General features: G+C 59.9%; 43 protein-coding genes (2 of these 43 cut by a window edge). 23 read left to right on the top strand and 20 right to left on the bottom strand.

Annotation, left to right across the window (positions count from 1 at the left end):
• Positions 1 to 3: the end of a response regulator gene (locus tag AC3WMV_RS18045; protein WP_103367778.1), read on the top strand. Its footprint begins 1,209 nt before the window's first position; the window shows 3 of its 1,212 coding nt (coding positions 1,210-1,212); its start codon lies off the left edge, out of view; it ends in the stop codon at positions 1 to 3.
• Between the two features lie 123 nt (positions 4 to 126).
• On the opposite strand, the gene AC3WMV_RS18040 is transcribed toward AC3WMV_RS18045, so the two are convergent.
• Positions 127 to 1,854 carry an ABC transporter ATP-binding protein/permease gene (locus AC3WMV_RS18040; protein WP_027610822.1) on the bottom strand — a complete coding sequence of 576 codons (1,728 nt, stop codon included), beginning with the start codon at positions 1,852 to 1,854 and terminating at the stop codon, positions 127 to 129.
• Between the two features lie 270 nt (positions 1,855 to 2,124).
• Here AC3WMV_RS18040 and AC3WMV_RS18035 point away from each other — a divergent pair, with 270 nt between their 5' ends.
• A complete protein-coding gene (locus AC3WMV_RS18035) occupies positions 2,125 to 2,454 on the top strand; it encodes a hypothetical protein (RefSeq protein ID WP_103367777.1) in 330 nt (109 codons plus the stop codon).
• A gap of 71 nt (positions 2,455 to 2,525) precedes the next feature.
• Here AC3WMV_RS18035 and AC3WMV_RS18030 read toward each other — a convergent pair whose 3' ends face one another.
• Together AC3WMV_RS18030 and AC3WMV_RS18025 are read right to left on the bottom strand one after the other, a co-directional pair.
• Complete coding sequence (locus AC3WMV_RS18030; RefSeq protein ID WP_003221630.1) at positions 2,526 to 3,086, bottom strand: response regulator transcription factor; 561 nt, start codon at positions 3,084 to 3,086, stop codon at positions 2,526 to 2,528.
• Complete coding sequence (locus AC3WMV_RS18025) at positions 3,079 to 4,341, bottom strand: ATP-binding protein (protein ID WP_027610820.1); 1,263 nt, start codon at positions 4,339 to 4,341, stop codon at positions 3,079 to 3,081. Before AC3WMV_RS18025 ends, AC3WMV_RS18030 begins: the two co-directional genes overlap by 8 nt.
• Before the next feature lie 412 nt (positions 4,342 to 4,753).
• Here AC3WMV_RS18025 and AC3WMV_RS18020 point away from each other — a divergent pair, with 412 nt between their 5' ends.
• Positions 4,754 to 5,473, top strand: coding sequence for an SIMPL domain-containing protein (locus tag AC3WMV_RS18020; protein WP_027610819.1), 720 nt, complete (start codon positions 4,754 to 4,756; stop codon positions 5,471 to 5,473).
• A 172-nt stretch (positions 5,474 to 5,645) separates the two neighbouring features.
• Here the strand turns inward: AC3WMV_RS18020 and AC3WMV_RS18015 are convergent, their stop codons facing one another.
• Positions 5,646 to 6,008 carry a DUF6124 family protein gene (locus AC3WMV_RS18015; RefSeq protein ID WP_103367776.1) on the bottom strand — a complete coding sequence of 121 codons (363 nt, stop codon included), beginning with the start codon at positions 6,006 to 6,008 and terminating at the stop codon, positions 5,646 to 5,648.
• Between the two features lie 899 nt (positions 6,009 to 6,907).
• Here AC3WMV_RS18015 and AC3WMV_RS18010 point away from each other — a divergent pair.
• The 9 genes from AC3WMV_RS18010 (at position 6,908) to AC3WMV_RS17970 (ending at position 19,541) form a co-directional block, all read left to right on the top strand.
• A complete protein-coding gene (locus AC3WMV_RS18010) occupies positions 6,908 to 8,509 on the top strand; it encodes an ABC transporter substrate-binding protein (protein ID WP_103370550.1) in 1,602 nt (533 codons plus the stop codon).
• 260 nt (positions 8,510 to 8,769) lie between these two features.
• Positions 8,770 to 10,395, top strand: coding sequence for an ABC transporter substrate-binding protein (locus AC3WMV_RS18005; RefSeq protein WP_007966695.1), 1,626 nt, complete (start codon positions 8,770 to 8,772; stop codon positions 10,393 to 10,395).
• Between the two features lie 302 nt (positions 10,396 to 10,697).
• Entirely contained in the window at positions 10,698 to 12,296 is a 1,599-nt protein-coding gene (locus AC3WMV_RS18000; RefSeq protein WP_027610815.1) for an ABC transporter substrate-binding protein, read from the top strand.
• Positions 12,297 to 12,471: 175 nt separating this feature from the next.
• On the top strand, positions 12,472 to 13,887 hold the full coding sequence (locus AC3WMV_RS17995) for an OprD family porin (protein WP_027610814.1): 1,416 nt from the start codon (positions 12,472 to 12,474) through the stop codon (positions 13,885 to 13,887).
• A gap of 78 nt (positions 13,888 to 13,965) precedes the next feature.
• A complete protein-coding gene (locus AC3WMV_RS17990) occupies positions 13,966 to 15,561 on the top strand; it encodes an ABC transporter substrate-binding protein (protein WP_103367775.1) in 1,596 nt (531 codons plus the stop codon).
• 73 nt (positions 15,562 to 15,634) lie between these two features.
• Complete coding sequence (locus AC3WMV_RS17985; protein ID WP_007953665.1) at positions 15,635 to 16,645, top strand: ABC transporter permease subunit; 1,011 nt, start codon at positions 15,635 to 15,637, stop codon at positions 16,643 to 16,645.
• A 10-nt stretch (positions 16,646 to 16,655) separates the two neighbouring features.
• Entirely contained in the window at positions 16,656 to 17,582 is a 927-nt protein-coding gene (locus AC3WMV_RS17980; protein WP_103367774.1) for an ABC transporter permease subunit, read from the top strand.
• Positions 17,583 to 17,592: 10 nt separating this feature from the next.
• A complete protein-coding gene (locus AC3WMV_RS17975; RefSeq protein ID WP_103367773.1) occupies positions 17,593 to 18,561 on the top strand; it encodes an ABC transporter ATP-binding protein in 969 nt (322 codons plus the stop codon).
• Complete coding sequence (locus tag AC3WMV_RS17970; protein WP_027610810.1) at positions 18,561 to 19,541, top strand: peptide ABC transporter ATP-binding protein; 981 nt, start codon at positions 18,561 to 18,563, stop codon at positions 19,539 to 19,541. Before AC3WMV_RS17975 ends, AC3WMV_RS17970 begins: the two co-directional genes overlap by 1 nt.
• Positions 19,542 to 19,741: 200 nt before the next feature.
• Here the strand turns inward: AC3WMV_RS17970 and AC3WMV_RS17965 are convergent, their stop codons facing one another.
• From AC3WMV_RS17965 to AC3WMV_RS17955, 3 genes are all read right to left on the bottom strand, one after another.
• Complete coding sequence (locus tag AC3WMV_RS17965) at positions 19,742 to 20,005, bottom strand: hypothetical protein (protein ID WP_103367772.1); 264 nt, start codon at positions 20,003 to 20,005, stop codon at positions 19,742 to 19,744.
• A 157-nt stretch (positions 20,006 to 20,162) separates the two neighbouring features.
• On the bottom strand, positions 20,163 to 21,356 hold the full coding sequence (locus AC3WMV_RS17960) for an MFS transporter (RefSeq protein ID WP_103367771.1): 1,194 nt from the start codon (positions 21,354 to 21,356) through the stop codon (positions 20,163 to 20,165).
• Positions 21,357 to 22,526: 1,170 nt separating this feature from the next.
• Positions 22,527 to 24,110 (bottom strand): peptide chain release factor 3, encoded by a 1,584-nt coding sequence (locus tag AC3WMV_RS17955; protein ID WP_027610807.1) that lies wholly within the window; start codon positions 24,108 to 24,110, stop codon positions 22,527 to 22,529.
• Positions 24,111 to 24,470: 360 nt separating this feature from the next.
• Here AC3WMV_RS17955 and AC3WMV_RS17950 point away from each other — a divergent pair, with 360 nt between their 5' ends.
• The 5 genes from AC3WMV_RS17950 (at position 24,471) to AC3WMV_RS17930 (ending at position 29,694) form a co-directional block, all read left to right on the top strand.
• Positions 24,471 to 25,160: an ABC transporter permease gene (locus AC3WMV_RS17950; RefSeq protein WP_169843207.1), complete on the top strand. Its 690-nt coding sequence runs from the start codon at positions 24,471 to 24,473 to the stop codon at positions 25,158 to 25,160.
• A 21-nt stretch (positions 25,161 to 25,181) separates the two neighbouring features.
• A complete protein-coding gene (locus AC3WMV_RS17945) occupies positions 25,182 to 26,075 on the top strand; it encodes a glycine betaine ABC transporter substrate-binding protein (protein WP_096795329.1) in 894 nt (297 codons plus the stop codon).
• A 12-nt stretch (positions 26,076 to 26,087) separates the two neighbouring features.
• Positions 26,088 to 26,741, top strand: coding sequence for an ABC transporter permease (locus AC3WMV_RS17940; protein WP_007965673.1), 654 nt, complete (start codon positions 26,088 to 26,090; stop codon positions 26,739 to 26,741).
• Entirely contained in the window at positions 26,738 to 27,895 is a 1,158-nt protein-coding gene (locus AC3WMV_RS17935; RefSeq protein ID WP_003221591.1) for an osmoprotectant ABC transporter ATP-binding protein OsmV, read from the top strand. Before AC3WMV_RS17940 ends, AC3WMV_RS17935 begins: the two co-directional genes overlap by 4 nt.
• A gap of 635 nt (positions 27,896 to 28,530) precedes the next feature.
• Positions 28,531 to 29,694, top strand: a complete 1,164-nt coding sequence (locus AC3WMV_RS17930) for a type III PLP-dependent enzyme (protein WP_039769212.1) — start codon at positions 28,531 to 28,533, stop codon at positions 29,692 to 29,694.
• A gap of 47 nt (positions 29,695 to 29,741) precedes the next feature.
• Here the strand turns inward: AC3WMV_RS17930 and AC3WMV_RS17925 are convergent, their stop codons facing one another.
• The 4 genes from AC3WMV_RS17925 to AC3WMV_RS17910 form a co-directional block, all read right to left on the bottom strand.
• Positions 29,742 to 30,620 (bottom strand): hypothetical protein, encoded by an 879-nt coding sequence (locus AC3WMV_RS17925; protein WP_103367770.1) that lies wholly within the window; start codon positions 30,618 to 30,620, stop codon positions 29,742 to 29,744.
• A gap of 47 nt (positions 30,621 to 30,667) precedes the next feature.
• Complete coding sequence (locus tag AC3WMV_RS17920) at positions 30,668 to 32,884, bottom strand: alpha-xenorhabdolysin family binary toxin subunit A (protein ID WP_103367769.1); 2,217 nt, start codon at positions 32,882 to 32,884, stop codon at positions 30,668 to 30,670.
• Positions 32,885 to 33,085: 201 nt separating this feature from the next.
• The gene (locus AC3WMV_RS17915) at positions 33,086 to 33,841 is read right to left on the bottom strand and encodes a tetratricopeptide repeat protein (protein ID WP_103367768.1); all 756 of its coding nucleotides are present in this window, start codon (positions 33,839 to 33,841) and stop codon (positions 33,086 to 33,088) included.
• The gene (locus AC3WMV_RS17910) at positions 33,838 to 34,518 is read right to left on the bottom strand and encodes a Fe2+-dependent dioxygenase (RefSeq protein ID WP_027610799.1); all 681 of its coding nucleotides are present in this window, start codon (positions 34,516 to 34,518) and stop codon (positions 33,838 to 33,840) included. Before AC3WMV_RS17910 ends, AC3WMV_RS17915 begins: the two co-directional genes overlap by 4 nt.
• A gap of 207 nt (positions 34,519 to 34,725) precedes the next feature.
• On the opposite strand from AC3WMV_RS17910, the gene AC3WMV_RS17905 reads away from it, so the two are divergent.
• The 3 genes from AC3WMV_RS17905 to AC3WMV_RS17895 all read left to right on the top strand — a co-directional run bounded on the left by AC3WMV_RS17905 (position 34,726) and on the right by AC3WMV_RS17895 (position 40,580).
• Positions 34,726 to 37,047: a TonB-dependent receptor gene (locus AC3WMV_RS17905; RefSeq protein WP_096795326.1), complete on the top strand. Its 2,322-nt coding sequence runs from the start codon at positions 34,726 to 34,728 to the stop codon at positions 37,045 to 37,047.
• 236 nt (positions 37,048 to 37,283) lie between these two features.
• Positions 37,284 to 39,812 (top strand): PepSY domain-containing protein, encoded by a 2,529-nt coding sequence (locus AC3WMV_RS17900; protein WP_103367808.1) that lies wholly within the window; start codon positions 37,284 to 37,286, stop codon positions 39,810 to 39,812.
• 366 nt (positions 39,813 to 40,178) lie between these two features.
• Positions 40,179 to 40,580, top strand: a complete 402-nt coding sequence (locus AC3WMV_RS17895; RefSeq protein ID WP_103367767.1) for an endonuclease domain-containing protein — start codon at positions 40,179 to 40,181, stop codon at positions 40,578 to 40,580.
• A gap of 16 nt (positions 40,581 to 40,596) precedes the next feature.
• Here the strand turns inward: AC3WMV_RS17895 and AC3WMV_RS17890 are convergent, their stop codons facing one another.
• The 4 genes from AC3WMV_RS17890 to ptsP form a co-directional block, all read right to left on the bottom strand.
• Positions 40,597 to 42,138, bottom strand: coding sequence for an alkaline phosphatase D family protein (locus AC3WMV_RS17890; RefSeq protein ID WP_103367766.1), 1,542 nt, complete (start codon positions 42,136 to 42,138; stop codon positions 40,597 to 40,599).
• 176 nt (positions 42,139 to 42,314) lie between these two features.
• Positions 42,315 to 44,048, bottom strand: coding sequence for a PTS fructose-like transporter subunit IIB (locus AC3WMV_RS17885; protein WP_096795323.1), 1,734 nt, complete (start codon positions 44,046 to 44,048; stop codon positions 42,315 to 42,317).
• A gap of 11 nt (positions 44,049 to 44,059) precedes the next feature.
• On the bottom strand, positions 44,060 to 45,001 hold the full coding sequence (gene pfkB, locus AC3WMV_RS17880) for a 1-phosphofructokinase (protein WP_027610794.1): 942 nt from the start codon (positions 44,999 to 45,001) through the stop codon (positions 44,060 to 44,062).
• Positions 45,001 to 47,862: a phosphoenolpyruvate--protein phosphotransferase gene (gene ptsP / locus AC3WMV_RS17875; RefSeq protein WP_103367765.1), complete on the bottom strand. Its 2,862-nt coding sequence runs from the start codon at positions 47,860 to 47,862 to the stop codon at positions 45,001 to 45,003. The genes pfkB and ptsP overlap by 1 nt, the downstream gene beginning before the upstream one ends.
• 306 nt (positions 47,863 to 48,168) lie before the next feature.
• Here ptsP and cra point away from each other — a divergent pair, with 306 nt between their 5' ends.
• Together cra and AC3WMV_RS17865 are read left to right on the top strand one after the other, a co-directional pair.
• The gene (gene cra, locus AC3WMV_RS17870; RefSeq protein WP_027610792.1) at positions 48,169 to 49,164 is read left to right on the top strand and encodes a catabolite repressor/activator; all 996 of its coding nucleotides are present in this window, start codon (positions 48,169 to 48,171) and stop codon (positions 49,162 to 49,164) included.
• A 3-nt stretch (positions 49,165 to 49,167) separates the two neighbouring features.
• The gene (locus AC3WMV_RS17865; protein ID WP_097090477.1) at positions 49,168 to 49,944 is read left to right on the top strand and encodes a TatD family hydrolase; all 777 of its coding nucleotides are present in this window, start codon (positions 49,168 to 49,170) and stop codon (positions 49,942 to 49,944) included.
• On the opposite strand, the gene AC3WMV_RS17860 is transcribed toward AC3WMV_RS17865, so the two are convergent.
• From AC3WMV_RS17860 to AC3WMV_RS17840, 5 genes are all read right to left on the bottom strand, one after another.
• Positions 49,945 to 50,334, bottom strand: a complete 390-nt coding sequence (locus tag AC3WMV_RS17860; protein WP_103367764.1) for a hypothetical protein — start codon at positions 50,332 to 50,334, stop codon at positions 49,945 to 49,947.
• A 243-nt stretch (positions 50,335 to 50,577) separates the two neighbouring features.
• The gene (locus tag AC3WMV_RS17855) at positions 50,578 to 51,282 is read right to left on the bottom strand and encodes a methyl-accepting chemotaxis protein (protein ID WP_492561396.1); all 705 of its coding nucleotides are present in this window, start codon (positions 51,280 to 51,282) and stop codon (positions 50,578 to 50,580) included.
• A 1,591-nt stretch (positions 51,283 to 52,873) separates the two neighbouring features.
• On the bottom strand, positions 52,874 to 53,713 hold the full coding sequence (ampE, locus tag AC3WMV_RS17850) for a regulatory signaling modulator protein AmpE (RefSeq protein ID WP_103367761.1): 840 nt from the start codon (positions 53,711 to 53,713) through the stop codon (positions 52,874 to 52,876).
• The gene (gene ampD / locus AC3WMV_RS17845; protein WP_103367760.1) at positions 53,710 to 54,270 is read right to left on the bottom strand and encodes a 1,6-anhydro-N-acetylmuramyl-L-alanine amidase AmpD; all 561 of its coding nucleotides are present in this window, start codon (positions 54,268 to 54,270) and stop codon (positions 53,710 to 53,712) included. Before ampD ends, ampE begins: the two co-directional genes overlap by 4 nt.
• A gap of 64 nt (positions 54,271 to 54,334) precedes the next feature.
• Entirely contained in the window at positions 54,335 to 56,521 is a 2,187-nt protein-coding gene (locus tag AC3WMV_RS17840; protein ID WP_103367759.1) for a DUF1631 domain-containing protein, read from the bottom strand.
• A gap of 370 nt (positions 56,522 to 56,891) precedes the next feature.
• On the opposite strand from AC3WMV_RS17840, the gene nadC reads away from it, so the two are divergent.
• Positions 56,892 to 57,671, top strand: the 5' portion of a protein-coding gene (gene nadC / locus AC3WMV_RS17835; RefSeq protein ID WP_103367758.1) for a carboxylating nicotinate-nucleotide diphosphorylase. 69 nt of this gene lie beyond the right edge of the window; 780 of the gene's 849 nt are visible here — the first part of the coding sequence; the start codon lies at positions 56,892 to 56,894; its stop codon lies off the right edge, out of view.

The following is a 57,671-nucleotide window of genomic DNA, read 5'->3' as shown; positions in this document are numbered from 1 at the left end:
TAACCTGACTTTTCACAAACTCTGTGGGGCCGGGCTTGCTCGCGAAGGCGGTGTGTCAGGCAACCGATTTGTCGACTGAAGAGACGCCTTCGCGAGCAAGCCCACTCCCACAGGGGGTTGTGGTGATCAAGCGGTCACGGCCTGCTCCACCAGATGCCCGCTGTCGATCCGCACATGTCTAGGGTGGAAACGCTTCAGGCTGCTGCGATGGCCGACGCTGACGATGCTCAGGCCCGGCAACTGATCGATCAGCGCCTGATACAACGTTGCCTCATCCTCTTCATCCATCGCCGACGTCGCTTCGTCCATGTACAGCCATTGCGGTGCATAAAGCATGGCGCGGGCGAAAGCCAGGCGTTGCTGCTCACCCGGCGACAGCATGCGCTGCCAGTGATTGGCTTCGTCCAGACGCGCAACCAGATGCGGCAACCGGCAGATTTCCAGCACCTGCGCGTAACGTTCTGGCGCGTAGGTATCGCCCGGTTGTGGATAACTCAAGGCCTCGCGCAAGGTGCCGATCGGCAGATACGGTTTCTGCGGCAGGAACAGGTAGCGCGCCGCTGGCAGCCGGATGTTGCCGTGGCCCGCCGGCCACAGATGCCCCATCGCTCGCAGCAACGTCGACTTGCCGCTGCCGGATCGGCCGCTGAGCATCACCCGCTCGCCCGGCTCCACCGTCATGTCGGCATTGGTCAGCAGGTGACGACCATCAGCCAAGTCCAGGCCGAGATTGTGCACTTTGAGTTCGCTGCCCTGATTCTGCACATCGATGGCCGGGGTGCGCTGTTCGTTATCGGTCATGGCCTGACGGAAACTCAGCAGACGATCACAGGTGGCACGCCAGGACGCGAGGCTCTGATACGCACTGATAAACCAGCTGAAACTCTCCTGGACGTTGCCGAATGCCGAGCTGATCTGCATCAGCTCACCCAGTTCGATCTTGCCGGCGAGGTAACGCGGCGACGCAACGATAAACGGGAAAATGATCGCAGCCTGGCTGTAACCGGCAGTGAAAAATGTCAGGCGCTTGGACACTTTCATGATGTCCCAGAAGTTATGCCAGACCATGCCGAAACGGTTGCTCAAGCGACGGTTCTCATTCGGTTCGCCGTTGTACAACGCGATGCTCTCGGCATTTTCACGAATCCGCACCATGGAAAAACGCAGGTCGGCTTCGAAGCGTTGTTGTTGGTTGTTCAGGCCGATCAAGCGACGACCGATCAAATGCGTCAGCCAGCTGCCCACCACGGCGTATACCAGCACGCACCAGAACATGTAGCCGGGAATGGTGATGCCATAGACTTCGATGCTGCCCGACACGCCCCACAAAATGATCGAGAACGACACCAGGCTGACGATATTGCGCAGCAGGCCGATCCCCAGTTCAAGGGTGTTGGAGGTGAAGTTATTGAGGTCTTCGGAAATCCGCTGGTCCGGGTTATCGGTGTAACCGCCCTGCTCCAGCTGGTAGTAATTCTTGTCGGCAAGCCAACGGGAAAAATGCTTTTCGGTGAGCCAGGCCCGCCAGCGAATCGTCAGCATCTGGGTCAGATACAGCCGGTACACGGCACCGACAATCGCCACCGCCGCAATGCCGCAGAAATACAGAATCAAGCGCCAGAACGCCGCCTCATCCTTCTTTTGCAGCGCGTTGTAGAAATCCTTGTACCAGGTGTTGAACCACACCGAGATGCCCACGCTCAGCAGCGAGAGCGCGATCACCGCGATCAGCAGCGTCCAGGCCTTGCCCTTCTCTTCACTGCGCCAGTAAGGCGTGATGATCGCCCACACCTTGCGAAAAAACTGCCCGCGCACAGCATCGTTGACCGCGGAATATTCAGCGTTCTGATTCATGGAAAAGGCTCGATAAAGAAAAGAACAGACACGCACCGATCATAGTTGATCGGTTCGTTTTATCGCCAGAGTGGGACTGGCTCATTCAGGGATTGTTCAGATTGATGGGGGTTTCAGTATCGCCGCGAGCGCACGTACCGTTCATCGGGACTGTCAGAGTTGACAGTAGAGGGGGGCGATTCAGGCTGATCAACTGGGCTGGCCTCCTGCAAGGAATTCGCTGTGAATCAGGAGAGCAGGTTACCCCTCTGACAACGAAAGGAATTGGTCATGAACAAAGAAGACAACCCGCTTAATGCTCCAACCAGCGATTCGATCAAGAAGGGCGAACTGTCTATCAGTGAGCTGAGTGATTCGGGGGCTACATTCATATTCTGGTCCGATAACCGTGAGGCAATTATCGATGTTGCCTGGATCGGTTATGACGACACCAAATCTGAAATCAACCGACAAGTCGGTAATCAGAACAAGGTCATTCTCCCGGTATCAAAAGCTATCTTGAAACAATGGGTAGGAAAGAAACTCTACGCACAATGCAACGGAACTCTGGGCGAATGGCATTACACATCGCCACCAACGCACTTCACGGTTGTACCTTGAGCCCAAGGCGCTACCCTAATGCAGGGTAGCGCCTGTTTCATTCAGTCCAGCTCATTTGGCCAGAAAACCTTTCAACGACGAACCGGGCGCTTCTGCAGTTTGCGCTGCAGGGTGCGGCGGTGCATGCCCAAGGCACGGGCAGTCGCGGAGATGTTGCCTTCGTGTTCGGTCAGCACACGCTGGATGTGCTCCCACTGCAGGCGATCGACCGACATCGGGTTTTCCGGCACCAGACTGTCGAGGTCGGCGTGCTCAGAGAGCAGCGCGGCCAGTACGTCATCGGCGTCGGCCGGTTTGCACAGGTAGTTGCAGGCGCCGCGCTTGATCGCTTCGACCGCGGTGGCAATGCTCGAATAACCGGTGAGGATCACCACGCGCATTTCCGGGTCCAGCTCCAGCAGTTTGGGCAGCAGCACCAGGCCGGAGTCGCCGTCCATTTTCAGGTCCAGCGCGGCGTAGTCCGGCAGGTCAGCCTGGGCGATGGTCAGGCCTTCTTCGGCGGAACCTGCGGTGCTGACGCGAAAGCCACGGCGGGCCATGGCACGGGCCATCACCCGGGTAAAGGTCGCGTCGTCGTCGACCAGCAGCAAATGCGGCAGTTCTTCGCCTTCGACTTGGATTTCGTCACTCATGTTGGTCTCCTCGGGCGCCGTGGGGCAGGCGCAGCTCGGTGAGCGTGCCGCCTTCCTCATGACTATAGAGTTTCACTGAGCCGCCGGCGCGTGTCACGCTGGCCTTGCTCAAAAACAGGCCCAGGCCGAAACCTTTGCCCTTGGTGGTAAAAAACGGTTTGCCGATCTGCTCGGCGATGGCCAGCGGCACACCGGCGCCGTGGTCACGAATGCTGATGGTCACGGTTTCCGCATCCCAGTCCAGCGTCACCTGGAGATTTTCCGGGCAGGCGTCGGCGGCGTTGTTCAACAGATTGAGCAGCGCCTGGGTCAGATCAGGCGGCGGGGCCATGCGCGGGACTGTGCCCTGGCCGAGACGCTGGAAGCGATAACTGGCTTCCGGACGCATCAGGTGCCAGCGGTTCAGCGCTTCGTCGAGCCATTGGGTGACGTCCTGCATTTCCACGGCCATACGGCGGTTGGCTTCGGCGGCACGCACCAGTTGCTGCAGGGTTTCTTTGCAGAGTTTGACCTGATCCTGCAGCACCTTCAGATCGTCTTGCAGCATCGCGTCGGGGTGATCCTGCTGCATCTCCTTGAGCAGTACGCTCATGGTCGCCAGCGGCGTGCCGAGTTCATGCGCGGCGCCGGCCGCCTGAGTGGCGACGGCGAGCAATTGCTGATCGCGCAAGCCTTCTTCGCGGCGAATCGCGCGCAATTCTTCCTGACGGCGCAGCTCTTCAGCCATGCGCGCAGCGAAGAAGGTGATGACCGCAGCAGCGAGGGCGAAGCTCAGCCACATGCCGTAGATCTGCAGGTTCTCGCGGGCCACCGGCAGGGTTTCCAGCGGATAGAAACGCGTGAGCATCACGGTGTACAGCGCCAGCGCGATACCCGACAGAATCACCGAATAACGCCACGGCAGCGTCACCGCCGCGATGGTCAGCGGCACCAGGTAGTAGGAAACGAACGGGTTGGTCGAACCGCCGGAGAAATACAGCAACGCACTGTGGATCACCAGATCGCAGGCCAGTTGCAGGGCGTATTCGAGCTCGGTCACCGGCCATGAAGTGCGCAGTCGCACGGCAGTGAACACGCACAGCAGAATCGAGCAGCCGAGGGTCATCGCCAGTTGCACCCACGGCAACGGCAGCAGTTGCAGCCAGTAGGCCAGGCCGACGGAACCGGCCTGCGCGGCGAGCACCAGGGTGCGAATGAAAGTCAGCCGCCAGAGGTTCTGGCGAGTGGCGGAAGTCAGTTGTACGGGGGCGAGCATGAGCTCTCCTGATGAGCGCTCCAGGCGGATCGCACGGAGTATAACCAAGCCGCGCCTTTGAGAGGCGAAAGTGCGGCAAATGACCACATGGCGTTGGCGGTAAATTGGGCTACTCCCGCGACTGTTCGAGATCAATGTGGTGAGGGGATTTATCCCCGATGGGTGGCGAAGCCGCCCCAAAACCTGCAATCCGCTTTTCACAGGCAGACCGCATCCGCTGAATTGCGAGTGCTTCGCAGCCGATCGGGGCGGTGCGACGTTTCGCTAAATCCCCTCGCCACAAAAACACTCCCTGGCTAATCCGGCGCATCTGTATAGAAGTTGTAACTGGGCGAACCGGATCACAGAAGCTAGAGTCTGATGGTTTCACGCAGGGACGAACCAACACCTGCGCATTATTCAAGGAGCCTTCATGCACACATTTCGCCGCAGCGCCGCCCTTCTCGCCCTGACCGTCGGCAGCATCGCCAGCCTTCCGGCGCTGGCCGCCGATGAGCTGCACTACAACCAGATTTCCCTGCGCGCCGAAGTCAGCCAGGAAGTGGCCCGCGACCTGATGATCGTGACGCTCTACACCGAAGCGCAAAACACCGACCCGGCCAAACTCGCCGCCGACGTCAGCACCACCATGAACAAGGCACTGGCCCAGGCCAAGCAAGTCAAAGACATCACCCTGCGCCAGGGCAGCCGCAACAGCTACCCGATCTACGACACCAAGGGCCAGAAAATCACCGGTTGGCGTGAACGCGCCGAACTGCGCCTGGAAAGCGCCGACTTCGCCGCCCTGTCCAAACTCACCGGCGAACTGCTGACCGACCTGAAAATGGGCGGCATGGACTTCGCCATCGCCGAGCCGACCCGCAAGGCCAGCGAGGACAAGTTGCTGAAAGAAGCCGTCAGCGCCTTCAAGGCCCGCGCGCAATTGGCCACTGACGCACTGGGCGGCAAGGGGTACAAAATCGTCAACCTGAACCTCAACAGCAACGGTTATCCACAACCGTACATGCGCGCCCCGATGATGATGAAAGCCGCCGGCATGGCGGATTCGGCACCGGTCACGCCAGAAGTTGAAGCCGGCACCAGCCAGGTCAGCCTGACCGCCGATGGCTCGATCGAAGTGCTGATGCAGTGAGTTGATGTGGGCTGAATGAGAAACCGGCGATCAGTGAATGATCGCCGGTTTTTTTTGTGCCCGGGATTTGTGTTGTTTGATCTGACGCCTTCGCGAGCAGGCTCGCTCCCACAGTTTGAAATGCATTCCCCCTGTGGGAGCGGGCTTGCTCGCGATGAACGATGACGCGGTCTCAAGCCTGCGGATCAACCCGATCCAGCGCCCGATTCACCGCCAACTCGGCCAGCATGATGATCTGCTGAATCGCCAGCGCCGTATTGCGCTGCGGGCGACTGAGCTGATCGGCGAAATCACTGGCCATGGTGTTGGCCGAGGCCAGGGATTCACAGGCGTGGGCCAGCAGACTTTCGGTGTCGATGCCCGGATGGACGAGGAACATCGAACTCGGGGGGCGCGGTTTTGTAGCTTCGGGGCTGAGGTAGAAATCGAGGGCGCGTTTGATCGCTTCGCGGTTTTTCGCGAGGTCTTCGGCGTGGAGGGCTTCGGTGAGTGGGGTTGTGGGTTCGAGCGGTGGATCTGGGACGGGTTTGGACATTGTTAGCGTTCCTGGTCAATAGCCATTCACTCGCCGTTTCTCACGCGGCGGAGTGGTGGCAGCAATGTGCGGGGTGAGAAACCGGTAGGAACAAGCCCGGCCGGACCGAAGCCCGCCCGCACACAGCCGCCATAGAACATTGCAGCAGCAGAAATGCTGGCGGCAATTATGGTGGTACTGATTGTGGATTAACAGTTCCTGCGGGTTCTCACACCCGATCGCTGAGTTTTCAGCGACAGTTCAAGGCTAGAGAGCTGGCGTCCGAGGGACAACCTGAAAACCTTGTGGGAAGGTTCTGGTTATTTGAAACGACTTTAAACAAGCCAATTTTATCAGGTGACTGGACGGGCCTCTTCGCGAGCAAGCCCGCTCCCACAGTGGATGGCGTGCAGGCCGTTAGAGATTGGTCGGCTGTCAGGCCGCCACCACTTAGCCAGTCGCCGCACCCGCTTTTCACCACTCACACGATGAGCGTTAGCTCGAGTACCGCTTTTGATCTTGATCCACGGGCGACGTCGGAAGGCTGAGTGGAGGGATTGATCCGGGGGTGGGAGCGCAGCGACCGTTTGGCGCAGCCAAACACAGCGAGAGGAGGTGCAGCGAAGCAAACCGGAGGCGCTGCGCCCGGATCGATCCCGCAGCGAAGGAACCCCGAGCCCCAGCGAGCGGGCCGAACGCAGGAGCAAGCGTTTTTGGTTACTTTTTAGGCGTTTGTAAAAAGTGACCCGCCGTAAGGGCGGAACCCCAAGCCGCCGTTACCGCAGCAACGGATATGTACCCGACAAAAGCCGCCACATATACCGAGATAGACACCCCAACAGGAAAAACGATATTTCCGAACAGACCCAAATCCCCGCTACCCTGAAAACACAACCACCTCCAATCGACCCGGGGACTCCATGCCAAGATCCACCCTCAAACCGCTCCTGATCTCCCTGGCCCTGGCCACAACCACCCCGATCGCCAATGCCGCCACAACCCTGGTCTACTGCTCCGAAGCCAGCCCGGCAGGCTTCGACCCCAGCCAATACACCAGCGGCACCGACTTCGACGCCTCCGCCGAAACCGTCTTCAACCGCCTCACCCAATTCCAGCGCGGCGGCACCGAAGTCGAACCCGGCCTGGCAATCAACTGGGACGTAAGCCCGGACGGCCTCCAGTACACCTTCCACCTACGGCAAGGCGTGAAATTCCACACAACGGAATATTTCACCCCGACCCGCGATTTCAGCGCCGACGACGTCCTCTTCACCTTCCAGCGCCTGCTCGACCCGAACAACGCCTTTCGCAAGGCCTACCCCGCCGAGTCCCCGTACTTCACCGACATGGGCCTGAACACCACGATCAAATCGGTGGAAAAAATCGACGACCAGACCGTGCGCTTCAACCTCAACAACGTCGACGCCGCATTCGTGCAAAACCTCGCCATGAGCTTCGCCTCGGTGCAATCGGCCGAATACGCCGCGCAACTGTTGAAGGAAGGCAAAGCCGCCGACCTCAACCAGAAGCCGGTGGGCACCGGCCCGTTTGTATTCAAGCGCTACCAGAAAGACTCGCAGATCCGCTACGCCGCCAACCCGACCTACTGGAAACCCGAAGACGTCAAAATCGACAACCTGATCTTCTCGATCACCCCCGACGCCGCCGTACGCCTGCAGAAACTCAAGGCCGGCGAATGCCAGGTCAGCGGCTACCCGCGCCCGGCCGACATCGAAGTGATGCAACAAGACCCGAACCTGCGCGTGCTCAAGCAGCCCGGTTTCAACCTCGGCTTCCTTGCCTACAACACCACTCACCCGCCATTGGACCAGCTCAAGGTCCGTCAGGCACTGGACATGGCCATCGACAAACCGGCGATCATCAAAGCGGTTTACCAGAGTGCCGGCCAACTGGCGCAGAACGCCTTGCCGCCGGCGCAATGGTCGTATGACCCGAACATCAAGGACGCGCCGTACGACCCGGTGAAGGCCAAGGCGCTACTCAAGGAAGCCGGGGTTGCGCCGGGTACCACCATCAACCTGTGGGCGATGACGGTGCAGCGCGCCTCAAACCCGAATGCACGCATGTCGGCGCAGATGATCCAGCAGGATTGGGAGAAAATCGGCATCAAGGCCAACATCGTCAGCTACGAATGGGGCGAGTACATCAAGCGTGCGAAAAATGGCGAACACGACGCGATGATCTATGGTTGGACAGGTGACAACGGCGACCCGGACAACTGGCTCGGCGTGCTCTACAGCTGCGCCGCGGTCAAGGGCAGCAACTACGCCAAGTGGTGCGACCCGGCCTACGACAAACTGGTGCAGCAGGCCAAGGTGACCACTGACAAGGCGCAACGGGTAAAACTGTATCAACAGGCGCAACTGATCCTTAAACAGCAGGTGCCGATCACCCCGATCGCCAACTCCACGGTGTTCCAGCCGCTGCGCAAGGAAGTGACCAACTTCAAGATCAGTCCGTTTGGCCTTACGCCCTTCTACGGCGTGGGTATAAATAAGTAACACCGAGCCCCAATGCGGCGCGCACAACGTGACCGGCGCACCGTTTTGGGGCTTCGTTTGCACCGTAAAATCCACCCGCAAACGGTCAAATGCGTCAAAAGTTATACAGATGCGACATTAAGGTACGTACGTGCCACCGTTTAACGCTCGCTCACACTCTGGATCTTGCATTGGGTATGGCCCCTGCATAAGTATCCGCAGGCACGACTCACGAGGTCGTACCTCAATATTAAAAAATGACAACAAATCATGAGGCCAACATGCTTAAACACGCGGTCATTCCGTTTTTAGTCGGCGCAGGCTTGTTAGCCTCCGCACCTTTCGCATCCGCTGCGACTAACCTGGTGTTCTGCTCCGAAGGGAGCCCGGCCGGTTTTGATCCAGGCCAGTACACCACCGGAACCGACTTCGACGCCTCAGCCGAAACCATGTTCAACCGTCTGAGCCAGTTCGAGCGTGGCGGCACCGCCGTTATCCCGGGCCTGGCCACCAGCTGGGACATTTCCCCGGACGGCCTGACTTACACCTTCCACCTGCGTGAAGGCGTCAAGTTCCACACCACCCCGTATTTCAAGCCGACTCGTGAGTTCAACGCCGACGACGTGCTGTTCACCTTCAATCGCATGATTAACAAGGATGACCCGTTCCGTAAGGCGTACCCGACCGAATTCCCGTACTTCACCGACATGGGGATGGACACCAACATCACCAAGATCGATAAAGTCGACGACCACACCGTCAAGTTCACGCTGAAAGAAGTCGACGCCGCGTTCATCCAGAACATGGCCATGAGCTTCGCCTCGATCCAGTCCGCCGAGTACGCTGCCCAGCTGCTCAAGGAAGGCAAGGCTGCCGACATCAACCAGAAGCCGATCGGCACTGGTCCGTTCGTGTTCAAGAGCTACCAGAAAGACTCGAACATCCGCTACACCGGCAACAAGGATTACTGGAAGCCGGATGACGTGAAGATCGACAACCTGATCTTCGCCATCACCACCGACCCGTCGGTACGTATCCAGAAACTGAAAAAGAACGAATGCCAGGTCACCCTGTTCCCGCGTCCGGCGGATCTCGCGGCGCTGAAGGCCGACAAGACCCTGAAGATGCCTGACCAGGCCGGTTTCAACCTGGGCTACATCGCCTACAACGTGATGGACAAGGTCAAGGGCAGCAACGAGGCTAACCCGCTGGCTGACCTGCGCGTACGTCAGGCGCTGGACATGGCGGTGAACAAGCCGCAGATCATCGATTCGGTTTACCAGGGCGCCGGCCAGCTGGCCGTCAACGCCATGCCACCGACCCAGTGGTCCTACGACACCACCATCAAGGACGCCAAGTACGATCCTGAGAAAGCCAAACAGCTGCTCAAGGAAGCTGGCGTCAAGGAAGGTACCGAGATCGTTCTGTGGGCGATGCCGGTGCAGCGTCCGTACAACCCGAACGCCAAGCTGATGGCTGAAATGCTCCAGTCCGACTGGAAGAAGATCGGCCTGAACGTGAAGATCACCAGCTACGAGTGGGGCGAGTACATCAAGCGCTCCAAAGGTGGCGAGAACCAGGCCATGATCATTGGCTGGAGCGGTGACAATGGTGATCCGGACAACTGGTTGAACGTGCTGTTCGGCTGCGACTCGCTCAGCGGCAACAACTTCTCCAAGTGGTGCGACAAGAAGTTCGACGGCCTCGTCAAGGAAGCCAAGCGCACGACCGACCAGGCCAAGCGCACCGAACTGTACAAACAGGCGCAACACGTCCTCAAAGATGCAGTCCCAATGACACCTATCGCTCACTCGACGGTGTATCAACCCATGCGCGCCAACGTGCAGGACTTCAAGATCAGCCCATTCGGCTTGAATTCCTTCTACGGCGTCAGCGTCAGCAATTAAGCCATTGCAAGGGCGACGTTCATGACGTCGCCCTTGCTTTAGCTGCCGGGAAGTCAGGAATTTGCCTACAGCCAATTCCGCTGCGGATGACTGCAGTGGCATAGGACGTGTCGACTTTTCCTACGAGTTTTCAGGCAATTACGCATTTACTGCCAGCCCCACGGCCCCTACCGTCGGGTTCTGACCAGTTTCTGCGTGTGCCACCGGCTTGCCGTACGTGCTGGATTGAGCTCGATGCCACCTCAACGTCCCTGGACGGGACCGCGGTGCATTGAACAACACTACAAAAAAGAGGGAGCGTCATGCGCCATACCTTGGTTTTTTCCGCACTGCTGGGCGCCGGCCTGTTGGCCGCCACGTCCGCCAGTTACGCCGCCAGCAACAGCCTGGTGTTCTGCTCCGAAGGCAGCCCGGCGGGTTTTGATACCGCGCAATACACGACGGCCACCGATAACGATGCCGCCGAGCCGCTGTACAACCGCCTGGTCGAGTTTGAAAAAGGCGCGACCAACGTCGTACCGGGACTGGCAACCAAGTGGGATATTTCCGAGGATGGTCTCAAGTACACCTTTCACCTGCGTGAAGGTGTGAAATTTCATACAACGCCGTACTTCAAACCAACGCGCGATTTCAACGCCGACGACGTGCTGTTCACGTTTAACCGCATGCTCGATCCGCAACAGCCATTCCGTAAGGCTTATCCGACCGAATTCCCGTATTTCAACGGGATGAGCCTGAACAAGAACATTGCCAAGGTCGAAAAGACCGGGCCGCTGACCGTGGAGTTCACGCTCAACAGCGTCGACGCCGCGTTCATCCAGAACATCGCCATGAGCTTCGCTGCCATCCTGTCCGCCGAATACGCCGACAAGCTGCTGGCCGAAGGCAAGCCGAGCGACATCAACCAGAAGCCGGTCGGCACCGGGCCGTTCGTGTTCAAGAGCTATCAGAAAGACTCGAATATCCGTTACACCGGTAACGAGCACTACTGGGATCCGAGCCGGGTCAAGCTGAAGAACCTGATCTTCGCGATCAACACCGACGCTTCGGTACGCGTGCAGAAGCTCAAGGCCGGCGAATGCCAGATCACCCTGCATCCACGCCCTGCCGATGTCGAAGCACTGAAGGTCGACCCGAAACTGCAGCTGATTTCCAAGCCGGGTTTCAACCTCGGCTACATCGCCTACAACGTGCGCCACAAGCCCTTCGACCAGCTCGAAGTACGTCAGGCGCTGGACATGGCGGTGAATAAACAGGGGATTCTCAACGCTGTTTATCAAGGCGCCGGGCAACTGGCGGTCAACGCCATGCCACCGACCCAGTGGTCCTACGACGACAGCATCAAAGACGCCGCCTACAACCCGGAAAAAGCCCGCGAGCTGCTCAAGGCTGCCGGCGTGAAAGAAGGCACCGAGATCACCCTGTGGGCGATGCCGGTACAGCGTCCATACAACCCGAACGCCAAACTGATGGCCGAAATGCTCCAGGCAGACTGGGCGAAAATCGGTCTGAAAGTGAAGATCGTCAGCTACGAATGGGGCGAGTACATCAAGCGCACCAAGAATGGCGAGCACGATATCAGCCTGATCGGCTGGACCGGCGACAACGGGGACCCGGACAACTGGCTGGGCACCCTGTACAGCTGCGACGCCATTGGCGGCAACAACTATTCCATGTGGTGCGATCCGGCGTACGACAAGCTGATCAAAGAGGCCAAGGTCGTCACCGATCGCGACCAGCGCACCACGCTCTACAAACAGGCGCAGCAGTTGCTCAAGCAGCAAGTGCCGATCACACCTGTCGCCCACTCGACGGTCAACCAGCCGTTAAGCGCCCGGGTTGAAGGCTTCAAGGTCAGCCCCTTCGGTCGCAATGTGTTCTCGGGCGTCAGTATCGATTAACCCAACCGATTAGCCGCAACGCTGAGGGGACCGTCTATCCCCTCACGCAAGCGCTTTGCCGAAATTCGCCGATCCGGCATTTTGCAAACGTTTGCGATGTGTGAAATGAGTTCTAAACCAATAACCGGCCCACCCAAAAAAGCCGGCATAAAAAGAAAGTAAAGGAGCTTCACCCATGAAACTGAGCAGCACCGCGATACTGGCCCTGGCCATCAGCAGCGTCACCGCTACGGCTTATGCGGAAACCCAAAGCCAGGCGTTCACCCCGGTGACCGTCAACACCAAGAGCGCCCAGGCTGAAGCGACCGGCTTCGTCGAAGGACAGTCGATTACCGGTACGACGCGTAACTGGTACGCCAATGAGCAATTGAAACGTGGTGCCAAGTTCAAGTACCAAAAAAACGGTACAACCGAACTTACTGATCGCCGGATCAACTGGGTACAAGGCACGATTCTCAAGTACAACTCGGGGTTCACCGAAGGTACTGTCGGCATCAGCACTGAAGTGGCGGTCTATAACGCTGTAGCTCTTGAGCGTGACCGCAAAAACCTCGCTGCAAACGTCGGTGGGGCGCCGATTCCTAACGTCGCCTCCGGTAACAACCGGACCCTGACCCGAGATGGTGGCGATGCGGAGGGACAGTGGAGCAAACTGGGTCTGGCCAACATCAAGGCGCGGGTTTCAAATACCACTCTGACCGCCGGCCGCCAAAACTTCAGCAGCCCGATGGTCGATGTGATCGGCAACCGCGCTCTTCCTTCGAGCTTCCAAGGTGTCAGCCTGCACAGCGAAGAGTTGGAAAACCTGACCTTCGACATCGCTACGTTCGACAAGAACTCGCCACGTATGGAAGAAAGCCAGCGCAAGTTCCGCTCCGAATATGCTGACACGCTCATTGAAATTGATCACGTCAACACCGCTGGTATTTCCTACCAGCCGTTTGCCAGTCTGAAAACCAGCCTGTGGGCAACTCAGGCTGAAGATATGTGGAAACAGTATTACTTCGGCGCCACCCACGAGCTGGGCGATAGCCAGATCCTCAGCCTGACCACCGGTTTGAACTACTACAAGACCGTCGATGAAGGCAAAAAGAAGCTGGGCGAAATCGACAACGATACCTACTCGCTGTCGCTGGGCCTGACTCACCAGGCCCATAGCCTGACCTTCTCGTACCAGGAAATTAACGGTAACGAGTACTTCGACTATCTGCACGAAACCAACGGTATTTACCTGGCCAACTCCCTGCTCTCGGACTTCAACGGCCCGAACGAGAAATCCTTCCAGGTCGCTTACGGTCTGAACATGGCTGAATATGGCGTGCCAGGCCTGAAGTTCAACATCTACAGCGCTCGTGGTTGGGGCATCGACGGCACTCACTACAAAGGCGGCGCTTACGACAGCGTGCTGGCGATGGATGGCGAACACCACTACGAATACGGGATCGGTGCTGCATACGCCGTGCAAAGCGGGCCGCTCAAGGCTACCGCAATACGCGCAACCTACACCGCACACCGTGCCAGTGAAAACCAGCTGGATGGCAGCATCAACGAGTTCCGTCTCGTGACCACCATCCCGTTCAACATCCTGTAAAAACCGCCAACCGACGGCTGACTCATGACGAGTCGGCCGTTCGGTTTTTTGTCTTCAACCGATTGCAGAGGGTTATCGATGAAAATGCTTCCCCTACGTGCGGCCGTCGCTGCCGCGTTGTTGAGCGCCGCCATCGGCGTCTCGGCCAAACCCTTGGTGGTCTGCACCGAAGCCAGTCCGGAAGGCTTCGATATGGTCCAGTACACAACTGCAGTCACTGCCGATGCGGTGGCCGAAACGATCTTCAACCGCCTGGCCGACTTCAAGCCCGGCACCACCGAAGTGATTCCGGCACTGGCCGAATCCTGGGACATCAGTGAAGACGGCCTGACCTATACGTTCCACCTGCGCAAAGGCGTCAAGTTTCACACCACCGAATACTTCAAGCCGACCCGCGACATGAACGCCGACGATGTGTTCTGGAGCTTCCAGCGTCAGCTGGACCCGAATCACCCATGGCACAAACTGTCGAGCGTGGGCTTCCCGTACTTTGAAAGCATGGGCTTCAAGGAACTGCTCAAAAGCGTAGAGAAAGTCGACGACAACACGGTCAAGTTCACCCTGACCCGCCGCGAAGCGCCGTTCCTGGCCGACATCGCCATGGCGTTCTCCTCGATCTACCCGGCCGAATACGCCGACCAGTTGCTCAAGTCCGGCAAGACCGGCGACCTCAACAACAAGCCAGTCGGAACCGGCCCGTTCATCTTCCAGCGTTATGCCAAGGATGCGCAGGTGCGCTTCAAGGCCAACCCGGACTACTTCCGCGGCAAGGCCCCGGCCGACGCGCTGATCCTGGCGATCGCCACCGACAACAACGTGCGCCTGCAGAAGCTCAAGGCCAACGAGTGCCAGATCGCGCTGTATCCGAAACCGGATGACATCCCGAGCATCAAGAAAGACAGCAACCTGAAAGTCGACGAGATGGACGCGATGACCGTCTCGTACATCGCCATGAACACCCAGCACAAGTACATCAGCGACGTGCGTGTGCGTAAGGCCATCGACATCGCGTTCGACAAGGAAGCCTACGTCAACGCGCTGTTCGGCAAAGGCAACGCCTCGGTGGCGGTCAACCCGTACCCGCCGACGCTGCTGGGCTACAACCACGACCTGAAGAACCCGCCACGCGATCTGGACAAGGCCCGTGCCTTGCTCAAGGAAGCCGGGGTTCCGGAAGGCACCGTGTTTACCCTGTTTACCCGTAACGGTGGCGGCCCGACCAACCCGAACCCGATGCTCGGCGCGCAGATGATGCAGGCTGACCTGGCGAAAGTCGGAATCAAGATCGACATCCGCGTGATGGAATGGGGCGAAATGCTCAAGCGCGCCAAGGCCGGCGAGCACGACATGGTGTCGGCCGGATGGGCGGGCGACAACGGCGACCCGGATAACTTCCTGACGCCTATGCTCAGTTGCGAAGCGGCCAAGAACGGCGAAAACTACGCGCGCTGGTGCAACGAGAAATTCCAGGCACTGCTCGACGAAGCACGGGCTAAAGTAGATCCGGCCGAACGCGCCAAACTCTACGAACAGGCCCAGGTGCTGTTTAATCAGGACCAACCGTGGATCAGCATGGCCCACACCCGGATGTTTACCGCAATGCGCAACAACGTAGAGGGTTATCACATCAGCCCTCTCACAACCAATAACTTCGCCACCACCCAGGTGAAGTAGATAAGAAACTCCCGGCCTCCCTGACCACAGGGTCGCCGGGCACGCCTAACCGGCTGATGAGGTACCACACAAGATGTTTAGTTTTATTGCCCGCCGACTGGGGTTGTTGATCCCCACGTTTTTCGGCATCACCTTGCTGACTTTCGCGTTGATTCGCATGATTCCGGGCGACCCCGTGGAAGTGATGATGGGCGAACGTCGGGTCGACCCCGAAATGCACGCTCAGGCAATGGAACGCCTAGGTCTGAACAAACCGCTGTATGCCCAGTACCTGGACTACATCGGCAAACTGGCCCACGGCGATCTCGGCGAATCCCTGCGTACGCGTGAGAGCGTATGGACCGAGTTCACCTCCCTTTTCCCGGCGACACTGGAACTGTCCATGGCCGCCCTGCTGTTCGCCGGCATCCTCGGTCTTCTGGCCGGGGTGATTGCGGCACTCAAGCGAGGATCCCTGTTCGACCACGGGGTGATGGGCATCTCCCTGGCGGGGTATTCGATGCCGATCTTCTGGTGGGGCCTGATCCTGATCATGTTCTTCTCGGTGAGTCTGGGCTGGACCCCGGTGTCCGGGCGGATTGACCTGCTTTACGACATCGAGCCGCGCACCGGTTTCATGCTGATCGACACGCTGCTGGCCGATGACATGGGCGCATTCCTCGACGCCCTGCATCACCTGATCCTGCCGGCCATCGTGCTTGGCACCATTCCGCTGGCGGTGATCGCGCGGATGACCCGTTCGTCGATGCTCGAAGTGCTGCGTGAAGACTACATCCGTACCGCCAAGGCCAAAGGCCTGTCGCCCTCGCGCGTGGTGTTCGTGCACGGCCTGCGCAACGCGCTGATTCCGGTGCTGACCGTGGTCGGCCTGCAAGTCGGCACCCTGCTGGCCGGTGCAGTCCTGACCGAAACCATTTTCTCCTGGCCCGGCATCGGTAAATGGCTGATCGAAGCCATCGGCGCCCGGGACTACCCGGTTGTGCAAAACGGCATCCTGTTAATCGCCTGCCTGGTGATTCTGGTCAACTTCGTAGTGGACATCCTCTACGGCTTTGCCAACCCACGCATCCGTCATCAGCGCTGAGGTCCATACCATGAGCACTCCAACATCCTCAGTAGCCACTTCCGCCCCAAACGCGGATCAAAGCCTGCTGTACCCGTCACCGTACAAAGAATTCTGGCAAGCCTTCTCGAAAAACAAGGGCGCGGTTGCCGGCCTGCTGTTCATGCTGCTGATCATCTTCTGCGCGATTTTCGCGCCGTGGGTCGCCCCGCATAACCCGAGCGAGCAATACCGGGACTTCCTGCTGACGCCACCGGCGTGGCTCGAAGGCGGGCAGATGCAATTCCTGCTCGGCACCGATGAACTGGGTCGCGACCTGCTGTCACGGCTGATTCAGGGTTCGCGCCTGTCGCTGCTGATCGGTCTGTCGTCGGTGGTGATGTCGCTGATCCCGGGGATCCTGCTGGGTCTGTTCGCCGGTTTCTTCCCGAAAATGATCGGCCCGACCATCATGCGTCTGATGGACATCATGCTGGCCCTGCCGTCCCTGCTGCTGGCTGTGGCGATCGTCGCCATCCTCGGCCCTGGCCTGATCAACACCGTGATCGCCATTGCTGTGGTATCGCTGCCGTCCTACGTGCGTCTGACCCGTGCTGCGGTGATGGGCGAACTAAACCGCGACTACGTGACCGCCGCGCGCCTGGCCGGTGCCGGTCTGCCACGTCTGATGTTCATCACCGTGCTGCCGAACTGCATGGCGCCGCTGATCGTGCAGGCCACCCTGAGCTTCTCCTCGGCGATTCTCGATGCCGCCGCCCTGGGCTTCCTCGGCCTTGGCGTACAACCGCCAACCCCTGAGTGGGGCACCATGCTGGCCTCGGCCCGCGACTACATCGAACGCGCCTGGTGGGTAGTGAGCCTGCCTGGTTTGACCATTTTGCTCAGCGTGCTGGCAATCAACTTGATGGGCGACGGCCTGCGCGATGCGCTGGACCCGAAACTCAAGAACGCCGCCTGAGGAGATTCCCATGTCACTGCTAGAAATCAAGAATCTCAACGTTCGCTTCGGCGACAAAACCGCGACACCCGTTGTCGATGGCCTCGACCTGAAAGTCGACAAAGGCGAAGTCCTGGCGATCGTAGGCGAATCGGGTTCGGGTAAATCCGTGACCATGATGGCGCTGATGGGCCTGATCGAGCATCCCGGCATCGTCACCGCCGACTCGCTCAGCTTTGACGGCAAAGACATGCTCAAGCTGAGCAATCGTCAACGTCGGCAAATCGTCGGCAAAGACCTGTCGATGGTGTTCCAGGACCCGATGACCGCGCTGAATCCGAGCTACACCGTCGGTTTCCAGATCGAAGAAGTGCTGCGCCTGCACCTGAAAATGTCCGGCAAGCAAGCGCGCAAACGCGCCATCGAACTGCTGGAAAAAGTGGAGATCCCGGGCGCCGCCAGCCGTATGGACGCCTACCCGCACCAACTGTCTGGCGGTATGAGCCAGCGTGTCGCGATTGCCATGGCGATTGCCGGCGAACCGAAACTGCTGATCGCCGACGAACCGACCACGGCACTCGACGTAACCATTCAGGCACAGATCATGGATCTGCTGCTGGCGTTGCAGAAAGAACAGAACATGGGCCTGGTGCTGATCACTCACGACCTCGCGGTCGTGGCCGAAACCGCCCAGCGCGTGTGCGTGATGTACGCCGGCCAGGCTGTCGAAGTCGGTCAGGTGCCGCAACTGTTCGACATCCCGGCACACCCGTACAGCGAAGCGTTGCTCAAGGCGATTCCGGAACACAGCCAGGGCGCCGAGCGTCTGGCGACACTGCCGGGCATCGTCCCGGGCCGTTATGACCGTCCGCAGGGTTGCCTGCTGTCGCCGCGCTGCCCGTACGTGCAGGACACCTGCCGCGCGCAGCGTCCGGCCCCTGATCCGAAAAGCAACAGCCTCGCCCGCTGCTTCTTCCCGCTGAACCAGGAGGTGGCGTAATGGCCGTCGTACTTACCGCCCGCGACCTGACCCGTCACTACGAAGTGTCCCGTGGCCTGTTCAAGGGCCACGCGACCGTACGCGCGCTCAACGGTGTGTCGTTCGAACTGGAAGCCGGCAAGACCCTCGCCGTGGTCGGCGAATCGGGCTGCGGCAAATCCACCCTCGCCCGCGCCCTGACCCTGATTGAAGAGCCGTCGTCCGGTTCGCTGAAAATCGCCGGTCAGGAAGTGGCTGGCGCCGACAAGGCCCAGCGCAAACAACTGCGCAAAGACGTGCAGATGGTATTCCAGAGCCCGTACGCGTCGTTGAACCCACGGCAGAAAGTCGGTGACCAGCTCGGCGAGCCGCTGCTGATCAACACCAACCTGTCCGCCGCTGAACGCCGCGAAAAAGTCCAGGCGATGATGAAGCAGGTCGGCTTGCGTCCCGAGCACTACCAGCGCTATCCGCACATGTTCTCCGGCGGTCAGCGCCAGCGGATCGCCCTCGCCCGGGCGATGATGCTGCAACCGAAAGTGCTGGTGGCGGATGAGCCTACCTCGGCACTGGACGTGTCGATTCAGGCCCAGGTGCTGAACCTGTTCATGGATCTGCAGCAAGAGTTCAACACGGCGTACGTGTTCATTTCGCACAACCTGGCGGTGGTGCAACATGTGGCCGATGACGTGATGGTGATGTACCTCGGTCGCCCGGTGGAAATGGGCCCGAAAGACGCTATCTACGAACGTCCGCTGCACCCATACACCCAGGCGTTGCTGTCGGCGACCCCGACCATTCACCCGGATCCGAACAAGCCGAAAATCAAGATCGTCGGCGAATTGCCCAACCCGCTGAACCCGCCACCGGGTTGCGCGTTCCACAAGCGCTGCCCATACGCGACCGAGCGTTGCAGCACTGAAGAGCCGTTGTTGCGTGAATTGGATAATCGCCAGGTGGCCTGCCACTACGCCGAGCAATTCCTCGACGGCGCCGCCTGATTAACGGCGGACGAAAGTGTGGGAGCGGGCTTGCTCGCGAATGCGGTGTGATAGTCACTGACAATGGTGACTGACTCACCGCTTTCGGGAGCAAGCCCCCTCCCACAGGGAGCTTGAGTTGTAGCTAAAGCGTTAACCAAACCCCTTCTCCCCCGATTGCGCATCAGTCGAGGAAGAAGGGGTTTTCTTTTATTTGCGATTTACGTCTGGCTGTCGCCTTCGTCGTCCGGATCATCAGAGTCCGGTTCATCAGTAGTCGAGTCATCGTCATCGGCGCTGCCACCCTGCCCCTGATCACCTGGCTCTGATTCGGACTTGGCGAGCATCAGGCCGGTGTGTCCGACCTGGCCGTTAAAGGCCTGGGAATCGTGATCCTCGCACTCCGCCCAGGCCGTCGCGGTGCCGAGGGACAGCATGACCATCACTTTCAATAGCAATAAAAACCGTAGCAACCTGCTTTTCATAGCTGACTCCATCCACTTTTCAGGTGAGACATGGGTGCCTGACTGGCGCTGTGTGAAATCTAGTTCCGATCCGTCGGGTTCACCAGATAGGACGCTAACGAGCAGACAGAAATGCCCTCCACAGACAGACAGGTTTCGAATAACACCTATCGCGGAATCAGCTAAGCGGACGGGTCGCTTGCCACGTCAAGGGAATCGACATCAACACCAGTACGGCGCTACCCAGCCAGACGCTATGGCCACCGAAATTGCCGTACAACTGACCGCTGAGCACCGGCGACAACAGCGCACTGGCGCTCCAGCTCATAAAGAACAGACCAAAGTACTGGCCGCTTTTGCCGCGCTGGGCAAATTGCATCGCCAGCACATTCAGCGGCGGCATGAACAACGCCTCGCCCAAGGTCCAGATCACCGTCGACAGGCAGACGAACGCCAGCCCGGATCCGAACGGCAACATGCCCAATCCGCCGGCCAGCAACAAACTCCCTGCGAGCATTTGCCGCCGCGTGCCCCAACGCTCGCCGCAGTGTGACAAGGGAATCTGCAAGGCGATCACCAGCAACGCATTGAGCCCGAACTGCCAGCCGATCGCCTCGGTGCTCAAGTGGTAGTAATCACGCAGATAATTGCCCAGCGTGCTGTAGACCGTGTCGAATGCAATGCCAAGCACGGCCGTCGCCGCGAGCAACCACAGGAACGCTTTATCGTAAAACGGCGCAACGGATCCACCGGCGCCGTTTGTAGAGGGGGCGTCATTGATCAGTACCGGCCGACGCCACGTAGTGCGAACAAACCACAGCAAGGCCAGCAGCGTCATCGCCGCGCTGCCGAAAAACACCCAGCGAAAATCCGTCTGCGCCAACACCCCGCCCGCCACACCTGCGGCGGCCATGCCAAGGTTGCGCGCCACCCGGCTCAAGGCCTGCGCGCGCGAGCGTTGAGCGACTTCGCAGTACTCCATGATCAGGCGCTGGTGCAGGGTGCGAATGGCCCCATCGATCGTCCCGCTGAGCAACAGCAATGCCGCAAGCAACGGCACTTGCGAGACCAGCCCCAGCAAGATCAACACCCACACCGAAACAAAGAACAACGTCGCCGTCAGCCGCGCCGTGCGCACATGATCACTGAGCAGCCCACCGAGCATCGAACCGACCAACAACCCGGCACCATAGGCCGACAGCAACCAGCCGACGGTTTCAATCGCCAGCCCCAGCTCCTGGCGCAGATACAGCGCCATGAACAACTTGACCATGCTGCTCAGACGATTGATGAACAGCAACGCCGCAAGCACCCAGGCCATCAGACTGAAATAGCCATTGGGGCGCAGCAGATGGATGAGGTTGCGCGTCATTCCATTGACCTCTCAAAGCGACCGGCAAGACCTGGAACACTAACGTCCAGCACGCCGGTTGTCGCGCTCAAGAACATCGATATCTCAAAATACGGATTCGCCCTACAGTCCCTGCAGGAGCTTCCTTCAGTCGCTCAATTGGATTAGAGAAACTGGTCGGCTGTCAGGCCGCCTTCGCCAGCAGGCTGGCTCCTACAGTGGGATTGGTTGTGCTCAGTTAGAGATTGGCCGGCTGTGAAACCGCTTTCGCGAGCAAGCCCGCTCCCACAATTGGATTGGGTGCAATCAGTTAGAGATTGGTCGGCTGTCAGGCCGCCATCGCCAGCAGGCTGGCTCCTACAGTGGGATTGGTTGTGCTCAGTTGGAGATTGACCGGCTGTCAGGCCGCCATCGCCAGCAGGCTGGCTCCTACAGTGGGATTGGTTGTGCTCAGTTAGAGATTGGCCGGCTGTGAAACCGCTTTCGCGAGCAAGCCCGCTCCCACAATTGGATTGGGTGCAATCAGTTAGAGATTGGTCGGCTGTCAGGCCGCCATCGCCAGCAGGCTGGCTCCTACAGTGGGATTGGTTGTGCTCAGTTGGAGATTGACCGGCTGTCAGGCCGCCATCGCCAGCAGGCTGGCTCCTACAGTGGGATTGGTTGTGCTCAGTTGGAGATTGGCCGGCTGTCAGGCCGCCTTCGCTGGCAAGCCAGCTCCCACAGTTTTGATTTGTGTATGCCCCATGCGGCGCAGCCGCCCCACTCAAAACAATGAGCGCAAGCTCGAGTACCGCTCTTGATCTTGATCCACGGGCGACGTCGGCAGGCTGAGTGGAGGGATTGATCCGGGGGTGGGAGCGCAGCGACCGTTTGGCGCAGCCAAACACAGCGAGAGGAGGTGCAGCGAAGCAAACCGTAGGCGCTGCGCCCGGATCAATCCCGGAGCGAAGGGACCCCGAGCCCCAGCGAGCGGGCCGAACGCAGGAGCAAGCCTTTTCGGTTACCTTTTCGGCGTTTGGAAAAGGTGACTCGCCGTAAGGGCGAAACCCTAAGTAGCCATTACCGAAAAAACGGATATGTACACAAAAAAACCAAGAACCTGGTCGGCCCAAAGGCCGCCAAGACCAAAGCCCCAAAAAAAAGCCCCCAAGGCCTACACCTCAGGGGCTTTCGAACAACCCAGCTCAGCGCTTAATGATGCTCACGCGTCGCACGGAATTTCACATCCGGCCACCGCTCTTCCATCAACGCCAGGTTAACCCGCGTCGGTGCGAGATAGGTCAGGTGCCCACCGCCATCCAGTGCCAGGTTCTCCACAGCCTTGTTGGAAAATTCCTCAAGCTTCTTCTTGTCGCTGCATTCAATCCAGCGCGCGGAGTAAACAGTGATCGGCTCATACGAGCACTCAACCTTGTATTCCTCCTTCAGACGGCTGGCGACCACATCAAACTGCAGCACACCGACGGCGCCAAGAATGATGTCGTTGCTGCGCTCCGGGAAGAACACCTGGGTCGCGCCTTCTTCGGCCAGCTGTTGCAGGCCCTGACGCAGTTGCTTGGATTTCAGCGGATCGCGCAGGCGCACGCGGCGGAACAGTTCCGGGGCGAAGTGCGGGATACCGGTGAAACCGAGGACTTCACCTTCGCTGAAGGTGTCGCCGATCTGGATCGTGCCGTGGTTATGCAGACCGATGATGTCGCCGGCGTACGCCTCTTCCAGCTGTTCACGCTCGGAGGAGAAGAACGTCAGGGCGTCGCCGATGCGCACGTCCTTGCCGGTACGCACGTGGCGCATCTTCATGCCTTTCTCGTACTTGCCGGAGCAGATACGCATGAAGGCGATGCGGTCGCGGTGTTTCGGGTCCATGTTCGCCTGGATCTTGAAGATGAAGCCCGAGAACTTCTCTTCCACCGGCTCCACGGTACGTTCGTTGGCGACACGGGCCAGCGGACGCGGTGCCCAGTCAACTACAGCGTCGAGCACGTGATCGACACCGAAGTTGCCCAATGCCGTACCGAAGAACACCGGAGTCAGTTGACCGTCGAGGAACTCCTGCTGGTTGAACTCGTGGCAGGCGCCCTGCACCAGTTCCAGCTGTTCGAGGAAGCGATCGTACTCGTCGCCCAAGTGCGCGCGCGCCTCGTCGGAGTCGAGCTTCTCGATGATCTTGGTTTCGGTGCGTTCGTGACCGTGACCGGCGGTGTAGACAATGATGTAGTCGTCGGCCAGGTGGTACACGCCCTTGAAGTCGCGGTAGCAGCCGATCGGCCAGGTGATCGGCGCAGCCTTGATCTTCAGAACGGCTTCGATTTCGTCGAGCAGTTCGATCGGGTCGCGGATGTCACGGTCGAGTTTGTTGATGAAGCTGACGATCGGCGTGTCACGCAGACGGCAGACGTCCATCAGGGCGATGGTCCGTGGCTCAACGCCTTTACCGCCGTCGAGCACCATCAGCGCCGAGTCGACCGCCGTCAGGGTGCGGTAGGTGTCTTCGGAGAAGTCTTCGTGGCCCGGGGTGTCGAGCAGGTTGATCATGTGTTCGCGATACGGGAACTGCATGACCGACGTGGTAATGGAAATACCCCGCTGCTTCTCCATCTCCATCCAGTCGGATGTCGCATGGCGGTCGGATTTACGGGATTTCACCGTACCGGCCACTGCAATCGCCTTGCCCATCAACAGGAGCTTTTCGGTGATCGTGGTTTTACCGGCATCGGGGTGGGAAATAATGGCGAAAGTGCGGCGTTTCGCGACTTCGGCGGCCTGGTTGGTCATGGGAAATCGCCTGGCGGTGATTCAAAAAAGGGCCGCGATTATAGCCCAACTCGATGCAATAACCGAACCGTTGAGCACATTAAGGGTGGCCAAATGCTGCCCCAGATGGGAACCTTTTAAAGCATGGAGACGTCCATCCCCTGTTACGACATTTCGTCAGGGGCTGAAAAATCAGCAAGTTAGCCTGACGAGGCTGCGCTCATGGCTCGCTTTCAGACCGCTTGTTGCCGGTGCTGAAGGAGCTGCTTCTCGCGAACGTTTATTTCCCGGCAGCCAAGGCTTGGCATGCCACACGGGAGAGCGTTCGCCGACTACAAGAAAAGGAGTCCGCCTGTGGCTATCCGCTATGGCAAAGGGCTGATGGGAGGTGCGGTGGTTATCGCGCTCCTGGCCCTGCTGGTTCACTGGATCGGCATCAACACGATCGAACACTACCGCGACGATTTGTTGTTTTACCTGCAAGCTCATCTGATTCTCGTCCTCGCTTCAATGCTGGCCGCCCTGGTCGTGGGCATCCCCGCCGGTATCTTCCTCAGTCGCCCGACCATGGTCGGCCGCGCTGAACGCTTCATGCAGATCTTCAATATCGGCAACACCGTGCCACCGCTGGCTGTACTGGCGATTGCCCTGGGGGTTCTCGGCATCGGCAGTGGTCCGGCGATCTTCGCTTTGTTCCTCGCGTCCCTGTTGCCGATCGTGCGCAACACCTACGAAGGCCTGAAAAACGTTCAGGGTTCGCTGAAGGAAGCCGCCGTCGGCATCGGCATGACCCCGCGCCAGGTGCTGTGGAAAGTCGAATTGCCCAACGCCGTGCCGATCATCATCGGTGGCGTGCGCGTGGCACTGGCGATCAACGTCGGCACCGCGCCGCTGGCATTCCTGATCGGCGCCAACAGCCTCGGCAGCCTGATCTTCCCTGGCATCGCCCTGAACAATCAGCCGCAACTGCTGCTCGGCGCCGCGTGCACTGCGCTGCTGGCCCTGCTGCTCGATGGCGTGGTCACCCTCGCCAGCCGTCTCTGGCTGGAACGCGGTTTGCGCCCGTCTTAAGGCTCTTGCGAAGGAATGAATATGAAACGATTTAGCTTGATCTTAAGCTGCGTCCTGCTGTTTGCAGGATTGGCCCAAGCCGCCGAAAAACCGGTTATTCGCCTCGGCGCCCGGGTGTTCACCGAGCAGACCCTGCTCGCGGAAATCACCGCGCAATACCTGCGCAGCAAAGGCTACGACGCGCAGATCACCGGCGGTCTGGGCAGCAACCTCGCCCGCAGCGCCCACGAAAGCGGACAACTGGACATGCTCTGGGAATACACCGGCGTGTCATTGGTGGCCTACAACCATGTCACCGAAAAACTCGACAGCGAACAGTCCTACGCCCGGGTCAAAGAACTCGACGCGAAAAAAGGCCTGATCTGGCTGACCCCGTCGAAATTCAGCAACACCTACGCCCTCGCCCTGCCGAAAAAAGTCGCCGAGGAGTACCCGCAGATCAACACCATCAGCGACCTGAACAAGGTGCTGCGCGATGAAGCCAAGACCAATCACCTGGTGGCGCTGGACACCGAGTTCGCCAACCGCTCCGACGGTCTGGACGGCATGGTCAAGCTCTACGACATGAACCTGACCCGCAAGAACATCCGCCAGATGGACGCCGGCCTGGTCTACACCGCGCTGCGCAACGGCCAGGTGTTTGCCGGTCTGGTCTACACCACCGACGGCCGCCTCAACGCCTTCGGCTTGAAGCTGCTGGAAGACGACAAGCATTACTTCCCCGACTACACCGCCGCGCCGGTGGTGCGTCAGGCCTACCTCGATGCGCACCCGCAACTGGCCGAGCAACTCAAGCCGCTGGCGCAACTGTTCGACGACGAAACCATGCGCCAGCTCAACGCGCGGGTCGATGTCGATCACGAAAGCCCATCGAAAGTGGCCGCGGATTTCCTGCGCCAGCACCCACTCAACTAAGGAGGAAAAGTCATGGAATTTCTCAACGCCTTTTCCCACCTCGACTGGCAGCAGGTGATGCACCTGACCTGGCAGCACATCACCCTGGTCGGCATCGCGGTAACGCTGGCGATTCTCATCGGTGTGCCGCTGGGCATTCTGATGACGCGCTTCCCGAGCCTCGCCGGTCCCTTGCAGGCCAGCGCCACGGTGCTGCTGACCGTGCCGTCGATTGCTCTGTTCGGCCTGCTGCTGCCGTTCTACTCCAAGTTCGGCCAGGGCCTGGGGCCGATGCCGGCGATTACCGCAGTGTTCCTTTACTCACTGCTACCGATCATGCGCAACACCTACCTCGCCCTGACGGGCGTCGAACCGGGCATTCGTGAAGCCGCACGCGGCATCGGCATGACCTTCGGCCAGCGCCTGCGCATGGTTGAGTTGCCAATTGCAGTGCCAGTGATCCTCGCCGGGGTGCGCACCGCGGTGGTGATGAACATCGGCGTGATGACCATCGCCGCGACCATCGGCGCCGGTGGCCTCGGCGTGCTGATCCTCGCCTCCATCAGCCGCAGCGACATGTCGATGCTGATCGTCGGCGCGCTGCTGGTCAGTCTTCTGGCGATCTTCGCCGACCTTCTCCTGCAGTGGCTGCAACGTACGCTGACTCCAAAAGGACTCCTCAAATGATCGAACTTCAAAATCTCAGCAAGACCTTCCAGAGCAACGGCAAAGATGTCAAAGCCGTGGACTCGGTGAGCCTGACCGTCAATGAAGGCGAAATCTGTGTGTTCCTCGGGCCATCGGGTTGCGGCAAAAGCACCACGCTGAAAATGATCAACCGCCTGATCAAGCCGACCTCGGGCAAGATCCTGATCAACGGCGAAGACACCACCGACCTCGACGAAGTCACCCTGCGCCGCAACATCGGCTACGTGATCCAGCAGATCGGCCTGTTCCCGAACATGACCATCGAAGAGAACATCGTCGTGGTGCCGAAACTGCTCGGCTGGGACAAACAGAAATGCCACGATCGCGCTCGCGAACTGATGAGCATGATCAAGCTGGAACCCAAGCAGTATCTGCATCGTTACCCGCGTGAACTGTCCGGCGGCCAGCAACAGCGCATCGGTGTGATCCGCGCACTGGCGGCGGATGCGCCGTTGTTGCTGATGGACGAGCCGTTTGGTGCGGTCGACCCGATCAATCGCGAGATGATCCAGAACGAGTTCTTCGAGATGCAGCGCGCGCTGAACAAGACCGTGATCATGGTCAGCCACGACATCGACGAAGCGATCAAGCTCGGTGACAAGATCGCGATCTTCCGCGCCGGCAAACTGCTGCAGATCGATCACCCGGACACCCTGCTCGCACACCCGGCGGACGACTTTGTCAGCAATTTCGTCGGTCAGGACAGCACCCTCAAACGCCTGCTGCTGGTGAAGGCTGAAGACGCCGCCGACAATGCGCCTTCGGTCAGCCCGGAAACCCCGGTGGCCGATGCGCTGGAGTTGATGGACGAGCATGACCGACGCTATGTGGTGGTCACCTGTGCCGAGAACAAGGCGCTGGGCTATGTGCGTCGTCGCGACCTGCACCGCCAGACCGGCACCTGCGCGCAGTATCTGCGTGAGTTCAACGCCACCGCGGCGTACGACGAACACCTGCGCATCCTGCTGTCGCGCATGTACGAGTTCAACCGTTCGTGGTTGCCGGTGATGGATGCCGAGCGGGTGTTCCTCGGTGAGGTGACGCAGGAGTCGATCGCAGCCTATCTGAGCTCGGGGCGTTCGCGCGGGATGAAGACCAATATCGTCTCGCCGGCTGAGGCTGTGGTCGCGTAAAAACACCTGACCTGTGGGAGCGAGCCTGCTCGCGAATGCGCAATAACAGGCAACAATGATGTTGGCTGTGAAAATGTCTTCGCGAGCAGGCTCGCTCCCACAGGATTTGTACAGTTTCCTGATGATTCGCAGGGCGGAAAAGAATCTCAACAGCTGCGTTCACAGAACCTCTGCAAACACCCGCTCCCAAACGGCCAAAATCCCCTTCACACCCACCTCTCGCCGCCAACGTCGCCGATGTTGCGCCTATCGCACTTACCCACGAGTTAGTCGACAAAAGCCGCGAACGTGCAGGTATTTTTAACACATGAAAATTCTCGGGGAACATCTGTCCGTCATCTCGGTCGGCTACAAAGAGTGATATCCGCGACGTACGTCAGAAGCGTGCAAAAACGCGACATTTTTAGTTGATCTCAGGCCCCTCACGCCCTAAAGTTCGCGCCGAACGTCCATGCTGGAAACGATCCATCCGGCTCAAGTACTGACGACGAGACAGCAAGGCCAAGGGCAGATACGCCCGTGGCCTTTTTGCTTTCGGCGACATGCCTTGGGAAGTAGGCGAACCAAAGTGGGGATACGGAGGACGTTCATTTACACCCATGTTTTTACCCGTTTGCCCATAGGAGCACTCCAGCATGTCGATCCAGGTCGAAGACTATTTCGCGCGCGAAACCTTTCAGAAAATGAAGGCGTTCGCCGACAAACAGGAAACCCCGTTCGTGGTGATCGACACCGCTATGATCGCCCAGGCCTACGACGACCTGCGCGCCGGTTTCGAATTCGCCAAGGTCTACTACGCGGTCAAGGCCAACCCAGCTGTCGAGATCATCGACCTGCTCAAAGAGAAAGGCTCGAGCTTCGACATCGCCTCCATCTATGAGCTGGACAAAGTGCTGAGCCGTGGCGTCAGCCCGGACCAGATCAGCTACGGCAATACCATCAAAAAGTCCAAGGACATCCGCTACTTCTACGAGAAGGGTGTGCGCCTGTTCGCCACCGACTCCGAAGCCGACCTGCGCAACATTGCCAAGGCTGCGCCGGGTGCGAAAGTCTATGTGCGCATCCTCACCGAAGGCTCGACCACCGCTGACTGGCCACTGTCGCGCAAGTTCGGCTGCCAGACCGACATGGCCATGGACCTGCTGATCCTCGCCCGCGACCTGGGCCTGGTGCCGTACGGCATCTCGTTCCACGTCGGTTCGCAACAGCGCGACATCAGTGTCTGGGACGCGGCGATCGCCAAGGTCAAAGTGATCTTCGAACGCCTGAAAGAAGAAGACGGCATTCACTTGAAGCTGATCAACATGGGTGGCGGCTTCCCGGCCAACTACATCACCCGCACCAACAGCCTGGAAACCTACGCCGAAGAGATCATCCGCTTCCTGAAGGAAGACTTCGGCGATGACCTGCCGGAAATCATTCTGGAACCGGGCCGTTCGCTGATTGCCAACGCCGGTATTCTGGTCAGCGAAGTGGTACTGGTTGCGCGTAAATCCCGCACCGCCGTCGAGCGCTGGGTTTATACCGATGTGGGCAAGTTCTCCGGCCTGATCGAAACCATGGACGAGGCGATCAAGTTCCCGATCTGGACCGAGAAGAAAGGCGAGATGGAAGAAGTGGTCATCGCCGGCCCGACCTGCGACAGCGCCGACATCATGTACGAGAACTACAAGTACGGCCTGCCGCTGAACCTGGCCATCGGTGATCGTCTGTACTGGCTGTCGACCGGTGCTTACACCACCAGCTACAGCGCCGTCGAATTCAATGGCTTCCCGCCGCTGAAATCGTTCTACGTGTAATACGTAGCGATTGAGAAAAAGGCCCATGAGCAATCATGGGCCTTTTTTTATGGGCGCAGCCACGCCTCAAGATGATCGAGCATTGCCATGCACTCATTGGCGCTCTCGGTCATCGCGGCGAGTTTGAAATTCAGCTCACTCAGTTTCACCGCAGCCTTCGCCTGCAAGAGTTGATTGCACACGTTGTCGAGGCGCTGATAAAGCGCTTCGATGAATAGCCCCATCTGCGTATTCACCGACACGAATCCATTGAATAACGCCGCGATATCAGCCTGGTATTCAGCCGCCCTGATGGCCGGATCGGTCGATGCATAAGCCAGATCCCAGACAGGCGTCGTCAATGAATCGCCAAACAACCCTTCGGCAACGGTTGGCGTCGCATGACACAGGCAGGAGCGGTGATCCATAGCGCTGAGAAACACTGACTTCAAGCCAAATGACTCGTCATACACTTCCACGACCGTGTATTTCAGCTGCCGTATCTCGGCCTGCAGCGCATAGAAACGCAGTGCCAGTTCGTGGATCAGGTCAGGCACATCCTCTGCTGGGAACAACTGCCAGCTGGTCGACCGCGAAAGGCTGAACAGCCGAAAGTCCACCTGGCTGACAGGCTCGTGTCTGGAGGTGTTGCCTGTGATATCCAGGGCTTCGCGGGTAAACACTTGCAGGTCCCCTAGATACCCTGCGCCAAGACGCCTCGACGCTTCGGTACGCGCCCAGAAATCCTGCAGATAGCGCTGATTGAACCGGGCGTTCTCCAGACGCGAGTCTTTGGCCAGGACGGCCAATTGATGCCCTGCCTTTCTCCGGCGCTCGAAGACCAGCGGTATCGCATTGAATGTCGTCGGCAAGGTGCCGAGAAATCGCCCGTAACGGTCCAGTACACGCCGTTGCATCGCTGAAAATTCATAAGCCAAAGCATTCATGCCGTTTCAGGAAAGGCAGGCTATTCGCCCACCTTTCCAGCTCCTTGTTATTGATGAATGCTCTTTAGATGCCTGACGACTTCGGCGACTCGATCAATCGCTGCTTGCGCCCGGGTTTCAACGGGAAGCGCAGTGTTCTGTCTGAAATCATTGGCGAAGCGGGTAAAGTCATCGATCAGAACGCTGAACTCTCCAGCGTAAGCCGCACGGCCGTCGTCCAGTTGATCCAGGGTTTCGACCAGCTCGATCCGGCCTTCAATGCGCGCGAGGTCTTTGCTGTATTTGTTGATCTGTGTGCGCAGATCACCTGCCTGTTCATTCAGCCGGTTGTACGCTGCCAGCATATTGAGAAAGGAAACGGCCTCGCCAATGCCGGAAATCAGTTTCTTCAGCGTCTCGATAGCCAGCAGGGCAACTTGCACCTGAGGTGGCGCCAGTCCCAATGCCTTGAGGTTTTCCAGAGACAACTGCGCTTGTTCGCCAATTTTCTCGATGCCAGCCTTGGCGATCAGATCAATACCCTCGGAAACAGACTTCATTTCGGTCGTCAGGTCTGCGAGTTTTTTGTCGGATTCGGCCTTGAGCTCGATCGTGGTGACACGCTCGGCCTTGAGCGTCACGATCCACTCGGCCGAGGCGCTGCGATCGTAATAAGCGCTGATGCTCTTGTGCACAGCTTTCAGATCTTCGTTCTGCACCGCCACCTTGTTGAAGATATTCTTCAGCTCGACCTCCATATCCTCGCGAACTTCGTCCGCGTCGTCCGGATACTCCAGCTCAGCTTGATAGCTGCGCAGTTTTTTATCGGCGCGTTCCAGGTAAATGCTGGTGGCCTGTGCCTGACTCCGCAGATCGTAGGTGGCCTTGTTGATGGCGAGCGCCAGATTGTTCATGGCCCCGACAGTTCCAGGCATGTAATCGAATTGCTCGAAGAGCATCTGAGCCGTGGTATTAAGACCCTGCACACCCGCATTATGCTCACGCAGGCGGGGCATGTTGAATGCGGGTACAGCCGAACTAACCGATAGCAAAGACATCATTGACCCACTCCGAACAACCCGCCCACTTCTTTCATATTCCCTGTCAGCCTCTTCAAACACTTTCAGCAACTGATCAGAGCTGACTTTTATCTGCTCCCAGGGATCGATGATACTCAGTAATTGAATCTTGAAACGGCGTAGCGAAGTCGCTTCGAAAATACCGTCAACTTCCTTGAACGACGCCTCGACGTAATCACTGAGGGCATTCCATACCAGCATCAGGTTCTGAGTCGCGACCTCGGCTTCAATCGCCACGTAACTCAAATTCTGCAAATCATCTCGAACCTTGTTCAACGAACTCAGCGTCTGGTTCTTGCTTGCCATACTCTGGTTATCGACCTGCTGCAGTTGCTTCAGGCGATTACGTTCAGAGCGGATTTTCTCGGCCTTGACGCCTTGGTAAATGCCAAGAATCAATCCGCCAATATTCAGGGTGGCCGCCGACTTGATCGCTTCCTGCACCAGTTGATCGTACTGTTTGTTCAGTTCATCAATTTCTTTTGCGCGCTGATCAATGACTTCCTGCAGCGCCTTGGTATCGTTCTGATAAGTGTTCCTGGAGACGAACTGCAGTCGCAAGGCAATTTCCGGCAGCACCTTTTCACGCATATCGGCGCCAAAACTGTCCAGCAGGGCCCGAACGCGCTCGGCTTCCTGATGACAATGCGCAACTTTAGCCAACAGGTCATTGAGATACGCCTTGATATCCAGGATATCTTCCGAAGACAGGTCAAGATCAGGCAGACCCGGAATCTGCCGTTGCAGATTCAGGTATTCCTCAGGCGTATTGATGTTGTGCTCTTCGAGATACCTCGAGGCCTTGAGATCCTCATACACTTCAACAATGGCGTTACCCGTGCGGATAATACTGCCGGCAAAGATTTTCAGATCGGTACCGGTCAACATGATCTTTTCGCGCAATGGCGACCAGCGTTTGGCGTGATCATAGGTCATGCTGAAGGTGCGCAGGAAATCTCCCGCTTTCAGGCCCACGCCGCCTTCATCACCCGCACCATAGTTCAGATAGGCAATAACATCTTGCAACCGGACGGGCAGCGAGAGGCCGAGAACTTCATACTTCCTTAGACTGATAATTTGCTCTTTGGTCAGTTGTATACCGGTACCCCGGTTATATTCCCCACCCACACCCAGCGAAGCATTTACAAATGCCAGAGGCGCTTTCGCAGCGGCCTCGACCACCTTGTCATTTAACTTGAGTTCCATCAAAGACTCCTTGTCTTCCGTGGATATTAATAACGGCTAATTTATTTTCGATGCCGACAAGAAACTTCCAATCGCTTGAACAACATCGAACCCGACAGTAGACAGATACAACTAATTCGCCAAGTTATTAACTATTAAAATTAAATACAAGAAGCAGAAAATCCAACTAACCAATGGCCCACCGAAAGACTTTTTAATGACTCAAGCGACGAGCAATTCCCCAAGCCGCTGCCGATAAGCATCGGCCATCTGGCGAATCGACGGATGACGGGCGCTCGATAATGAACTCATGCTCACCCGCAGAAAATTCACGTTCCCTGTAGCCAGTGCCTTGCGCAACCAGCCCAGTGCGTCCTCGATCAATCCAGCATCAGCCAGCATTGCGGCATAACTGAACTGCCCACGAAAATCTCCGCCCTCGGCCGAGCGTCGGTACCAGTCGCGCGCGGCGACCGGGTCGGCCCGACAGACCAGCCCTTCTTCCAGATAACGCCCCAGCAGGTTCATCGACTTGGCGTGGCCGGCTTCAGCGGCGCGCTGATACAGCCCCAGGGCCTGAGCATGATCCAACGTCACTCCGCGCCCGGTACCCAACAGGTTGGCCAGGTTGTACATCGCCCAATCCAGCCCCGCGTCAGCGGCAATTCGATAATGCTGCGCGGCAATCGCGGCATTCGCCACACACCCCCAGCCATGTTCATGACAACGCCCCAGCATGTTGCGCGCCATCAAGTGCCCTTGCCCGGCAGCGATACCAAACCAGCGCAGTGCCAAGGGTTGATCCTGGGCGATGCCACGGCCATCGAGCAGGATCTGCCCGAGCAGCGCCTGCGCTTCAACAATGCCCTGGCCGGCCGCGAGCAGAATCGCCTGCGCCGCACGCGCCGGGCTTTCTTCAAGCATGGCGTTGAGCTGGGCGCCGTCGAGTACTTCTTCGCGTCGCAGTTGAAAACTCATACCTCGACCCAGCGCCGCAACAGATTGTGATAGGTGCCGGTGAGGCGGATCAGCGACGGGTGATCGGGCATGTCTTGAGTGAGCTGCTGGATCGCCCCGTCCATCTCGAACAGCAGGGCGCGCTGGCTGTCTTCGCGCACCAGACTTTGCGTCCAGAAGAACGACGCATAACGCGCGCCGCGGGTGACGGCATTGACCTTGTGCAGGCTGGTGCCGGGGTACAGCACCATATCGCCGGCGGGCAGTTTCACCCGTTGCGTGCCGAAAGTGTCCTGGATCTCCAGCTCGCCGCCGTCGTAATCCTCGGGTTCGCTGAAAAACAGTGTGGCCGACAGATCGGTGCGCACCCGCTCGATGCTGCCTTTGGGCTGACGCACGGCGTTGTCGATGTGAAAGTCGAAACTGCCGCCCGCCGTGTAGCAGTTGAGTAACGGCGGGAATACTTTGTGCGGCAGCGCGGCCGACATGAACAGCGGATTTTTCCACAAGCGTTCGAGCATCGCTGCGCCGATTTCTTTGGCCAGTGGGTGGCCTTCCGGGAGCTGCAGATTGTGCTTGGCCTTCGCCGACTGATAGCCGGCGGTGATCTTGCCATCGGCCCAATCCGCCTGCTCCAGCGCCTCGCGGATGCGCTGCACTTCTGCTTTGGCGAACAGGCCGGGGATGTGCAGCAGCATGGCGATCGTACCTGATGGTAAAGGGATGCCAATGGTATTGATTCTTATTGGCTGTGTAAAACCCGCATGACGGATGAATCGGCAAAAACCGTAAGGTTAAATTGTAAAGAATGTAAATTCGTCGCGAATAACAATGTTTCGCAATTGATACGAATACCTGTTTACCCTATATTCCGCGACCTCAAATCCTTGGGGAGGGGAATAAAAATGTCACGTCAACAGGTTCAATTGCCGGTCAGTTCACCACGTTTGCTTGCTTCGGCCATTGGTGTTGCCATCACCGCCGGCTCTGCTGGGCACATGGTCTTCGCCGCGGAAAAGACCGACAGCAAAGCTTCCGGCAATGCCATCGCTCTGGACGCTACCGCCATCACCGGCGAAGCGCAGGACTCGACGTCCTACCAGGTCGAAAAAGCCTCCTCGCCCAAGTACACCGCGCCGCTGGTCGACACGCCGCGCTCGGTCACCGTCATTCCGCAACAAGTCCTGAAAGACACCGGCGCCCTGAACATGCAGGACGCGCTGCGCACCGTGCCGGGCATCACCTTCGGTGCCGGTGAAGGCGGCAACCCGCAGGGCGATCGTCCGTTCATTCGTGGTTTCGATGCCCAGGGCGACACCTACCTCGACGGCGTGCGCGACACCGGTTCGCAGAGTCGCGAAATCTTTGCCGTGGAAAACATCGAAGTCAGCAAGGGCCCGAACTCCGCCATCGGCGGTCGCGGCGCGGCTGGCGGCAGCATCAACCTGGTGAGCAAGAAAGCGCACCTGGGCAATTCGTTTGATGGTGGTTTCACCTGGGGTTCCGACCAGACCCAGCGTTACACCCTGGACGGCAACTACCAGTTCAGCGACACCGCTGCCGGCCGCCTGAACCTGATGAGCCACGAGAGCAATGTCGCCGGTCGCGACAAGGTCGACTACGATCGCTGGGGTATCGCGCCGTCCCTGGCGTTTGGCCTGGGTACCGACACCCGCGTCAACCTCGACTACTACCATCTGGAAAGCAACGACACTCCGGACTCGGGCATTCCCTACACCATTCCGGCCGGCGGTTCGGCAGCACGCACCAAGTCCAACCCGGACAAGCCGTACGCCGGTGGTGATCACAGCAACTTCTACGGTCTGGATCGCGACTTCCGCAAGGGCCGCACCGACACCGCGACCTTCGCCATCGAGCATGACCTGAGCGACTCGCTGACCATCAAGAACACCCTGCGCCATGGCACCAGCATGCAGGATTACATCCTCACCCAGCCGGACGACAGCAAGGGCAACGTCAACAATGGCAGCGTTTGGCGCCGTGCCAACACGCGGGTCAGCAACACCGAGACCACCACCAACCAGACTGATCTGTTCGGCAATTTCTACGTCGCCGGTTTCAAGAACAGCTTCTCCACCGGTGTCGAATACACCCGCGAGGAAGGCCAGAAGTCCTCGTACAACGTCAACACTGACACCACGCCGCGCACCAGCGCTGCGACCACCAATTGCACCCCGTCGATGATTGGCGCATCGAGCGGCTACAACTGCACCTCGCTGTCGAACCCGAATCCGAACGATCCGTGGAACGGCGCGATCTCGCGCAACTACGCCGGCACCGACACCAAGGCCAACACTTACGCGCTGTATGCGTTCGACACCCTGGAGTTGTCCGAGCAGTGGCTGGTGAACATGGGCCTGCGTTACGACCACTTCGACACCGACTACAAGACCTACAACAACGCCGGCACCACCACCTCCAAGGGTGATGACACCAGCGAATTCGTCACCGGTCAGTTCGGCGTGGTCTACAAACCGGCACCGAACGGCAGCATCTACGCCTCCTACGCGACCTCCGCGACGCCACCGGGCAACACCCTCGGTGAAGGCCAGGAAGGCAACCCGCTGGGCGGCACCCCGGATCGCAATGGCAACCTGCTCAAGAGCGACATGGAGCCGGAAACCACCAAGAACTACGAAATCGGCACCAAGTGGGATCTGTTGAACGATCGCCTGTCGCTGACCGCTGACATCTTCCGCACCGAAAAAGAAAACGCTCGTGTACAAGTCGACACCACCTCCTACGAGAACGCCGGCAAGACCCGCGTGCAAGGTATCGAGCTGTCGGCCAGCGGCAAGATCACTGACAAGTGGCAAGTGTTCGCCGGCTACGCCTACATGGACAGCGAACAGGTGGACGGCGGTGACCTGCCAGCCAACAAAATCAACAACGGTAACGAGTTGCCCAACACGCCGAAAAACAGCGCCAGCCTGTGGACCACTTATCAGGTCACGCCGAAGCTGACCCTCGGTGGCGGCGCGTTCTACGTCGACGACGTTTACGGCAGCGTGGCCAACACCACCATGGTCGATTCCTATGTACGTTACGACGCGATGGCCGCCTACAAGCTAAGCAAAAACGTCGACCTGCAACTCAACGTGCAAAACCTGACCAACGAAACCTACTACGACAAAGCCTTCTCGACCCACTTCGCCAACCAGGCCGCGGGCCGTACGGCGCTGTTGAGCACCAACTTCCACTTCTGATGGATGCTTTAAATGTGGGAGCGGGCTTGCTCGCGAAGGCGATGTGTCAGTGAAATAGATATCGACTGACACGACGCATTCGGGAGCAAGCCCCCTCCCACAGTTAATGCAATCAGCAGATCCGGCCCCGTTCATTAGATTGAACGGGGCCTTTGTGCGTAATCAAAGAAGCTCTCGACAACCCACGGCATAATGCGCGCCGTGATGACAATTTTCGAACGGACAAGGCGAGCGACGTGTTGAAGAAAACCCTGTTCCAGTTGCACTGGTTTTTCGGCATCACTGCCGGGCTGGTGCTGGCCCTGATGGGCATTACCGGTGCCGCCTATTCGTTCCAGGACGAAATCCTGCGGGCGCTGAACCCGTCGGTGTTGCAGGTGGAAAAACAGGTCGCTGGCGTCCTGCCTCCAGTCGAGCTGGTGGAACACATCGAAGCGAACTCCGGCAAGAAAGTCGGGATGCTCTGGGTCGAAACCGACAGTGGCAACGCCGCGCGCGTCTACTTCACCCCGCCCAAAGGCGAACGTCGTGGCGAGATGCGCTACTTCGACCCATACACCGGCGAGTTCATGGGCGACGCCGTGGGTCAGGACTTCTTCGGCCTGATGCTGCAACTGCACCGCTTTCTCGCTATGGGCGATACCGGGCGCAACATCACCGGCGCCTGCACCCTGATCCTGCTGTTCTTCTGCCTCTCCGGGCTGTATCTGCGCTGGCCACGCCAGTGGAACAGCTGGCGCGTGTGGCTGACCCTCGACTGGAAGAAAAAGGGCCGCAGCTTCAACTGGGATCTGCACTCGGTGGCCGGCACTTGGTGCCTGCTGGTGTATCTGCTGCTGGCGTTGACCGGGTTGTCCTGGTCGTACGAGTGGTACAACAAGGGCCTGACCAGACTGCTTTCCGATGCGCCGCAAAACGAGCGCGTGCGCGGCGGTCGCGGCCCGGCGCCAGAAGGTCCGGCACCGACCGCCGACTATGCGGCGATGTGGAGCAGCATCTACAGCGCTGCCGGCCCGGGCCTGTCGGCCTACAACATCCGCATGCCGCCAGTGGCCGGGCAACCGGCGACCGTGTTCTACCTGCTCGACAGCTCGCCGCATGATCGCGCGCTGAACCAGATCACCCTCGACCCGGCCACCGGCGCGGTCAAACGTGTCGACCGCTACGCCGACAAGAGCTTCAAGGCGCAGCTGTTGACCAGCATTTACGCGCTGCACGTCGGCAGCTATTTCGGTCTGGTCGGACGGATCATCGTCACCCTCGCCGCCGCGTGCATGCCGCTGTTTTTCATCACCGGATGGCTGTTGTATCTGGATCGCCGTCGCAAGAAAAAGCAGATTCAGGATGCGCGCAAAGGTCTTCAGGCACAGGTGGGTGATGCACCGGCATGGCTGGTGGGTTTCGCCAGCCAGAGCGGTTTTGCCGAGCAACTGGCGTGGCAGACCGCCGGGCAATTGCAAGCCGCCGGGTTGCCAGTGAAGGTGCAGCCGCTGGCGAACGTCAGCGCGCAGGATCTGCGTGAATCGAATAACGCTCTGTTCGTGGTCAGCACCTTCGGCGACGGCGAAGCACCGGACAGCGCGCGTGGTTTCGAGCGCAAAGTGCTGAGCAACGCTGCAAGCTTCGACGGCCTGAACTATGCGGTGCTGGGCCTCGGCGACCGCCAGTACCAGAATTTCTGCGGTTTCGCCCGACGCCTGCATCAGTGGCTGGGCGAGCACGGCGGCAAGACCCTGTTCGCCCCGGTCGAAGTCGACAGCGGCGACCCCTACGCCCTGCGTCATTGGCAAACCCAGCTCGGACAGCTGACCGGGCAAGCGCCGGTCGACACCTGGCAAGCGCCGAGCTACGACAACTGGACGCTGGTCAGCCGCGAACTGATGAACCCCGACAGCAGCGGCGCGCCGGTGTACCTGCTGGGCCTGAGGGCGCCGAGCACCAGCAGCTGGCTGGCCGGTGATCTGGTGGAAGTGCTGCCGCGCAACTGCCCGTGGGCCATCGAACACTTCCTCGACGGCCTCGGCATTCGTGGCGAAACCACGGTGAAGATCAACGGCCTCGAAGAGCCACTGGAAGTCGCCCTCGCCAGCCGCCAGTTGCCCGAGCATCGCGCGCATCTGGTCGGCCTGCATGCGCAAGCGCTGGTGGATGCGATGGTGCCGCTGGCCATGCGCGAATACTCGATCGCCTCGATTGCCGCCGACGGCGTGCTGGAACTGATCGTGCGTCAGGAACAACACAGCGACGGCAGCCTCGGCATCGGCTCCGGCTGGCTGACCGAACATGCGCCCGTGGGCGGCAGCATCAGCCTGCGCGTGCGGCGCAACAGCGGTTTCCACCTGCCGAACGAACCTGTGCCGATGATTCTGCTGGGCAACGGCACCGGCCTCGCCGGATTGCGCAGCCTGCTCAAAGCACGCATCGCCGACGGTCAGCAGCGTCACTGGCTGCTGTTCGGTGAGCGCAATCGTCAGCACGATTTCCTCTGCCGGGCAGAGCTGGAGGAGTGGCTGATCAATGGCGATCTGGCACGACTCGATCTGGCGTTTTCACGGGATCAGGCGCAAAAGGTCTACGTGCAGGATCGCTTGCGTGAATCCGCTGACGAGCTAAAAAAATGGCTGGCTGACGGCGCGGTGATCTACATTTGCGGCAGCCTGCAGGGCATGGCTTCTGGTGTCGATCAGGCACTCAACGACATCCTCGGCGCCACCGAAGTCGAACGCCTGATCGAACAGGGCCGCTATCGCCGCGACGTGTACTGACTCAGCCAAAGAGCCCCTCACCCTAACCCTCTCCCGGAGGGAGAGGGGACTGATTGGGGGATGCCGGATAAATACGCCGACCTGAAGGTGATGTACCGAATCCGTAATCGACTCGGTCTTTCAGGTCGATGTACACCTCGATACAACTCCGTAGGCTCCCTCTCCCCGAAAAAGAGGGGGGCTGATTGGGGATGCCGAATTACGCCGCTATGAAGGTGATTCACCGAATCCATAATCGACTCGGTCTTTCAGGTCGATGTACAACTCGATACAACTCCGTAGGCTCCCTCTCCCTCCGGGAGAGGGCTGGGGTGAGGGTCCTCGTCTACAGTGAGATTTCCAGCCACTTCACAAGGATCGTGAAGCATGCAAAATCGCCTCACTCTCGCTCAGTTCGCCCGCCAGTTACGCAGCAGCCAAACCGATTGCGAACAATTACTCTGGCAAAAACTTCGTTCACGCCAAGTCGCCAATCTGAAATTCCGCAGGCAGTTTCCATGTCCGCCCTATGTCCTGGATTTTTACTGCGTAGAGCTGAAACTGGCGATTGAGCTGGATGGGGGTCAACACTATGAAATAGCGGGCTTGATCCACGATCAACGTCGGACGCTTTTCCTGGAACGTCAGGGCATTGAAGTTGTGCGATTCAGTAATCTCGAAGTAATGCAGCAGATGGATGATGTACTGGAGCAAATCACAAAAATTGCCGCGAATCGAAAAACACCCTCACCCTCCAAGCGGTCCGACATTTCGGGAGGGCCGGGGTGAGGGTTGTTTTTGATCTTCAAACTGGCTGCAATTTCTGCTCGAAAACCGCTACCCCATTCAAATCCCGCAACACCACACTCATCTCCCCGCTCTGCCCTTCGATGTTCACCTCGCCAAAGAACTGAAACCCGGCAAAAGGTGAAGCATTCTGCGTGGGTGGGGCCTTCTGGAACACCACCTCCGGCCCGAAGGTCTTGTCCAGTGGGTTGGGCCCGAAACTCCCGGCATTCAGCGGCCCGGCGACAAATTCCCAGAATGGTTCAAAATCCTGAAACGCCGCGCGCTCCGGGTGGTAGTGATGCGCCGCGCAGTAATGCACGTCCGCCGTGAGAAACACGAAATTGCGCACCTGCTGCGCCCGCAGAAAACCGAGCAACTCGGCGACTTCCAGCTCACGTCCCTGCGCCGGGCCCGGATCACCGTTGGCCACGGCCTCCCAGCGTGCGACGCCCGGGCTGACTTCACCGTCGGGCACACCGAGGCCGATCGGCATGTCGGCGGCGATCACCTTCCACTGCGCCTTGGAGTGCTTCAAGCCACGCTTGAGCCAGTCCAGTTGCTCACGCCCGAGGAACGGTTTGGCCGCGCCGAGATTGTCGTCGTTGGCCCCGCGATAGCTGCGCATGTCGAGCACGAACACATCGAGCATCGGCCCGTAGCTGAGCTTGCGATAAATTCGCCCGCCGCCGTCGGCCGCCTGCAAACGCATCGGCGAATATTCCAGCCAGGCCTTGCGCGCGCGGCCGACCAGGGTGTGGATATCTTTTTCCTGATAACGCTCGTCGAGCTGCTTGCCCGGCGACCAGTTGTTGACCACTTCGTGGTCGTCCCACTGCCAGATCTGCGGGACTTCGGCGTTGAAACGGCGGATGTTTTCGTCCATCAGGTTGTAGCGATAATTGCCGCGATAATCGTCAAGGGTCTGCGCGACTTTGCTCTTGGCCTCGGTGGTGAGGTTGCGCCAGATCCGCCCGCCCTCTGTGGTCAGTTGCGCCGGCACCGGGCCGTCGGCGTAGATGGTGTCGCCGCTGTGGATAAAGAAGTCCGGCAGGCGCAGGCGCATGGATTCGTAGATGCGCATGCCGCCGATGTCCGGATTGATGCCGAAGCCCTGGCCGACGGTGTCGCCACTCCAGACGAAACGGATATTGCGCCGCGCCTTCGGAGCGCTGCGCAAATGGCCGAGCCACGGTTCGCTGGCGACGCCAGATTGCGCGTCCTTGAAATACACCCGATAGAAAACCGCCTGATCGGCGGGCAGCCCGGTGAGTTCGACACGGGCGGTGAAGTCAGTGCGCGCATCGGCCAGTGGCGAGACTACCCGGCGCGGGTGACGAAACTGGCTGCGGGTGTCCCACTCGACCACCATCCGCGCCGGACGATCAGTACGGCTCCAGATCATCGCGCGGTCGCCTTGCAGGTCGCCGGACTGCACGCCGTCGGTGAGTTGCGGCCGATCCTTGACCGACGCGATCACCGCCGGCGCCAGCCCCGGCATCAGCAGCCCGGCACCGACAACCTGCATGACCCGTCGGCGACCGATATTGAAATCGCTCATGCGTGTTCTCCCTGAAAAAAGGAAAACTTAAGCACGGCTATATGAACTCGCCATGACACCACTAACCATTGTGGGAGCGAGCCTGCTCGCGAAAGCGATGTGCCAGTCAACATACATGTCGCTGGCAGATTGCATTCGCGAGCAGGCTCGCTCCCACAGGGGATCTGCGTTGCCCGTCAGGCCTTCGCCGGTTCCAGCGCCAACTCAACGGCTTCCGGACGCTTGACCGTCGCATAGACAACGGCAGTCAACAGACTCCCCGCGACAATCGCCAGCAGATACAACAACGCATGATTGATCGCATTCGGGATCGCCAGCACAAACAAGCCACCGTGCGGCGCCATCAGTTTGCAGCCGAAGTACATCGACAACGCGCCGGTCAATGCACCACCGGCGATGCTCGCCGGAATCACCCGCAGCGGGTCTTTCGCGGCAAACGGAATCGCCCCTTCGGAGATGAAACACAGCCCCAGCACCAGCGCCGCTTTACCGGCCTCGCGCTCGGTCTGGGCAAACTTGCGGCGAGCAATGAAAGTGGCAATGCCCAGCCCGATTGGCGGCACCATGCCGGCGGCCATGGTCGCGGCCATCGGTGCATAACTCTGCGAAGCCAGCAGCCCCACCGAGAAGGCATACGCGGCTTTGTTGATCGGCCCGCCGAGGTCGACGCACATCATGCCGCCGAGCAACACGCCGAGCAGGATCGCGTTGGTGGTGCCCATGCTGTCGAGAAAATGCGTCAGTGCCGCAAGCATCCCCGCGACCGGTTTACCGACCACGTAGATCATCACCAGACCGGTGAACAGGCTGGCGAACAACGGGATGATCAGAATCGGTTTCAGCGCTTCGAGGCTCTGCGGCAATGCCACATAACGACTGATGGCCTTGGCCGCATAACCGGCGATAAACCCGGCGACGATTCCGCCGATAAACCCTGCCCCCAGCGTACTGGCGAGCAAGCCACCAATCATCCCCGGCGCCAGGCCCGGACGGTCGGCGATCGAGTAGGCGATGTACCCGGCGAGCAGCGGCACCATCAGCTTGAACGCGGTCTCGCCGCCGATCTGCATCAGCGCCGCCGCCAGCGTGCCCTCTTCCTTGAACGCGGTGATGCCGAAGACGAACGACAAGGCGATCATCAGCCCCCCGGCCACCACCATCGGCAGCATGAACGAAACACCGGTCAGCAGGTGTTTGTAAACCCCGGTTTTCTCTTGCTTGGCCGGCGCCTTGCCGTCGCTCGCAGCGCTCTCGACCTGAGCTTCGGCGAGGGCTTTTTTCAGTGTCGCTTCGGATTGCTTGAGGGCAATGCCGGTGCCGCAACGGTAGATTTTCTTGCCGGCGAAACGCTCGGTGGCGACTTCGATGTCGGCCGCCAGCAACACCACGTCAGCCTCGGCAATGGCCGTCGCACTGAGCGGGGTTTTCGCGCCGACCGAGCCTTGGGTTTCGACGTGCAGTTCATAGCCCAGACGCTTGGCCGTCTGCTGCAACGCCTCGGCCGCCATGAAGGTGTGGGCAACACCCGTCGGGCACGCAGTGATGGCGACGATGCGTGGCGCACGTGGCGCAGCGGCAACCGGGACGGCTTCGCTGGCGAGGTAAACTTCGGCCTCTTGCGCACCACGGCGCAGCACCGCTTCGACATCCTGCAGCGCTTGCGCCGGGGCAATGCGGAACACGCGCTTGCCGACGAAACGGCGCATGTCGACATCACCGGTGGCGACCAGCAACACCCACTCCGCCGCTTCAATGGTGGCAGCCGACAATTCGCGCTCCGGGTGCGCCGCATCGACCACTTCAACGCTGGTGCTCCAGCCCTGACGCTGGGCCGCCGCGTCCAGCAGACGGGCGCACAGCACACTGGTGACCATGCCGTTCGGACAGGCCGTGACAATGGCTAATTTCATGACAAACCCTCTTATTGTTCTGTCAGGGGACGCACGCGTACGCCCTGTTCGAGCTGCGCCAGTTGCGCCGCATCGTTGATGCCGAAACCGATCTGCGTCACCGCCATCGCGGCAATCGCCGTGGCCGTGCGCAGGGTCTGCTCGGGCGTGTCGGCACTGAGCAGACCGTGGAGCATGCCGGCCAGCAACGAGTCACCGGCACCCACCGTGCTGGCAACCGTAACCTTGGGCGGCGTGGCATGCAGCGCCGAGCCGACGCTGAACCAGTTCACACCGTCGGCACCGTGGGAGATCACTACGTGCTCGATACCCTTGGCGTGCAGGCACGCCGCAGCCTGAGCTTCGGCGGCGTGCGAAACCACATCGCAATCGAGCGCATCGGCGAGTTCTTCAGTATTCGGCTTGATCAGCCACGGACGCCCTTCAATGGCCGCGCGCAAAGCTTCGCCACTGCTGTCGAGGGCGACTTTCAGGCCGAGACCGTTCAGGCGTTCGATCAACTCACGCAACCACTGCGCGCTGACGCCACGCGGCAGACTGCCGGCGACCACCACCGCGTCATGCCCCGGAGCGATCTGCAGCAGACGCTCAAGCAACGCCTGCTGCGCCGTCGCGTCGACCACCGGCCCCGGGCCGTTGATGTCGGTGATGCGCCCGTCGTGCTCGGCGACCTTGATGTTGCTGCGCGTCTCCCCCGGCACGCGAATGAACGCATCGACAAAGCCGCGCTTGGCGAACAAAGTCTCGAAGGCTTGCAGATTGTCTTCGCCGAGAAAGCCGCTGACCGTCAGTTGATGCCCGAGGTCTGCGAGTACCTGGGCGACGTTCACGCCTTTGCCGGCGGCGTGGGTGTGCATCTCGTCGCTGCGGTTGACCTGACCGGCCTCCAGGCGTGGCAGCTCGACCGTGAGGTCCAGCGCCGGGTTGAGGGTCAGGGTGAGAATCTTGGCCATTACAGGGCCTCCACTAATGCACGCACTTCGTTCGCGCTGCCCACGGTGAGGGCTTGTTGAGCAAGGGTTTGCGCCTGGGTCAGGCTGAGTTCGCGGATGCGCGCCTTGACCTCGGCGATGCTGCGACCGGACACGCTCAGCTCATCGACACCGAGGCCGACCAGCACCGGCACCGCCAGCGGATCCGCCGCCAGCTCGCCGCACACGCCGACCCATTTGCCATGGGTATGTGCGGCGCGCACGGTGATGTCGATCAGTTGCAGCACCGCCGGGTGCAGGCCGTCAGCCTGGGCCGAGAGGGTCGGGTGACCACGGTCGATGGCCAGGGTGTATTGCGTCAGGTCGTTGGTACCGACGCTGAAGAAGTCGACTTCCTTGGCCAATACCGGCGCCAGCAAGGCCGCTGACGGTACTTCGATCATGATCCCCAGTTGCAGATCAGCGACCGGGATTTCCAGGCGCAAGCGCTCGGTCATGTCGCGGGCCTGACGCCATTCTTCGACGCTGCCGACCATCGGGAACATGATCCGCAGCGGCCGGTTATCCGCCGAACGCAGCAAGGCGCGCAATTGCGCTTCCATGACCTGTGGACGCTGCAAGGTCAGGCGAATGCCGCGCACGCCGAGGAACGGGTTTTCCTCCTTGGCGATCGGCCAATATGGCAGCGGTTTGTCGCCGCCGACATCAAGGGTGCGCACCACCAGCGGTCGCCCGGCGAGGCCGTCGAGAACGCGGCGGTATTCGGCTTCCTGAGTGGCTTCGTCTGGCGCTTGCGGGTGAGCCATGAAAATCAGTTCGGTGCGCAGTAGGCCGATGCCCTCGGCACCCTGCTCGACCGCAGCACTGACCCCGGCGCTTTCACCGATGTTGGCGAACACTTCCACGGCGTGACCGTCAGTGGTGTGCGCCGGTTGATGGCGTTGTTCGGCGGCAGCCTTGAGACGCTGCTCGCGGGTGTCGCGTTCTTCGGCGGCGCGTTGCAGGGTCGCGGCATCGGCGTCGACGTGCAGGCGACCGCGCTGGCCGTCGAGCAGCAACGGCGTGCCCGGTTCCAGCAGCAACACCGCAGCGCCAGCTCCGACCAGCGCAGGAATACCAAGAGCACGGGCGACGATTGCACTGTGCGCCGTGGCGCCGCCGCGCGCGGTGAGAATCCCTGCTACCCGCGCCGGATCGAGCCGTGCGACGTCCGACGGACCGACCTCGTCCATCACCAGAATGTACGGTTGTTCAGGCTCGTTCGGCGTCTGCACGCCACAGAGTTGCGCCAGCACCCGGCGCCCGATGTCACGGAGGTCCGCCGCCCGCTCGGCGAGCAACGCGTCCTGCAGCGATTCCTGTTGTTTGGCCGCTGCTTCAATCACCGCCATCCACGCCGCTTCGGCGCTTTCGCCTTGCTTGAGACGGGTGTCGACTTCGTCGGTCAGTTCCGGGTCGTCGAGCATTTCCTGGTGGGTGATGAAAATCTCGCGAATCGCCTTGGCCTTGCTGCGTTCGATCAGACCCTGAATGTCACTGCGCACATCGCTCAGCGCTTGCTTGAGACGTTCGCGCTCGATGGCGGCAGACTCGCCGCGCAACGGGTAATCGATAGCCTGTTGCACCTGAATGTGCGCTGGGCCAATGGCGATGCCCGGTGCAGCAGGGATCGCCTGCAACTGCGCGCCGGACGCCGGGGCGATCAGCACTTCGGCGATATCGGCGATGGCTTCGCGTTGCTGGCTCACGGCCGGCAGCGGTTCGACTTCTTCACCAAGGCCTTCTTCGATAGCGGCCAGCAGCGCCGGAAGGGCATCGGCGGCGATGCTCGGTTCAGCGATCAACTCCAGCACCTGACCACGACGGGCGCCGAGGCTCAGCAATTTGCTCAGGCTTTTTACCGACACGGCACTGTCCGCGCTGTCGACGATGCGCACACGGATTTCACCGTCGAAACTCTTCGCCAGTTGCGCAAGGATCTTCGCCGGACGTGCATGCAAACCGTGGGCGTTGGCCAGGGCAATACGCGCGCTCGGCCAATCGGCCGGCAGTTCGCCGCCGAGCACTTCGAGGACTTTGCGGCTGCTGGTGGCGCGGCCCAATTCATGGCCGCGCCCTTCGATGAGCAGCGCACACAGGCGTTCGAGCAGCGCCTGATGCGCCTCACCCAGACTGGCCAGACAGAACAGACCGCTGAGCGGCTGGCCGAGGTAACGCATCGGTTTGTCCGGGGTGACGAACGCCAGGCCCGGACGTTTCACGGTCTGCTCGCTGTGCAGCCACCACAGGCCATCGCCCAGTGGCAGCGCTTCGACTTGTTGCAACACGCCGGCAAAACCATTGCTCACACAATCGGCCTGACGCAACAGACGCGCGCCACGCCAGACCAATTCTTCGAAATCGTCAGCCGACACGCCGAGGCCGATCATCTGCGCATCCAGCGCCAGTTCCTGTGGCGCGCCTTGCAGCAGTTTCAGCAGCGCTTGCGGCGAGCTGGCGCGGCGCAGGGCCTGACCCAGGTCGGTCTCGCCGAGGGCGCGGGTCAGCAGTTGCAGCAGGCGCAGGTGTTCGTCGGATTTGGCGGCGATGCCGATCGCCAGGTAAACGATCTGGCCATCGCCCCAATCCACGCCCTCGGGAAACTGCATCAGCCGCACGCCGGTGGCGAATACCTGATCGCGGGTCTCGGGCGTACCGTGGGGGATGGCGATACCTTGGCCGAGAAAGGTCGAGCCCTGGGCTTCCCGGGCCTGCAAGCCGGCGAGATAGCCATCGGCGACTAGGCCATCGGCCACCAGATGATTGGCGAGTAGTTGCAGGGCGGCGGGTTTATCCACAGCCGATTGGCCCATGGATATCTGCTCTATAGTGAGCTCGAGCATGCGATCTCCTTTTTGGCACATGGATGCGCCAGGATATTGTTTTGAATGGTCACAGCTTAGGCGCTGGTCAGCCTGCTTTTCAGCGGCAGTTTTGGCGGTTTCACGGCAGAACCGGCCAAAGGCGTCTAAAACGTAGAAAATACGCTTGCTGAAACGTTTAATCTAGATTGATCGGCACGTTACTCGATAATGTCTCATCCTTGAAGTCCAACTTGTCGGATGCGCTGCGACAATAGTCGTCTGCCCGAATCGGGTAGGATTGGCGAAAATGTGGCGGCAAGCTCGAAAAAACAAGGAAATCCCGGGTTGAAACTCAGTGATATCGCGCGGTTGGCCGGAGTGTCCGTGACCACCGCCAGCTACGTCATCAACGGCAAGGCCGAACAGCAACGCATCAGCAACGCCACGGTCGAGCGGGTGCGTGCGGTCGTTGAACAGCACGGCTTCACCCCCAACCCGCAAGCGGCCGGGTTGCGCAGTCGGCACACCCGCACGTTGGGTTTTATTCTGCCGGACCTGGAAAACCCCAGTTACGCGCGGATCGCCAAACTGCTGGAGCAAGGCGCGCGGGCGCGGGGTTATCAGTTACTGATTGCGAGCTCCGACGATGCGCCGGACAGCGAGCGCCAGTTGCTGCAACTGTTCAAGGCGCGCCGTTGCGATGCGCTGATCGTCGCCAGTTGCCTGCCGGCCGGTGACGACAGCTATCGCCAGCTGCAGGCCAAGGGCTTGCCGATCATCGCCATCGACCGGGTCATGGAACCGGAGCATTTCTGCTCGGTGATCAGTGATGACCGCGAAGCCAGCCTGCACCTGACCCAGAGTCTGCTCGATCCGCAGCCGAAACAGATCGTGCTGCTCGGCGCGCGTCCGGAGCTGAGCATCAGTCAGGAACGTGCGGCGGGCTTCAAGCAGGCGCTGGTCGAGTTCAAAGGCGAAGTGCTGATCGAGCACGCCGAGTCCTTCAGCCGTGAATGCGGCAAGCAACTGATGGAAGAACTCCTGCAACGTCTGGGGCATTTGCCGGATGCGCTGGTGACCACGTCCTACGTGCTGTTGCAGGGCGTGTTCGATGCACTGCATGACTTCCCGCTCAAATCCCGCCCGCTGCGCCTGGGCACCTTCGGTGACACGCAGTTGCTCGACTTCCTGCCGCTGCCGGTCAACGCCATGGCCCAGCAGCACCAGTTGATCGCCGACAAGGCGCTGGAACTGGCGCTGGCCGCCGTCGAGCAATCGCAATACAAGCCTGGAGTGCAGGCCATCGCGCGGACCTTCAAGCAGCGTATTCATCGGGACTGAACCGTGGAGCTGATCGACAGCCACACCCACCTCGACTTCCCCGACTTCGACGCCGATCGCTCGGCGTTGCTCGCCGAAAGCCGCGCCCTCGGGGTGCGGCGGATGGTGGTGCTGGGGGTTTATCAGGGCAATTGGCAGCGGGTATGGGAGCTGGTGCAGAGCGATGCGGATCTGTACGCAGCATTTGGTCTGCACCCGGTGTACCTCGATCAGCATCAACCCGAAGATCTACGCGCACTCGGCGACTGGCTGACGCGGCTACGCGGCCATCGGCAACTGTGTGCGGTGGGCGAGATCGGCCTGGATTACTTCATCGAAACCCTCGACCGCGAACGCCAGCAGGCGCTGTTCGACGCGCAGCTGCAACTGGCGGCAGATTTCGAACTGCCGGCGCTGATCCACGTGCGCCGCAGCCACGCCGCGGTGATCGCCACGCTCAAGCGCTTTAAGCTCAAGCGCGCGGGCATCATCCACGCGTTCGCCGGCAGCCGCGAAGAAGCACGCGAATACATCAAGCTCGGTTTCAAACTGGGTCTGGGCGGCGCGCCGACCTGGCCGCAGGCGTTGCGCATGCATCGGGTATTGGCGGATCTGCCGCTGGATTCGATCGTGCTGGAGACCGACTCTCCGGACATGGCGCCGGCGATGTTTCCCGGAGTACGCAATACACCGGCGCACTTGCCGGCGATCTGTGCGGCACTGGCCGAGTTGATGAATGTCAGTGCAGAACGACTGGCCGCCGCCAGCACCGCCAACAGCTGCGAAGTGTTCGGTTGGTAATCAGTCGCCGTGGGCCTTGGCCGCTTCGAGAATCAAGGTCATGTGCTGACGTTGACGGACAAAGCGTGCCAGTGCGAAGTAGATAAAAATCACGATCAACGACGCATTCAACTGTTCAGCCACGCTGAGCAGCCCGATCCATTCCATGACCAACGCCACCAGCAGCGCAGTGCACACGGTTACCGACGCGCTGAAGCGCAGCAATCCCAGCGAATCGAGGGACTTGAAGCGTTTGATCTGTTTAGGGCAGCGCAGCTCCAGAGCTTCCTGGCAGTGCGCGCAAGTGAACGGTTCGTTGATTGCGATGGCGTTGAGTTGCCAGGGTTTGAGTACCTGTAGGGTCTGGCAATGAGCACAACGGCCCTGGATTCCCAGGGTTGCAACGGACATGAGCGGCCTCCTCGACGCAATCAGCAGAACTCGGATACTGGCTCATTAATGACGAAAAGCCAGCCGTCGAAAGAAAACAGGAATTGGCTTACAAGCGTAAGTATCAATGCATTACAAAATGTTCTGACATTACCGCCCTTGTAGGAGTGAGCCTGCTCGCGATAGCGGTGTATCAGCCAACAATTGAATTGACTGACACACCGCTATCGCGAGCAGGCTCACTCCTACAGAATTCGCGCTCGATCAGACGCGGAACGCGCTGATCAGGTGTTTCAGCTCCACTACCTGCGCCGACAGTGCCCGGCTGGCGTCCTCCGTCTGGTGCGCCCCCTGGGCCGTGCGCTCGCCAGCGCGATTGATCTCGACGATGTTCTGGTCGATGTCATGGGCCACCGCAGTCTGTTGCTCCACGGCGGCAGCGATCTGCTGGTTCTGGTCGACGATCATGCCTACCGCGCCGAGGATATTTTCCAGCGCCTGCTGGACCTTTTCCGACTGCCCGACCGTGCCGTTGGCCATCTGATGGCTAATGCCCATGGCCTTCACCGCAGCGCCCACGCCGCCATGCAGCTTGCTGATCATCTGCTCGATTTCTTCGGTCGATTGCTGGGTGCGCTTGGCCAACGTACGCACTTCGTCCGCCACCACCGCAAATCCCCGGCCCTGCTCGCCGGCCCGGGCTGCTTCGATGGCGGCGTTGAGCGCCAGCAAGTTGGTCTGTTCGGCAATGCTCTTGATCACTTCCAGCACGCGGCTGATCGACTGGCTGTCGCTGGCCAACTGGTTGATCACCAGCACCGATTGATCGATCTCACTGGCCAGCGCAGCAATGCTGCCCTGCTGCGACTCCACCAGTGTGCGACCGCTGACGGTTTCATCGTTGACGCTGTGCGCGCTGCTCACCGCTGCCGCTGCGCTGCGTGCAACTTCCAGCGAGGTCGCCGACATTTGGTTCATCGCGGTCGCCACTTGCTCGATCTGCGTGCGCTGCCCGGCCACCGCCTGATTGCTTTGCGCCGAGACAGTTTCCACCTGCCCGGCCTGGCGCTCGACCTCAGCCACGGTCTGCCCGACTCGTTCGATCAGGTCGTGGATTTTCCTCACGGTGCCGTTGAACACCTCACCCAGCTCGCCGAGTTCATCGCGACTGTTGGCCTTGAAATTGACCGTCATGTCACCGGCCGCGACCTTGTCCATCATCACGCCCAGGCGCTTGAGCGTGGTGCGAGTCGAGGCGTAGAACCCGCCGTAGAGATAGAAAATCAGCACGAACACCACCGCCAGCGCCACCGCCTGCAACACCATGTGCGTGCGGTTTTGCGCCAGGCGCTGCTGCAGTTGGGTATCGAGGAATTTCAGCGTCGCGTCATTGAGCTGGTAGGTCTGCGCCATCAGCCCGGTGACCTGATCGTAGAACGCCTGCCACGGGGTATCGAGGGTCTCGGCCACCACGACTTTCGCCTCAAACAGTTCACTGGCCTGTTTGAGCGAAGCCTTGCTGCTGTCGGCCGGCGCGCTGAGACTGGCGCGCGCGGCCTGGCTGGAGTCGAGGGCGTCCTGCAGTTTCAACGCGTATTCAGCCTGGAGCTTTTCGATCTGCGCCAGCAGCTCGTCGAAACGGCTGCTCGACGAACTGTTGAGAAAGCCCTGCCCCAACGAATACGAACCGATGGCCCGACCTTCGCCGAGAGTCTGGGTCACGGCCGGAGTGATATTGGTGAGCAGCTCGCTGAGTTGGCGGATGTCGCTCTGGTTGTCGCGGCTCAAACCGGCCTGACTGGTGACGATCTGGCTGAAGATCTGCGCATTGCCGAGCAGTTTGCCGATCATCGCGCTTTTGCTTTGCAGGGAGCTTTCCGCCTGTTGGGCCTTGAACGCGCTGACCATTTCATCGCGTTTGCCGTCGAACAGTTTGATCTGTTCGGGATCGTCGGTCATCGCCTGCAAACCTTGCAGGCGCGCCAGCACGGTTTGCTCCAGGCTGCTGATCTGCGCTTCGAGGTTGTCGGCTTTGCCGGACTGACCGAGGGTGACGTTGATCTGCACCAGATTGTTCAGCGTCTCCAGGTCCCGGCGCAGGCTCAGGCTGCTGCCCAGCAGATCGAGGCTCTGCAATTCGATCCGGGTGCCCTGGAACTCGCGATAGGAATCGCGCACCAGATAAAAATTGGTCACCAGCATCGGCACCAGGAACAGCACGCTGATCAAGCTGAACTTCATGCCGAAGCTCAGACGGTTCATCAGCGAGACGGCGGGATAGAGCAAGCTCTTCACTGGAAGTCTCCCTTGGTTTTTCTTGTTTTTATTGGCAGGCGCGGGGCGACAGCAGAAAGCCACTATCGGGCGCTGTCTCTGTATAGCTCAAATCGGGGAGAGGTTTTGTAACTTAAGGTTAACGACTACGCTGCGCCGGTCACTGACCTGTGGCGAGGGGATTTATCCCCGATGGGCTGCGCAGCAGCCCCATTAAGATATTGGGGCCGCTGCGCGCGCCATCGGGGATAAATCCCCTCACCACAATGAATTTCACGGGCGAGTATCAGTGGATCAACACTGTCCACAAGGCAAACCCGGCATACCACAGCACCGCCGCACGCAGCAGCAGTTCCCACAGGCAGTCGAGAGTGTTGATGCCTTCAGGGCCAACTACCGGCGGCGGGATCTCACCCGCTGCCAGCCCGACCTTGTTGATCAGCTGCGCGGCGCTGATGTTCCAGTTCAGCAGCTCATGCAACATCACCCGGCTGACCGCGACGAAATTGCCGACCAGAGCCAGACTGGCGGCGAGCAAGCGCACTGGCAACCAGTCAAAGGCGTGACGTAACTGGCCGGCACGTTCGGCGAGCGCCGGGTTCTGGCTGTGTTCTTCCGCCAATGCGAGCAAGCGATAAGCCAGCGCCGCGACCGGACCGAGCACGAAGTACCAGAAGATCACCGCGAAGAAACTTTGATAGGCCTGCCACAACAGGTGCCCTTGGACCCGATCCAGCAATTGCTCACCACTGTCGGCACAGATATCCAGATCACGCTTGGCCACATGCGCGGCGGCTTGCAGGTCTTCGCGACGCCATGCATCACGAAACGGCCCGAGACCGCCGAGCAGATCACCGCGCCCCAGCGCATAAATCACCACCAGCAAATGCACCGGCAGCGCCAGCAAGCCGTAAGCGACGGGTTCCAGTACCACCAGCAACAAGGCAAGCAGCGCCACCGGCAGCAACACCAGAATCGTCAGCACCAGCCATGGTCGCTGGGCCAGGCGCGCGCTGGTTTCGAGTTTGTGCAGTTCGCGGATCCATCCGCCATCGCGTTGAACCCGATGGCGCAGGGCCGAGAATTTCTCGATCCAGACCGCCAGCAGTAACACCAGAAAACTCATTGTCCTTCCTCTTGTGCCAGGGCTGCGCGGTAACGCGCCCAGTCGAATGCCGGGCCAGGATCGGTCTTGCGCCCGGGTGCGATGTCGCTGTGCCCGCAGATACGGGCGCCGGTGATAGCCGGAAATGCTGTTTGCAGCTGACGCGTCAACGTGATCAGCGCCTGATACTGCGCATCGGTAAAGGGCAGATCATCGGTGCCTTCGAGCTCGATGCCCACGGAAAAATCGTTACAGGTTTCCCGACCTTCGAACATCGACACGCCAGCATGCCACGCCCGCTCAAGACAGGAGACAAACTGGGTGACGGTGCCGTCACGTTCGATCAGAAAATGCGCCGAGACGCGCAGGTCGGCAATCCCTGCAAAATAGGGATGCTCGGTGACATCCAGACGATTCTGGAAAAATTCCTGCACCTTGCCGGTGGCGAACTGCGCCGGCGGCAGGCTGATGTTGTGGATCACCAACAGGGAGATTTCGCCCGCAGGGCGTTCATTGAAGTTGGGCGATGGGCAGACCTGTACCCCGTGACACCACCCGCTAGCGGGATCCAACTGCATACCGATTCCTTCAACGCCGACTGTGTTGGCGCCCAGTATGCCGTGATCGGCCCCCGGCGCGCGATCACTTGCCGCGATTGAGTCGCCGCAGATTGCCGAGCACCGACTCCAGCGCCCGATCGAACAGCAAGGTGTCATCCAGTGCCCGCACCGCACCACGGCGGAACTCAAGAGCCAGCTCGACACGGCTGCGCTCCAGCACTTTCATCCCGGTGCGGTCGACGAACACGTATTTGCCGGTGGCTTCGATGATCGCTGCGAGCTTGCAACGCAGGCTGTGCTCGTCGTCTTCCTGGAACGCCACCCAACTGCCCAGACGCAGTTGCTCCAACTGACGCAGCCCCGGGTCGTCATGCGCCAGGCCGCTGGCATTCACGCCGATCACGCCCTCGTCGGCGCTACGCAGGGTGATGTGCTGCGACACCTCCACCAATGCCGGCGCATCGGCCGGCGGCTGCTCGGTGAGCGGTTCAAGCACCCGCACATGCAGGGCTTCCAGCTCGCTGAAAAATTCGCTGGTGGCGAACGGATCAAACGCCGAACTGCTCAGGCCATCACGCAATGATTTGAGCAACCCTGGCACCAGCGCCAGCAACTGCAGACCGGCGTCCGCCTCGTCGTGACGCTGCACGCTCCAGATCAATTGCTCCATGGTCTGCACATCGGCCTGCCACTCCGCGCAGTGGTCGCCATGTTTGAGGCAAGTCAGCAGCAGCACTTTGCTCCACGCATCACGCACAAAGGTCACCACCGACGGCGGCAGGACTTTACCCAGCAACGCCTGGTTCAGCACATGCTCGACTCGCTGCCGAGCCAGTTCGGTTTTCGCCCGCCCTTCCTCGGCATCGCGCAAACGCTGTTCGAGCAATTCGCTGCGCCGCCGCTCATCACTGGTGAAGGCCAGGAAATCGGCGAGCAACTCGGAGAAAATCGCCGGGTCGTCGACGAAGTCACTCAACAGGCGCTGCACCACTTGTTCGATGCGCAGATACAGGCTGTCACGCGCCTCGCCATTGCAATCGCCCCAGCCCATGGCGGCATCGGCGATTTCATTGAGCAGGCGCCGCGCCGGGTGGCTGCTGCGGCTGAAGAAGCTCTTGTCGAGTACTGCCACCTTGAGCATCGGAATCTGCAAACGCGCGATCAACGCCTTGAGCGAATCCGGGAGGTTACGGTCTTCGAGGATGCAATCGAAGACCATGGCGATCAGGTTGATCACGTCTTCATCCGCGCCGTCGACAATGCGTGATTTGCCGCTCCTCACGCTGACCCGCGTCAGCAGCTGCTCAAGCTGATTGCGCAGATCGAAATCGTCCTGCGCCGCCAGTGCCGGGACGTATTGCTGCAAGTGTGAAAGCAGGCGCAGTAGATCGCGGGTGCTGATCGGTTGCGCCGCCGCACTCGGCTCCAGGGTCGGCGCGACACTGCCGCGCACGTGCAGCAGCAGTTCCTGCAACGCGGCGAAGACTTCCTGCACGCCTTCGTCGGCGGGCGCGGGTTCGTCACTCTCTTCGCTGCTGATGCTTGCTGCCGCACGCTCGATTGCGCGGCGTGCGGGGGCCGGTTTCAACTCAGGCAACACGCCGGTGGCGACCAGCAACTGATTGGCTTCGGCATACAACTGCTCGGTATCGGCCAGCACGTAGCGTTCGAACAGTTTGAGCAGGATCAGCTTGACCTTGATCTCCACGCCCAGGTTACGTCCGGCCTGCAGAAAGAACTCGCAGAGCATCGCCGGGCCGAGCGGATTGTGTTGGTTATCGAAATCCTTGCCCAGCAACACGTTGAGCCGCGCGGTCAGTTGATCGAGGGCAAAACCATCACGCTTGAGCACCCGCCCGACCATGGTCTCGACCGCCACGCTGCGCTCCATGTCATCGGTACGCGGTGCCGAATCCTCGAATATCAGCGTGCCGGACAATGTGGGTTGCACGACTTCGTATTGAATCAGCGCGACAAAGGCTTCGAAGAATTGCTCGAGAAAACCCCGTTCGATGTTTTTGCGCTTGAGGCGCAGGTCGCGCATGGCTTCGAAAAAGATGTTCTGCTCGACATCGTTGCGCGCTCGGTCGGCCATTTCGAACAGGGTGTCGTCGGCATTATCGAACAACTCCTGCAAACCGTGGCGCAGTTGCTGGGCGGCCTTGTCGCGGACCTGAAGCAGAATCACAGGCAGGCGGGCGAGCGGCGAATGATTCGCCTGATCGGTAGCGGCCTTGTGCAAAGGCACTACATTCCCGTCGTTGTGCATCCAAGCCTCCTGAAACGGTGATTCCACTGGGCAGTTACCGCGCAATTCCCTGTGGGAGCGGGCTTGCTCGCGAAAGCGGTGTGTCGTTCGCCAAAACTGTCACTGACAAACCGCTTTCGCGAGCAAGCCCGCTCCCACATCGGCGTCAAAGCCATGACGTCAAATGCAAGGCGGATTATCTTGCAAAACTTGTCACCGGCGCTACAGCCGTCAGGGTTTCCCCTATGCCCGCGACACCTTCCAGTGACCACGAAAAACGGCGCTTTGCTCACAGAAAATCGACCAGTTGCAGTTAGGCACGCGCGTTCTCGCCTTGGGTTGGCTCTCGCCATGCCCCTATAATCGGCGCACTTAGTTTGTGGAGCCCGTTATGCCGAATCTACGTCTCGCCGATCTGACCGCCGAAATCGAAGCCAACGTGCGCCGTGCGTTGCTCGAAGATGTCGGCAGCGGCGACATCACCGCACAACTGATCCCGGCCGAACGTCTGGCCAAAGCCACCATCATCACTCGCGACGAGGCGGTTATCTGCGGCACGGCGTGGGTCGACACGGTGTTTCGCCAGCTCGATCCGCGCGTCGCGGTGCACTGGCAGGTACGGGACGGTGAACGGGTCAAACCCAACCAGCCGTTGTTTCATCTGGAGGGCCCGGCCCGTTCGTTGCTGACTGGCGAACGCAGCGCGCTGAACTTCCTGCAACTGCTGTCCGGCGTGGCCACGCGTGCGCAATATCTGGCGGACTTCGTGGCGCAAACTCAGGTCAAGCTGCTGGATACCCGCAAGACCCTGCCGGGCCTGCGTCTGGCGCAGAAATACGCGGTGACCTGCGGTGGTTGCCACAACCACCGCATCGGCCTTTACGACGCGTTCCTGATCAAGGAAAACCACATCGCCGCCAGCGGTGGCATCGCGCAGGCCATCGCCGCCGCGCACAAGATCGCGCCGGGCAAACCGGTGGAGGTCGAAGTGGAGAGCCTGGAAGAACTGAAGGAGGCGCTGACTGCCGGCGCCGACATCATCATGCTCGACGAACTGAGCCTGGATGACATGCGCGAAGCCGTGCGCCTGAATGGCTGCAAGGCCAAACTGGAAGCCAGCGGCGGCATCAACGAAAGCACGCTGCTGCCGATCGCCGAAACCGGCGTGGAT

The sequence above is a fragment of the Pseudomonas sp. FW305-3-2-15-E-TSA4 genome (genome assembly GCF_058787295.1).
Note: the sequence above shows the minus strand (reverse complement) of the source record. Positions and strands in the feature narration are given on the sequence as shown.

Excerpts from the sequence above, each read along its gene's own strand:
- AC3WMV_RS18005 (WP_007966695.1), top strand. The coding sequence starts at position 8,770 with ATGCTTAAACACGCGGTCATTCCGTTTTTAGTCGGCGCAGGCTTGTTA.
- AC3WMV_RS18010 (WP_103370550.1), top strand. The coding sequence starts at position 6,908 with ATGCCAAGATCCACCCTCAAACCGCTCCTGATCTCCCTGGCCCTGGCC.
- AC3WMV_RS17905 (WP_096795326.1), top strand. The coding sequence starts at position 34,726 with ATGTCACGTCAACAGGTTCAATTGCCGGTCAGTTCACCACGTTTGCTT.
- AC3WMV_RS17855 (WP_492561396.1), bottom strand. The coding sequence starts at position 51,282 with ATGTCGGCGACCTCGCTGGAAGTTGCACGCAGCGCAGCGGCAGCGGTG.
- AC3WMV_RS17940 (WP_007965673.1), top strand. The coding sequence starts at position 26,088 with ATGGAATTTCTCAACGCCTTTTCCCACCTCGACTGGCAGCAGGTGATG.
- AC3WMV_RS17970 (WP_027610810.1), top strand. The coding sequence starts at position 18,561 with ATGGCCGTCGTACTTACCGCCCGCGACCTGACCCGTCACTACGAAGTG.
- AC3WMV_RS17895 (WP_103367767.1), top strand. The coding sequence starts at position 40,179 with ATGCAAAATCGCCTCACTCTCGCTCAGTTCGCCCGCCAGTTACGCAGC.
- ptsP (WP_103367765.1), bottom strand. The coding sequence starts at position 47,862 with ATGCTCGAGCTCACTATAGAGCAGATATCCATGGGCCAATCGGCTGTG.
- AC3WMV_RS17860 (WP_103367764.1), bottom strand. The coding sequence starts at position 50,334 with ATGTCCGTTGCAACCCTGGGAATCCAGGGCCGTTGTGCTCATTGCCAG.
- AC3WMV_RS17890 (WP_103367766.1), bottom strand. The coding sequence starts at position 42,138 with ATGAGCGATTTCAATATCGGTCGCCGACGGGTCATGCAGGTTGTCGGT.
- AC3WMV_RS17935 (WP_003221591.1), top strand. The coding sequence starts at position 26,738 with ATGATCGAACTTCAAAATCTCAGCAAGACCTTCCAGAGCAACGGCAAA.
- AC3WMV_RS17840 (WP_103367759.1), bottom strand. The coding sequence starts at position 56,521 with ATGCACAACGACGGGAATGTAGTGCCTTTGCACAAGGCCGCTACCGAT.
- AC3WMV_RS17945 (WP_096795329.1), top strand. The coding sequence starts at position 25,182 with ATGAAACGATTTAGCTTGATCTTAAGCTGCGTCCTGCTGTTTGCAGGA.
- AC3WMV_RS17920 (WP_103367769.1), bottom strand. The coding sequence starts at position 32,884 with ATGGAACTCAAGTTAAATGACAAGGTGGTCGAGGCCGCTGCGAAAGCG.
- AC3WMV_RS17985 (WP_007953665.1), top strand. The coding sequence starts at position 15,635 with ATGTTTAGTTTTATTGCCCGCCGACTGGGGTTGTTGATCCCCACGTTT.
- AC3WMV_RS17960 (WP_103367771.1), bottom strand. The coding sequence starts at position 21,356 with ATGACGCGCAACCTCATCCATCTGCTGCGCCCCAATGGCTATTTCAGT.
- AC3WMV_RS18020 (WP_027610819.1), top strand. The coding sequence starts at position 4,754 with ATGCACACATTTCGCCGCAGCGCCGCCCTTCTCGCCCTGACCGTCGGC.
- AC3WMV_RS18015 (WP_103367776.1), bottom strand. The coding sequence starts at position 6,008 with ATGTCCAAACCCGTCCCAGATCCACCGCTCGAACCCACAACCCCACTC.
- AC3WMV_RS17930 (WP_039769212.1), top strand. The coding sequence starts at position 28,531 with ATGTCGATCCAGGTCGAAGACTATTTCGCGCGCGAAACCTTTCAGAAA.
- AC3WMV_RS17885 (WP_096795323.1), bottom strand. The coding sequence starts at position 44,048 with ATGAAATTAGCCATTGTCACGGCCTGTCCGAACGGCATGGTCACCAGT.
- pfkB (WP_027610794.1), bottom strand. The coding sequence starts at position 45,001 with ATGGCCAAGATTCTCACCCTGACCCTCAACCCGGCGCTGGACCTCACG.
- ampE (WP_103367761.1), bottom strand. The coding sequence starts at position 53,713 with ATGAGTTTTCTGGTGTTACTGCTGGCGGTCTGGATCGAGAAATTCTCG.
- ampD (WP_103367760.1), bottom strand. The coding sequence starts at position 54,270 with ATGCAGTTGGATCCCGCTAGCGGGTGGTGTCACGGGGTACAGGTCTGC.
- AC3WMV_RS17925 (WP_103367770.1), bottom strand. The coding sequence starts at position 30,620 with ATGAATGCTTTGGCTTATGAATTTTCAGCGATGCAACGGCGTGTACTG.
- AC3WMV_RS18000 (WP_027610815.1), top strand. The coding sequence starts at position 10,698 with ATGCGCCATACCTTGGTTTTTTCCGCACTGCTGGGCGCCGGCCTGTTG.
- AC3WMV_RS17980 (WP_103367774.1), top strand. The coding sequence starts at position 16,656 with ATGAGCACTCCAACATCCTCAGTAGCCACTTCCGCCCCAAACGCGGAT.
- AC3WMV_RS17955 (WP_027610807.1), bottom strand. The coding sequence starts at position 24,110 with ATGACCAACCAGGCCGCCGAAGTCGCGAAACGCCGCACTTTCGCCATT.
- AC3WMV_RS18025 (WP_027610820.1), bottom strand. The coding sequence starts at position 4,341 with ATGCTCGCCCCCGTACAACTGACTTCCGCCACTCGCCAGAACCTCTGG.
- AC3WMV_RS17995 (WP_027610814.1), top strand. The coding sequence starts at position 12,472 with ATGAAACTGAGCAGCACCGCGATACTGGCCCTGGCCATCAGCAGCGTC.
- AC3WMV_RS18035 (WP_103367777.1), top strand. The coding sequence starts at position 2,125 with ATGAACAAAGAAGACAACCCGCTTAATGCTCCAACCAGCGATTCGATC.
- AC3WMV_RS18030 (WP_003221630.1), bottom strand. The coding sequence starts at position 3,086 with ATGAGTGACGAAATCCAAGTCGAAGGCGAAGAACTGCCGCATTTGCTG.
- AC3WMV_RS17950 (WP_169843207.1), top strand. The coding sequence starts at position 24,471 with ATGGGAGGTGCGGTGGTTATCGCGCTCCTGGCCCTGCTGGTTCACTGG.
- AC3WMV_RS17915 (WP_103367768.1), bottom strand. The coding sequence starts at position 33,841 with ATGAGTTTTCAACTGCGACGCGAAGAAGTACTCGACGGCGCCCAGCTC.
- AC3WMV_RS18040 (WP_027610822.1), bottom strand. The coding sequence starts at position 1,854 with ATGAATCAGAACGCTGAATATTCCGCGGTCAACGATGCTGTGCGCGGG.
- AC3WMV_RS17975 (WP_103367773.1), top strand. The coding sequence starts at position 17,593 with ATGTCACTGCTAGAAATCAAGAATCTCAACGTTCGCTTCGGCGACAAA.
- AC3WMV_RS17990 (WP_103367775.1), top strand. The coding sequence starts at position 13,966 with ATGAAAATGCTTCCCCTACGTGCGGCCGTCGCTGCCGCGTTGTTGAGC.
- AC3WMV_RS17910 (WP_027610799.1), bottom strand. The coding sequence starts at position 34,518 with ATGCTGCTGCACATCCCCGGCCTGTTCGCCAAAGCAGAAGTGCAGCGC.
- AC3WMV_RS17965 (WP_103367772.1), bottom strand. The coding sequence starts at position 20,005 with ATGAAAAGCAGGTTGCTACGGTTTTTATTGCTATTGAAAGTGATGGTC.